Origin of the sequence: Streptomyces orinoci (genome assembly GCF_003121295.1) — a bacterium.
GTDB lineage: Bacteria > Actinomycetota > Actinomycetes > Streptomycetales > Streptomycetaceae > Streptomyces > Streptomyces orinoci.
Window position 1 is genome coordinate 788,173 of record NZ_PHNC01000031.1, and the last position, 56,028, is coordinate 844,200.

Sequence of the window (56,028 nt, forward strand, 5' to 3'; positions counted from 1 at the left end):
GAGCTCGATCGGCACGCCGACCAGCGAGCCGTACTCGGTCCAGGAGCCGTCGTAGTTGCGGACATTGGCCTGGCCCAGCAGCTCATGCAGCACAAACCAGGTGTGCGCGGAGCGCTCGCCGATGCGGCAGTAGGCGATGGTGTCCTTGCCCAGGTCCACGCCCGACTCCTGGTAGAGCGCGCGCAGTTCGTCGTCCGACTTGAAGGTGCCGTCGTCGTTGGCCGCCTTGGACCAGGGGATGTTGCGGGCGGTGGGCACATGCCCCGGCCGCTGGGACTGCTCCTGCGGCAGGTGCGCGGGCGCCAGCAGCTTGCCGCTGAACTCGTCGGGGGAGCGCACATCCACCAGGTTGAGGGTGCCGATGGCGGCCACCACGTCGTCGCGGAAGGCGCGGATGGAGGTGTCCTGCGGCTGCGCGCGGTACTCGGTACGAGGCCGCTGGGGCACCTCGGTGACCAGGTCGCGGGAGTCCAGCTCCCACTTCTTGCGGCCGCCGTCCAGCAGGCGGACATCGCGGTGGCCGTAGAGCTTGAAGTACCAATAGGCGTACGCGGCAAACCAGTTGTTGTTGCCGCCGTACAGCACGACGGTGTCGTCGTTGGCGATGCCCTTGGCGGACAGCAGCTCCTCGAAGCCGGCCTGGTCGATGAAGTCCCGGCGCACCGGGTCCTGAAGGTCGCGCTTCCAGTCGATGCGGACCGCGTTCTTGATGTGGTTCTTGTCGTAGGCCGAGGTGTCCTCATCGACCTCGACAATCACGGTGTGGGGGTCGTCGAGGTGGGCCTGGACCCAGTCGGCGTCCACCAGGACGTCACTGCGGCTCATGCTGTTCTCCTCCGGGGCAGTTGCGGAATGGGCGCCGGGAATGCGAATGCGGTGGAGCGCATGGGGACGGGCGGGCGTTCCCCGCCGGGAAAGGGGTCCCCTGTCAGAAGGGGCGACACAGCATGGCGGCCAGGCGGCACAGGTCTACTGCCCGCCGCTTGGTGAGATCCGCCTGTCGCTTCATGCGACCGATCGTAGGGAGGGGGGTGGAGGGGTGTCACCGTTGTGTCGCATGCTGAGACCAAACCGCCCGCGATGCGGGACGCCCCCCCGTAGGGGCGCGGGGAACTGCGCGAGCAACCACCCACGGCCCGCGGCCGAACGACAGCCCCCACAGCCCACGGCCACACCTCACGTGCGGACCGTCCGTGGCTGGTCGCGCCCGCGCGGCGGAGCCGCACGATGTTGCCGCCCCGCGCCCCCAGGGCGCGCTAGCTACCCGCCAGCCGGACGTCCGTACCACCCAGCGAGATATCCACACCCTTGTCCGTGGCAGTCACCTTCTCCAGCTGAATCCCCCGCGGCAGCCCCGTAATCCGCCGCTCCACATCCAGCTTGCCGCGCAGCACCGGCACCTGGGAGGCGTCCATCCGGATCGCGTTGCCGCCCGCCACCGTCAGCGTGGAGGTGGTGGAAAAGCCCATCACCCCCGCCTTGACCTTGCCATCACCCGCGTAGGAGACGCTGACAGCCGGGCCCAGCGCCCGGCCCAGGTCGTCGTAGTTGAGATGCGCGGTCCCACTGGCCCGCTCGGCCACCGCCGAGGAGAAGCTGCTATTGATCTTGACGCCGTGCAACTGCGCGTCGAAGGAGGAGACCCGGATCGCGTGCCCGTCCCCCGTGTTCGCCGTCACCCCGTCGTCCAGCGAGACATCGACCTCGTCCAGCTTGGAGTCGGCGAGCTGGGTCAGGAAGGGGAAGCCCTTGATCGACACATCCGGCGTGCCGGAGAGGTTCTGGCTGCTGCGTATCTTGTCGGCGGCCTTGTTCTCCGCGAAGTAGACCGCCGCGCGGTCCGCCGCCACAAACAGGCCGCCCAGGACCACGACGACGATCAACAAGGTGCGTATAGCGCGCATCGGATGACGTTCCCCCGGGTGTGGTTGGGCTGCTGCTGCCTTGCCGCGAGCCTAACGCGGTGCCCGTCCGTCCCGGGGGTCAGAGCAGTGTCCGGCCGATCACATAGACGGCCGGTGCGGCCAGTGCCAGCGGCAGTGCGACGCCCGCCGTCATATGGACAAAGCGGGAGGGGTAGTCGTAGCTGGCCACCCGCAGTCCCACCAGGGCGCAGACCCCGGCGGCCAGCCCCAGCAGCGCGGCCGAGGGACCGGTATGGGTCAGCTGACCGCCCATGATCCCGGCGCCCGCCGCCGCGATCAGCGCGATCACCGGGGAGACCAGCGAGGGCAGCGGCACCGCCCGGGCCAGCACGGTGACCGCCACCGCGAGCGCGCCGATCACCACCGCCTTGTGGTCCGCCGCCAGATGACCGGCGGCCAGTACGGTCAGCGCGGCCGATCCGGCGGCGCAGGTCAGCCCGTACAGCCGCTCGTCCGCCGAGGCATGGCTGCGCAGTTGCAGCACTACCACCAGCAGCAGCCAGCACCCGAGGGTGCCGATGAGCACGATCGGCGCCTGTCCGGCCTTGGTGGCCAGCAGGCCGGCGTCGGCGACCAGGCCGCCCAGGAAGGCCAGCGCGATGCCCTGCCGGGCGGGCCACATGCCGTTGAGCCGGAACCAGCCCGCCGCCGTCACCGCCTGCAACAGCACCACCGGCACCGCCAGCGCGGGCCGCGCCAGCGGGGCGGTGAGCGCCAGCAGCCCGGCGAGCACGGCGGTGATCACCGCCGGGCGGAACCCCGGCGGCAGGATCTGCGGCCGGCCCTCGGCCTTCGCCTTCTCCGCCGCGGTCATCGGCCGCTCGGGCGCGGACTCCGCCTCCGGGCGCCCCGTGACCGGCGCGGGCTCCGCCTGGAACGGAGCGGACTCCGGCAAGGGGGCGTGCGCATCCGCCGCGAGCGCGGGCTCATAACCCACCGCCTGTCCGGGCAACTGCACCGGACCTTCCGACCAAGCGCTGCCATAGGAATCGGCCCCGCCATGCGAGCGGGGTACTCCATGAACATCGGAACCGGGCCGCCCCTGGGCGCCGGACGGACCGTAGACGTCATAGTTGGCGGCGCCATGGGAGCCGGATGCCCCGAAGTCACCGGATGCCCCAGAGGCACCGAACCGGCCGTATGAGTCGGCCGCCCCATAGACATCGGATGCGCCGGCCTGGCCATGAAAGCCGGAGGTCGCGGATGCCCCAGCCCCGCCCTGAGTGCCGGACGCCCCAAAGCGAGCCTGTGCGCCGAAGCCATCGGAGGAACCGGATCCGCCGGAGAAGCCGGACCCGCCATAAGCGTCAGCCGAGCCGTACGCGCCCCGGGCGCCGTACGAACCGCCGCCGCCCTGCGAGCCGTACGAGCCCTCGCCGCCCTGCGAGCCGAACGAGCTCCCGGCCCCCTGCGAACCGCTCACGCCGCGCATGTCCTGCGAACCGTACGAGGCCCCGGCGCCTTGCGAGCCACCAGCGCCCTGCGAGCCGTTCACGCCGCGCATGTCCTGCGAACCGTACGGGCTCCATGCGTCCTGCGAGCCGTTGGAGCCCCCCGCGCCGTGCGAGTCGTACGAACCCTCCGCGCCCTGCGAGCCGTTCGAGCCCCGCGCCCCCTGCGAGCCGTAGGAGCTCCCGACGCCCTGCGCACCGAACGAGCCCTCCGCGCCCTGCGAACCGTAGGAGCCCCCCGCACCCTGCGAACCCCCGGCCCCCTCCGGGCCGTACGAAGTGCCCGCGCCCTGCGGACCGTAAGCGTCATCGGGCAGCCCCGCACCGGCCGGCGGCCGGGGGCGCTGCCAGGTGTGGGTGTCCCAGGTGGTGGTCTGCCACGTCTGGGTGGACGGCTCGTCCACGGGCGGATAGCCGTGCAGCTCGCCGGGCGCCGGCCAGGAGGGCTGGGCCGGCCGGCCGGGCTGCCGGTGGCCGTCCTCACCCGGATACGCCCGCGGCTCGCGATCCGGCTCGCGATCCCGCTCCCGCTCGCGATCCCGATCCCGATCCCGATCCCGCGGCGCATAAGGGTCGTACCCGGCGGCCGCATCCGCGTCATAGGGGTCACGCGGCTGGTACGGATTGCCGTAGTGGTCGCTCATGGTGCCGGGATCACCCTCCTGCGAAGGGCGGGAGCACCTCGACCGTGCCGCCCTCGGTCAGCTGGACCGTCGTGTGCTCGCGGGCGCCGACCGGGTCGCCGTCCACGAGGAAGGAACAAAGGGACAGCACCCTGCTGAACTCCGGCCGACGCGCGTGCCGTCGGCGGGCCGCGTCCAGCGCCTGGGCCAAGGTGGCGGCCGCGTACGGCTCTTCGGCCGTGCCGGCGGCGGCCTTGGCCGCGGCCCAGTACCGGATGGTGCCCGCCGGTACCGGCCCTGCCGTGTGTGCGGTCGTCACGGCTGCCCCTTTCACTGAGTGCTGCCTCCATGATGACGGGTGGCGGAGCGCCCCAAACCCCCAGCCGGAAAACCAGACCCCTCTTCGCCCGGTGCTCGCATAGGCTTCTGGTGTGTTGGTACGACTTCTTCGGGCCTATCTGCGGCCCTACACCCGGCCGATCGCGCTGATCGTGCTCCTTCAGCTCGTACAGACCCTCGCCACGCTCTACCTGCCCACCCTCAACGCGGACATCATCGACAAGGGGGTGGTCAAGGGAGACACCGGCTACATCCTGACCACCGGCGGCATCATGCTCGCCGTCACCCTGGCTCAGATCGTGTGCTCCGTGGGCGCCGTCTACTTCGGCGCCCGGACGGCGATGGCGGTCGGGCGTGATCTGCGTGGTGCGGTCTTCGACCGGGTGCAGTCCTTCTCGGCCCGTGAGATGGGTCACTTCGGTGCCCCGTCCCTCATCACCCGGACCACCAATGACGTCCAACAGGTCCAGCTGCTGGCCCTGATGACCTTCACGCTGATGGTCTCGGCGCCGATCATGTGCATCGGCGGTCTGCTGATGGCCCTCAACCAGGATGTTCCGCTGTCCGCCCTGCTGCTGGCCATCGTCCCGGCGCTGGGCATCGTGGTCTCGCTGATCGTCTCGCGGATGCGGCCGGTGTTCCGCGGCGTCCAGGAGCGGATCGACACCGTCAACCGGGTGCTGCGCGAACAGATCACCGGTATCCGGGTGATCCGCGCCTTTGTCCGCGACACCCATGAGCGGGAACGGTTCCAGTCGGCCAACACCGAGCTGATGGATGTCTCGCTGCGGGCCGGCCGGCTGATGTCGCTGATGTTCCCCTCGGTGATGCTGATCGTGAACCTGTCCTCGGTGGCCGTCCTCTACTTCGGCGGACACCGCATCGACAGCGGCCATATGCAGGTCGGCGCGCTGACCGCCTTCCTCAGCTATCTGATGCAGATCCTGATGGCGATCATGATGGCCACCTTTATGTTCATGATGGTGCCGCGTGCCGAGGTCTGCGCCGAGCGCATCCAGGAGGTGCTCACCACCGAATCCAGTGTGGTGCCGCCGCTCGCCCCGGTCACCGAACTGCGCGGACGCGGCCAACTGGAGCTGCGGGGCGTGGAGTTCCGCTACCCCGGTGCCGAGGAGCCGGTGCTCAAGGATGTCTCGCTGCTGGCCCGCCCCGGCGAGATCACCGCCGTGATCGGCTCCACCGGCAGCGGCAAGTCCACCCTGCTGGGCCTGGTGCCCCGCCTGTTCGACGCCACCGCCGGTGAGGTGCTGGTCGATGGCGCGGACGTCCGCGATCTCGACCCGGTGCTGCTCTCCGATGCCGTGGGACTGGTCCCGCAGAAGCCCTATCTCTTCTCCGGCACCGTCGCCTCCAACCTGCGCTACGGCAAACCGGACGCCACCGACGAGGAGTTGTGGCACGCCCTGGAGATCGCCCAGGCCCGGGACTTTGTCGAGGCCATGGAGGACGGTCTCAACTCGCCCATATCCCAGGGCGGTTCCAATGTCTCCGGCGGGCAGCGGCAGCGCCTGGCCATCGCGCGTGCCCTGGTCCGCAAGCCGGAGATCTACCTCTTCGACGACTCCTTCTCCGCGCTGGACTACGCCACCGACGCCCGGCTGCGGGCCGCCCTGGCCCGGGAGACCGAGGACGCCACCGTGCTGATCGTCGCCCAGCGCGTCTCCACCATCCGCGACGCCGACCGGATCGTGGTTCTGGACGAGGGCCGGGTCGTCGGCACCGGCACCCACCACGAGCTGATGGCCTCCAATGAGACCTACCGGGAGATCGTGCTCTCCCAGCTCACCGAGGAGGAAGCAGCGTGAGCAGCGCACCAGCGCGCCGGGGCCCGGCGCCGGCGACGGGCATAGCCCGCCATATGGGCGGCCAGCCCACCGAGAAGTCCATGGACTTCAAGGGCTCCAGCCGCAGGCTGCTGGCCCAGCTCCGCCCGGAGAAGGCCCGGATCCTCACCGCGCTCGGCCTCGGTGTGGGCAGTGTGGCCCTGGCCGTCGCCGGTCCCAAGGTGCTCGGCCAGGCCACCGACCTGATCTTCGCCGGGGTGATCGGCCGGCAGATGCCCGCGGGCGAGACCAAGGCCGAGGCCGTCGCGCAGATGCGGGAGTCCGGCCATGGCAAGGTCGCCGATGTGATCTCGGGCGTGGACTTCACCCCCGGCCATGGCATCGACTTCGGCGCCGTGGGCACGGTGCTGCTCTGGGTCGCCCTGATCTACCTCTGCTCCTCCCTCTTCTCCTTCATCCAGGCCCGGATCGCCACCAACGCCATCCAGCGGGTGGTCTTCCGGCTGCGTCAGCAGGTGGAGGAGAAGCTGGGCCGGCTGCCGCTGAGCTACTTCGACAAGCAGCAGCGCGGCGAGGTGCTCTCCCGGGCCACCAATGACATCGACAACATCGCCCAGACCCTCCAGCAGACGCTGAGCCAGATCGTCACCTCGCTGCTGACCATCGTCGGCGTGCTGGCCGTGATGTTCTGGATCTCCTGGCTGCTGGCCCTGGTGGCGCTGGTGACCGTGCCGGTCTCGGTGGTGGTCGCCACCGCCGTCGGCAAGCGCGCCCAGCCGCAGTTCGTCGCCCAGTGGAAGTCCACCGGCAAACTCAACGCGCATATCGAGGAGATGTACACCGGGCACTCGCTGGTGAAGGTCTTCGGCCGCCAGCGCGAGTCCGCAGAAACCTTCCGCAAGGAGAACGAGGAGCTCTACGCGGCCGGTTTCAAGGCCCAGTTCATCTCCGGGGCGATCCAGCCGGCGATGATGTTCATCGGCAACCTCAACTATGTCCTGGTCGCCGTGGTCGGCGGCCTGCGCGTAGCCAGCGGCTCCCTCTCCATCGGCGATGTCCAGGCGTTCATCCAGTACTCCCGCCAGTTCAGCCAGCCGCTGACCCAGGTGGCCTCGATGGCCAACCTGGTCCAGTCCGGTGTCGCCTCCGCCGAGCGGGTCTTTGAACTCCTCGACGCCGAGGAGCAGTCCCCGGACGCCGCCGACGCCCCGCGCCCCGCGCACGTACACGGTGAGGTCTCCTTCGAAAAGGTCTCCTTCCGCTACGAGCCCGACAAGCCGCTGATCGAGGACCTGTCGCTGTCCGTCCGCCCCGGCCAGACGGTCGCCATCGTCGGCCCGACCGGCGCGGGCAAGACCACCCTGGTCAACCTGCTGATGCGGTTCTACGAGGTGAGCGGCGGCCGGATCACGCTGGACGGGGTGGACATCGCCCGGATGTCCCGCGAGGAACTCCGCTCGCATATCGGCATGGTCCTCCAGGACACCTGGCTGTTCGGCGGCACCATCGCCGAGAACATCGCCTATGGCTCCCAGGACGCCTCCATGGACAAGATCGTGGCGGCGGCCAAGGCGACCCATGTGGACCGTTTTGTACGCACCCTCCCCGACGGCTACGACACCGTGATCGACGAGGAGGGCTCCAATGTCAGCGTCGGCGAGAAGCAGCTGATCACCATCGCCCGGGCCTTCCTCGCCGAGCCGGAGATCCTGGTCCTGGACGAGGCGACGAGTTCCGTTGACACCCGCACCGAGGTCCTGATCCAGCAGGCCATGGCCGAACTCCGCACCGGCCGCACGAGTTTCGTCATCGCGCACCGCCTCTCCACGATCCGCGACGCGGATGTGATCCTGGTGATGGAATCCGGCCGCATCGTGGAACAGGGCAACCACGACTCCCTGTTGGCGGCGGGTGGTGCGTATGCGCGGCTCTACCAGGCGCAGTTCGCAGAGGCGGTGGCGGAGGAGGCGTAGGTCTCTTTCGCGGTGCTGGGTGCGCCGTCTCGGCTTCGCGCCGGGTGGGCCGGGTTGCTTGCCGGTCCGCCCGGCGTTCGCCGTTTGGACGCCGGGGCCGCCGTTCTGCCATTCGTCGGTGTTGCGCGCCAGTGATGCGTTCCGGGGCGGGAAACCTTTGTGAAATCGGCTGGTGGGGCAAAGGTTTTCCACCACGGTTGAACGGTGCACGATTGACCGTGCATCGCCGGGTGCGGTTGCGGCGGTGAGTGGCCCCATGTGCTGGGCTGCGTGTTGTGTGCGGGCTGTGTGCGGCTGGTCGCGCAGTTCCCCGCGCCCCTGAAGGGGCGCACCAGTGGTCGGCCTAGAGCCATCAGGCAGGCCCTAGCGTGCGCTACCTCTCTCTTAAGAGGCGCTCCAACAGACAAACGGTCTCCCTGCCGTTGAGCGATTGGGATCGAAGCATTCCGTGCTTCTGCTCCAGGATGCTGACCTCGGCCGGATCGGTAATGATCTCCCTGGTGCGCTGGGCGCTTACGTACGCGAGGTGCTGGTGTGCGGGAGTCTCCAGCAGCAGGAACGGGCCGCTGAGCCCGGCGTGATTGTCGCAACTCAGCTCAAGGACCTGGATGGAGACTCCGGGGAGATCGGCGCAGTCACGCAGGTGACGGATCTGTTCCCGCATGACTCTGCGCCCTCCCAGAGAGCTCAGCAGAACGGACTCGGCGATGACAAAGCTGGTCGTGGGCGGCTTCTTGCGGTGCAGCAGGGCCTGCCGCTCCATACGGGTGGCGACTCGTCGTTCGATCTCGTCCTCACTGAGCGCCGGGACCGCGGTGCGGAAGACTGCACGAGCGTATGCCTCGGTTTGGAGCAGCCCAGGGACGACTCCCTTTTCATACGAGGACATAACGATCGCCTCGCGCTCGTAAGCGAAGAACTCTTCCGGGGTCGGGGCGAAGTTGGCCCCCCTCGGCAGGTTTTGGAGCACGACCCCCAACACCCCGCCCGTACCCAGCACACGATCGATCCGCTCCGCCATATCCGGCAGCAGAGCGCGTCGCCCCTGCTCGATCGACGCGACCGTCTCCTCGCTGGCGCACAGCTTGTCCGCCAGCGCGCGCTGAGTGAATTTCGCGTTCGTCCGCAGCAGCGCCAGCAGCGCGCCCGCGAGCTGCGCCGAAGACTGCGGCTTCCTGCCGTCCGTCCGTGTCCGCACCGGTGATCAACCCCGCTCGTACCCGAGCCGTACCTTGGGCTTACCCAGCCCGTACGCCCCATCCGTACGGACCCCGCCCCTGGTCCACCGTAGTTGCGCGCTGCGACCCTTGCCGTATGAACGACCCGACGCAACTCCCCCTGTTCGGAAAGCGGTTCGGGCGCCGTAGCTCCAAAGCCGTACCGCTCGCAAGGGAGTTTGCGCACCGTACCCTCGCCGTATGGCAGGTACGCCGCGCCGATGACGTACTCCTCTGCGTCAGCGAGCTGGCCACCAACGCCCTGCGGCACGGCGTCCCGCCAGGACGGGAGTTCCTGCTGCACCTGTGGCTGCTGGAAGACCGCACCCTGCGTGTTGAGGTGCACGACAGCGGCCCCGGCTTTCCGCGGGTGCTTGCCCCGGCCGTTGGCGAGCAGGAGTCCGGGCGCGGCCTGGTGCTGGTGGACGCGCTGGCCGACAAGTGGGGCGTGGGTGAACGCGACCCCGGCAAGGTGGTGTGGTGCGAGTTCGCCGACGCGGTGGCGTGGTGAGCGCGTCAGCTCAATAGGGCTTCCGGCCGCAGAGCGGGCCGTGGGCCGGGCCCGCCCCGGTGGCCCACTCGGCGATGCGGCGCAGCAGCCGCTCGGGGGCGGCGTTCTCCGCGTGGCCGAAGCCGGACTCGATCCAGAGCTCGGAGGAGTCGGGATCAGCGGCGGCCGCGAGGCTGCGCGGGTGGTCCAGGGGGAAGTAGGGGTCCTGGTCGCCGTGGACGATGAGGAGGGGCCGCGGGGCGATCAAGGGCACCGCGTCGATGGGGGGCAGCGGCACCGGGTCCCATTCGCGGGAGTGGACCCGGGTGCGCAGGGCCGCGCGGGCCACCAGGCGGCCCAGGGGCCGGGTCACCGCCCAGTGGACGCGCCGCATGGGGGCCGTACCCCGGTAGAACCAGCGCGCGGGGGCGGAGACCGAGACCACCTTGTCGGCATGGGCGGCGGTGCCGGGGGAGTAGAGGGCGCCATGGCGGAGGGCCACCGAGCCGCCCATGGAGAAGCCGACCGTCACCACCCGGTGATGACCCAGCGCGCGGGCCCATTCCACGGCGGCGGCCAGGTCCAGGACTTCGCGGTCGCCGACCGTGGAGCGTCCGGCCGAGCGGCCGTGCCCCCGGAAGGAGAAGGTGACCACGGGCGCATAGCGGGCGAAGACCGCCGCCGTGCGGCGCAGCGCGGGGCGGTCCAGGGAACCGGTGAAGCCATGGGCGAGCACAATGGCAGGGTGGCGCGATGCGGCGGGACCGGGCTCGTAGGCCGCTTCCAGGCGGACTCCGTCGGCCGTCAAGAGGGCGGTGCGACGACCACCCGAAGTGACCGACGAAACACAAGACCGTGCAAAGTCCCCCGGGCCGGGAAATGTCATGTGGGTTATTCTGCTGGGCAGGAAGGATCCGGGCAGAGTCGCCCCCGGGTCCTTTTGTGCATTCGGACGTGTGGTGGTGGACCGCGCGTACGGGCGCACGCGTGCTTCCGGGCGCGCACCCGAACACTCCCCCAGGCCCCGCCTGGGTGGTACCCCCGTCGCAGGGACCGAGGAGGAACCGACGTCATGGGTGATGGAAGCGCGCACGATCGCGGTGGTGACCGCCGATGAGTTCGCTGTTGCTGCTGACCAATGCTCTCCAGCCGTCCGCGGAGGTGCTGCCCGCGCTGGGACTGCTGCTGCACAGCGTCCGGGTGGCGCCGGCCGAGGGTCCGGCCCTGGTGGATGTGCCCGGGGCCGACGTCATACTGATCGACGGCCGTAGGGATCTGCCCCATGTGCGCAGTCTGTGCCAGCTGCTGAGGTCCACCGGGCCCGGGTGTCCGCTGCTGCTGGTGGTGACGGAGGGCGGGTTGGCCGCGGTCACCGCCGACTGGGGTGTGGACGACGTCCTGCTGGACACCGCCGGCCCGGCCGAGGTGGAGGCCCGGCTGCGGCTGGCGATGGGGCGGCAGCAGATCGCCACCGACGACAGCCCGATGGAGATCCGCACCGGTGATCTGTCGGTGGACGAGGCCACCTACAGCGCCAAGCTCAAAGGGCGGGTGCTGGACCTGACCTTCAAGGAGTTCGAGCTGCTGAAGTATCTGGCGCAGCATCCGGGGCGGGTGTTCACCCGGGCCCAGCTGCTCCAGGAGGTATGGGGCTACGACTACTTCGGCGGTACCCGGACGGTGGACGTCCATGTCCGGCGGCTGCGGGCGAAGCTGGGGCCGGAGCATGAGTCCCTGATCGGGACGGTACGGAACGTCGGTTACCGGTTTGTGCTGCCGGAGAAGCCGGAGAAGTCGGCCGGTGGGGCCGGTGGGGCCGGCGGGGAGCAGAAGCAGCAGCGGCAGGACAAGCCGGGGAAGCCGGGGGAGTCCGGGGAAGCGGATCCGGCCGGGGCCGGCGAACGGCCGGGAGCCAAGGCGTCGCGTCCGGCCAGGCGGTAGGCGCGGCGGTGGGCCGCGGGCGGGACGGACAACGGCGGTGACCGGTGCCGTGACCGATGCCGCGACCGGCGTCGCAACCGGCGTCCTGACCGAAGCCGCAACCACCTCGTGACCGGCGCCGTAACCGATGCCGTTCCGTGAGAAAACGGCCGGTCTGACCGCACGTGGACCCGCGTAGACTGCCCGCCGTGGCCAAGGTGACGCGGGACGATGTGGCGAGGCTGGCGGGGACATCCACCGCGGTGGTCAGCTATGTCATCAACAACGGACCGCGCCCGGTGGCGCCGGCGACGCGGGAGCGGGTGCTCGCCGCGATCAAGGAGCTGGGCTACCGGCCGGACCGGGTGGCCCAGGCCATGGCTTCCCGGCGGACGGACCTGATAGGTCTGATCGTCCCGGACGCCCGGCAGCCGTTCTTCGCGGAGATGGCTCATGCCGTGGAGCAAGCCGCGGCCGAGCGCGGGAAAATGGTGCTGGTCGGCAACTCCGACTACCTCGATGAGCGCGAAGTCCACTATCTGCGGGCCTTCTTGGGCATGCGGGTGTCCGGGCTGATCCTGATCAGCCAGGGGCCCAGTGAGCACGCGGCGCTGGAAATCGACGCCTGGGACGCCCGGGTGGTGCTGATGCACCGGAGGCCCGATGCCATTGACGATGTCGCGGTGGTGACCGATGACATCGGGGGTGCCCAGCTGGCGACCCGGCATCTGCTGGAGCATGGCCACCCCTATGTCGCCTGCCTGGGCGGCACCGAGCGGACGCCGGTCATCGGCGACCCGGTCACCGACCATGTCGAGGGCTGGCGGCGGGCCATGCGGGAGGCGGGCAAGTCGCTGGACGGGCGGCTGTTCGCCGCTCCGTACGACCGGTACGGGGCGTACCGGGTGGCGCTGGACCTGCTGGCCGGGCCGGACCGCCCGCCGGCGCTGATCTGCGCCACCGACGACCAGGCGATCGGCGTGCTGCGGGCCGCCCGCGAGCTGCGTATCGATGTGCCGGGCGAGCTGGCGGTGGCCGGCTTCGACGACGTCAAGGAGGCGGCGCTCACCGATCCGCCGCTGACCACGGTCTCCTCGGACCGCAAGGCGATGGCCCGCTCGGCGGTGGACCTGGTGCTGGACGACGGGCTGCGGTTCACCGGGACGCGGCGCGAGCGGCTGAAGCAGTTCCCCTCCGCCCTGGTGATCCGCCGTTCCTGCGGCTGTGGGAGCCCGTAGGGGGCGCGCCCCGTAAGGGGCGCCCCGCAAGGGGCGCGGGGAACTGCGCGACCAGCCACAGACAGCCCGCACCCGGAACGCAACCCGGAACCCCACCCCCTTCTGCCCAGCTTTTCAGCGCTCGCTCAGACTGTTCTCATGAATGCGGAGGACAGTCTTTGACATGACGGAGAACAGCTACCCCCAGCAGCAGCCGCACCCGTACCCGGCCCCTCCGGAGCACCCTCCGCACCAGCCCGTGACCACCGCCAGTGGTGTCACCGTCTGGTCCGGCGACTCCGGGAGCGGGCACGGTCATGGCGGCGGTGGCCATGCCGGGTTCACCCAGTCGGCCGCCGAGGAGCCCGCCGCGCCGCGTCCGCGCCGCACCGGTGCCCTGGTCGTCGCCTGCGCCCTGGTCGCGGCGCTGGTCGGCGGCGGGTCCGCCGCGCTGGTCGGCGGGCTGGTGCACAAGTCGGACAGCACCAGTGTGTCCACCCCGGTGCAGAACGCCTCCGCCAGGACCACCGGGGTCGCGGCCGTGGCCAAGGCCGTCAGCCCCAGCATTGTGGAGATCAAGGCGGCCACCTCCGGCGGCCAGTCCACCGGCTCCGGGGTCATCGTCACCGGCGCCGGTGAGGTGATCACCAACAACCATGTGATCGCCGGAGCGGACACCGTGCAGGTCACCCTGCATGACGGCACCGTGAAGAACGCCAAGGTGGTCGGCACCGACCCGGACAAGGACCTCGCCCTGATCAAGATCGAGGGAGCGAGCGGTCTCAAGGCGGCCACCTTCGGTGACTCCGGCAAGCTCCAGGTCGGCGACCAGGTGGTGGCCATCGGTTCCCCGGAGGGCCTCACCGGCACCGTCACCAGCGGCATAGTCTCCGCCCTCAACCGCGATGTGACCGTGGCCAAGGAAGACGGCCAGAGCCAGGACGGCCAGGGCCAGGGGCAGGGCCAGGGACGGCAGCGCGGCAGGGGCGGCTTCCCCTGGCCGTTCGAGTTCGGCGGCAACCAGTACAACGGCGACACCGGCTCGTCCAAGACCACCTACAAGGCGATCCAGACCGACGCCTCGCTCAACCCGGGCAACTCCGGTGGCGCGCTGATCAATATGAATGGCGAGATCATCGGGATCAACTCGGCCATGTACGCCCCCACCGGCGCCTCCTCCGACAGCGCGGGCAGCGTGGGGCTGGGCTTCGCCATCCCGGCCAACACCGTCAAGGCCGACCTGGCCAAGCTCCGCGCCGGCGGCAGCGGGCAGTGAGCGGCGGGCCGTCCCCGCGGCTCATGCGAGGCTGGGGACGTCCGCCGTTGCAGACCGACTCGATGAGGTAGACCGATGAGCTCCGCCGACCACGGCGATTCCAGCGCCCGCATCCTGATCGTGGACGACGAGCCCGCCGTCCGCGAGGCGCTGCGGCGCAGCCTCGCCTTCGAGGGCTACGCCACCGTACTGGCCGTGGACGGGCTGGACGCGCTGGAGAAGGCGGCGGCCCACCAGGTGGATCTGATCGTGCTGGATGTGCTGATGCCGCGGATGGACGGGCTGACCGCGGCCCGGCGGCTGCGCTCCTCCGGCGCCACCACGCCCATCCTGATGCTCACCGCCCGCGACACGGTGGGGGACCGGGTCACCGGGCTGGACGCGGGCGCCGACGACTACCTGGTCAAACCCTTTGAACTGGACGAACTGCTGGCCCGTATCCGGGCGTTGCTGCGCCGCAGCTCCTACGCGGTGGCCCCGGCCGCCGAGGAGTCCCAGGTGCTCACCTTCGCCGATCTGCGCATGGACCTCGCCACCCGGGAGGTCACCCGGGGCAGCCGCCGGGTGGAGCTGACCCGTACCGAGTTCACCCTGCTGGAACTGTTCCTGGCCCACCCCCGGCAGGTGCTCACCCGGGAGCAGATCCTCAAGACCGTATGGGGCTTCGAGTTCGAGCCCTCCTCCAACTCCCTTGATGTGTATGTGATGTATCTGCGGCGCAAGACCGAGGCGGGCGGCGAGCCGCGGCTGGTGCACACGGTGCGCGGGGTGGGTTATGTGCTCAGAGCGGACGGCTCATGATCCGCCGGTTCCGTGCCCTGCCGCTGCGCTCCCGGCTGGCGCTGCTGACCGCCTGCGCGGTGGCGGTGGCGGTGGCGGTGGCCGCGGGGGCCTGCTGGCTGGTGACCAAGCAGCAGTTGGAGGACCAGCGGGACTCCACACTCCTCAGCCAGCATGTGGACGACAAGTACGCCAGGACGCTGCTGGATTCCTGCGGCACCGGCGTCCCCGTACAGCTGACCGCTCCCAACTCCTACACCATCCAGCTGATCACGGCCGATGGCGTGGTGTGCACCGCCCCGGGCAAGTCGCCGGTGGATGTGAACGACGACGATCTGGCCGTGGCGCGCGGGGAACTGAAGAGCACCCTGCACAACGCCCGGGCCAAGGACGGCACCGAGATGCGGGTCGTCACCTCGCAGACGCGCGGCATCGCGGCATCCATCGCACAGCCGGTCAGCGGCGTGGAGAAGCCCCTGAAGGCCCTGGCCCTGGTGCTGGTGCTCACCGCCGGGGTGGGGGTGCTGGGCGCGGCGGCGGCCGGGCTCTGGGTGGCCCGCGCCGCACTGCGGCCGGTGGACCGGCTGACCGGCGCGGTGGAGCACATCGCCCGCACCGAGGATCTGGCGGTGCGCATCCCGGTGGAGGGCGAGGACGAAATCGCCCGGCTGTCGGCCTCGTTCAACGCCATGACGGCGGCGCTGGCCTCCTCCCGGGACCGCCAGCAGCAGCTGATTGCCGACGCCGGGCATGAGCTGCGCACCCCGCTGACCTCGCTGCGCACCAATATCGACCTGCTGGCGCGCAGCGAGGAGACCGGCCGGGCCATTCCGCCGGAGGACCGGCGGGAGCTGCTGGCCAGCGTCAAGGCGCAGATGGCCGAACTGGCCGGGCTGATCGGCGACTTGCAGGAGCTGTCCCGCCCGGACTCCGCCCCGGGCAGCGGCCCGGTGCAGGTGATCGGCCTGCATGAGACCGCCGAACGCGCCCTGGCGCGGGCCCGGTTGCGGGCCACCGGCCGCACCATCACCGCCGACCTGGACAAGTGGTATGTACGGGCGGAACCGGCGGCCCTGGAGCGGGCGCTGGTCAATCTGCTGGACAACGCGGTGAAGTTCTCCCCGCCGGGCGGGGAGGTGGAGGTACGGCTGGCCGGTGGCGAGCTGACCGTGCGCGACCATGGTCCGGGCATCCCGGACGATGAACTGCCCCATGTCTTCGACCGGTTCTGGCGCTCGCCCTCCGCGCGCAGCCTGCCCGGCAGCGGGCTGGGCTTGTCCATCGTGGCCCGTACCGTGCACCGGGCGGGCGGCGAGGTCACGCTGCGTCCGGCGGAGGGCGGCGGCACGGTGGCCTCGGTACGGCTGCCGGGCGCGGCGGTGGAACCGCCGCCACTGTGAGATCCGTGTGAGGGAGATGCGTGTAAGGGCATCCCGGTAAGGGACATATCCGGGTCGGGAGCACTGTCCTCCGCCCCACCCAACGGCATAGCGTGAAGGCATCCAATCCGGGAAGGTCCGTATCGGCCTCAACTCAGGGAGTGTGCCGCATGATTGTCGTCACCGGAGCCACCGGGCACATCGGCCGTCCACTGGTCGGACAGCTGCTCGCGGAGGGTGCCGAGGTACGGGCGCTCACCCGCGATCCACGGCGCGCGCAGCTGCCGGCGGGGGCCGAGGTGGTGGAGGCACAGCCGGGATCGGCGGAGCGGCTGGCCGAACTCTGCCGGGGCGCCCGGGTGTTGTATCTCAACCTCGCCGCCACCCAGGGGGCGTCCATCGCAGCGCTGGCCGCCGCGGCGGTGGAGGCCGGGGTGCGGCGGATCGTGCTCAACTCCTCCATCTCCGTGGAGCACGCCGAGACGGCCGGCATGATCGCCCGGATCCATCAGGAGGCGGAGCAGGCGGTAAGGGATTCGGGCGCTGAGTGGTGCTTTATCCGTGGCGGTATGTATGCCACCAACGCCCTGGCCTGGGCCCCGGAGATCCGGGCCACCGGGATGGTGCGCGGCGCCTACCCGGACGCGGTGGCCGCACCGGTGCACGAGGCGGACCTGGCGGCGGTGACCGCCCGCGCCCTGCTCGACGAAAAGGGCGAACACTCGGGCAAGGCCTATGCGGTGACCGGTCCGGCCAATCTGACCATGGCCCAGCAGGTGGCCGGGATAGCCCGCGCCATCGGCCGCCCCGAGGTGCACTTCCAGCAGGTCCCGGAGCGGGAGGCGGTGGCCGCCCTGACCGCCCAGGGGCTCCCCGAGCAGGTGGCCCAGACCCTGGTCGCCTTCGCCGCCCAGTCGGTCGGCACGAACCCGGCCCTCGGCGACGACATAGAACCCATCACCGGCCACCCAGCCCGGACCTTCGCCCAATGGGCAAACGACCACGCCGAAGCTTTCCGCTAAGGGCACCCCACCAGGGGGCGCCCGCCAGGGGCGCGGGGAACTGCGCGATCAACCCCCCACGGCCCGCAGCATCCCCACCCACCCCTGGTGGCTCGGCCTCCGTCCTGGGGGCCGGCAATCAGGGGCGCGGGGAACTGCGCGCCCAGCCACTCACGGCCCGCAGCATTCCCACCCACCCCTGGTGGCTCGGCCTCCGCTCCGGGGCCGACCGCCTCAGGGGCGCGGGGAACTGCGCGACCAACCACCAACAGCCCGCAGCATTCGCACCCCGCCCCCCCAAACCGCAAGGAGCCCCGGCCGACGGGCGGCAGGGGCTCCAGGCAAGGCAGGGCGAGGCCAAGGCCAGCCCAGCAAGGGCTACTTGATGACCGTGATCCGGTCACCCTTCGGCGGCGCCATCGGATGCGCCTTAGAAGAATGCGCCCCCAGGAAAGCCACAAACGCATCCAGGTCGGAAGGACCATTCAACTTGTGCTGCGCACTCTTGAACGTGGCGAACCCATCCCCGCCACCCATCAGAAACTCATTGGCCGCAACCCGGTACGTCTTCTTCGGGTCGATCGGGACACCGTCGAGCTTGACCGAGGAGGCGACAACCCGGTCCGCACCCTTCTTCGTCAGGTCCAGGGTGTACGTAAATCCCTTGCTCACCTGAAGAATCTTGGGCTCCGGGCCATTCACCGGGCCACTCACCTGCTCACGCAGGATGGACAGCAACTGCGCCCCCGTAAGGTCGGCGCTCTGCATCATGTTGTTGAACGGCTGGACCGTGTACGCCTTGCCAAAGGTCACCACACCGTCGCCCTCCTTCCCCGCCGCCTTGTAGGCGAGGTCGGAGCGGATGCCACCCTCGTTCATCAGGGCGATCTGGGCGCCACCCTTGTCCTTGGGGGCCAGCCCCTCCAGCTGGGCGTCGGCGATCACATCGCCGAGCGGCTCTTCCTCCGTGTCCGCGCCCCGGCCGTTGATATCGGCGGAGATATAGCCCACCGGACGGTCGATCTTGGAGCCGGCCAGCTTCTTCCAGTGACCGATCAGCTTGGTCATGTCCGGAGCCTTGGGCACATCGCGGCGCACCACATGGTTGACCGCGTGCGGCGCCTTGGTGGCGGTGCGCACAATGCGACCGGTGTGACGGTCGTAGGTGAGCGTGGTCTCGGTGTAGAGGCGCCCGAAGGAGGCGGCCGAGGAGACCGTGCGCGGGTGGCCCGCCGGGTCCGGGATGGTGCAGGCGTACGCCTGGTGCGTGTGGCCGGTCAGCAGAGCGTCCACCGCGGGCGTGACGTGCTTGGCGATATTGACAATCGGGCCGGAGAGGCCGCTGCCCGGGCCCGAGGCATCGCAGTTGTAGTTGTACGCGTTGGAGGCCGGCATCCCGCCCTCGTGGATCAGGGCGACGATCGACTTGACGCCCTTGCGGTTGAGCTCCTTGGCGTACTTATTGATGGTCTGGACCTCGTCACCGAACTTCAGGCCCTTGACGCCCTCGGCGGTGACCACGTCCGGGGTGCCCTTGAGGGTCACCCCGATAAAGCCGATCTTGACGCCCTTGTGCTGCCAGATCATGTACGGCTTGAGGATCGGCTTGCCGGTCTTGGCGTCGGTGACATTGGCGGCGAGATACGGGAAGTTCGCGCCGGTGAACTTCTTGCCCTTCTCCGCGCAGCCGTCCTTGGGGTGGCAGCCGCCGCGCTGCTTGCGCAGCAGTTCGGCGCGGCCCTTGTCGAACTCGTGGTTGCCGACCGAGGTGACGTCCAGCTTCAGCTTGTTGAGCGCCTCGATGGTCGGCTCGTCATGGAAGAGGGCGGAGGTCAGCGGGGAGGCGCCCACCATGTCACCGGCGGCCGCGGTGATCGAGTAGGGGTGGCCCTTACGGGCCTGGCGCAGGGCGGTGGCCAGGTACTCCATGCCGCCCGCCGGTATGGACTTCTTGGAGCCGTCCGGCTCGGCCTCGGTCACGGTACCCGAGGAGCCCTGCGGCGGCTCAAGGTTGCCGTGCAGGTCATTGAAGGAGAGCAACTGCACATCGACCGTGCGGCCATGGGCCTGGCGGGCGTCGGAGGCCGAGGCGATGGGCGCGGTGCCGGCCAGCGCCCCTGCGGTGGCGGCGAGTACGGCCGCACCTGCGGTGATGCGTCTGGCGAGGCGGCGCTCACGGGGAGGCGTCGCGGACATGAAGGTCCCCCTGCTAGGAGATCAAGGTGTTCGGGTCGGGCGCAGCTTACGTTCAACGCGCGTAGCCCGGCAGGAGGGTTGAGGTAACGGAAGGGTGACGGGTGGGGGCGGGCGGCGCCCGGGGCCCTGCGGAGGCCGGGCCGCCAAGCCGTAGGCTCGCCCCATGAGCGAGGTGCTGAATGATGTGAGCGGTCAGCGGCGGATCGAGGTGCTGGACGAGCTGTCACCGGACCAGGTGGAGCGGGTGCTGGAGCTGTTGCGGGAGGCGGCGGCCGAGGACGGCCAGCCGGCCGTCTCCGAGCAGGGCCGGCTGCAACTGCGCGGGCGCCGGGAGGGGGTGCGTCATGTGCTGGTGCATGACGCGGCCGGGGTGTTCGTCGGCTATGGACAGCTGGAGGACAGCGATCCGGTGGAGGCCCCGGCAGCGGAGCTGGTGGTGCGCCCCGCCTACCGGGGGGTGGGGCATGGACGGGCCCTGGGCAACGCCCTGTTGAAGCAGTCGGGCAAGCGGCTGCGGGTGTGGGCGCACGGCGGCCATCCGGCGGCCCGGCACCTGGCCCAGGTGCTGGGGATGACGCTCTTCCGTGAACTGCGGCAGATGCGGCGCCCGCTGGGCGATCTGGGGCTGGCGGAGCCGGTCTATCCGCCGGGGGTGACGGTGCGTACCTTCCGTCCCGGCGAGGACGACGCGGACTGGCTGGCCGCCAACGCGGCGGCCTTTGCGCACCATCCCGAGCAGGGTTCGCTCACCCAGCGCGACCTGGACGACCGCAAGGCGGAGAGCTGGTTCGACCCGGAGGGCTTCTTCCTGGCCGAGCGGGGGGGCCGGATCATCGGCTTCCACTGGACCAAGGTGCACCAGGAGGAGGGCGGCCTGGGCGAGGTCTATGTGGTGGGCGTACGGCCCGAGGCGCAGGGCGGCGGCCTGGGCAAGGCGCTGACCGCCACCGGGCTGCGTCATCTGGCGGAAAAGGGGCTGCCCACCGCGATGCTCTATGTGGACGCCGACAACAAGGCGGCGGTGCGGGTGTACGAGGGGATGGGGTTCCTGGTGCACGAGGTGGATCTGATGTACCGCACCGAGAGCTGAGCGGCTTCCCCGGTTTGACAGCACACCAGCACTGCCCGCACGCTTTCACTAGTCAAGTAGTGGAAGGGGCGGTGCGTGGTCGAGTTCCGTATCGACCGGCGCAGCGGGGTCGCCACGTACCTGCAGATCGTGCAGCAGGTCAAGCAGGCCCTGCGGCTCGGTCTGCTCGCGCCCGGGGACAAGCTGCCGACGGCCAAGGAGGTCGTCGCCGCCACGGCCATCAACCCCAATACCGTGCTCAAGGCCTACCGCGAGCTGGACCGCGAGGGTCTGGTGGAGGCCCGTCCGGGCCTGGGCACCTTTGTCCGGCGCTCGCTGGCCCGGCCCGGAGCCGGTGCCGACTCGCCACTGCGCGCCGAGCTCGCCGGGTGGCTGGCACGGGCCCGCGCGGCGGGCCTGGACCGCGAGGATGTGGCGGCGCTGGTGGCCTCGGTCCTGGAGGAGGGCTTCGGCGGGGCGGGTGAGCGGGGATGACCGAACTGACCTTTCTGCCCGGCCGGACCGCCCTGGAGGCGGTCGGCCTGGGGGTGCGCTACCGCCGCCGCTGGGCATTGCGCGACTGCTCGTTCCGGGTGCCGGCGGGGCGGGTGTGCGCCCTGGTCGGCCCCAATGGGGCCGGAAAGTCCACCCTGTTGTCGGTGGCCGCCGGGCTGCGCCGGGCGGACGCGGGCGCGCTGAGCGTCTTCGACGGACTGCCGGCGGACCCGGACAACCGCCCGAGGGTGGCCTATCTGGCCCAGGACAAGCCGCTGTACCCGCAGTTCACGGTGGCCGACACACTGCGCATGGGGCGGGAACTCAACCCGGGGCACTGGGACCAGGCCCGCGCCGAGCGGCTGATCCGCCAGGGAAACCTTTCCCTTCACGCCCGGGTGGGCTCGCTCTCCGGCGGCCAGCGCACCCGGGTCGCCCTCGCCCTGGCCTTCGGCAAACGCCCCGAACTACTGCTGCTGGACGAGCCGATGGGCGATCTCGATCCGCTGGTGCGCCATGAGATGACCGCCGCCCTGATGACCGAGGCGGCCGAGAACGCCACCACCATTGTGCTGGCCTCCCATGTGCTGGCCGAGCTGGAGGGCGTCTGCGACTATCTGCTGCTGCTCTCCGGCGGCCGGGTGCGGCTGGCGGGCGAGGTGGAGGATTTGCTGGCCACCCACTCGCTGGTCGTCGGACGGCATGAAGAGGCCGGTGAGCCAAGGGAGTTCCGGGATCACACGGTGGTCGAGTGCCGGGTCACCGGACGGCAGCTCACGGCCCTGGTCCGTACCGAAGAGGGGCCGCTCGCCGGACGGTGGGAGACCTCGGAACCGTCTCTGGAGGATCTGTTGCTGGCCTATCTGCGCTCTCCTCAGGCGCCCTCGCTGCTGACCCCCAGCGCGGAGCCGCGGCTGGGGCTGCGGAGGGCGGTATGAGCGCCGTCGCGGCAACTCCCGCCGCAGAGCGCGGTGGTGGGCCCCGGGGGCTGGCCTGGCTGGTGCTGCGCCGGCACCGGGGTGTGGTGCTGATCGCCTCGGCGGTGCTGGTGGTGGCCGTGGTGCAACTGGTCTTCCTGCGGCTGGCGATGAGCAGTGCGATCGATGGTCTGCAACTGCGTCAGGCCTGTGGCCCCAAGGGGCTGGACTGTGTGCAGACCTGGTCCGGGGCGGACCGTTTTATCGCCGGATACGGTGATGTGCTGCACTACAACGGGCTGTTGGTGGAGCTCCTCCCGGTGCTGATCGCCGCGTTCACGGCCGGGCCGCTGATCGCCGGGGAGCTGGAGAGCGGAACGTACAAGCTGGTCTGGACGCAGTCGGTGACCCCGCTGCGCTGGGTGGCGGCCAAGCTGGCACTGCCGCTGACGGCCTCGCTGGCCGGGGCCGCTCTGCTGGCGGTGGTCTATACCTGGACCTGGTCGGTGGTGCCGTCCGCGCTGCTGCCCGGCCGGCGGTGGTACGAGTCCTTCGACATGATCGGCGTGGTGCCGGTGGCCGGCGCGGTGCTGGGCACGGGGGTGGGGGCGCTGGCCGGGGTGCTGGTGCGGCGTACGGTGCCTGCCATGGCCGTGGCACTGGCCGGGTATCTGGCGGTGCGCGGGGTGGTTGCCCAGGTCCGTCCGTATCTGATCGGGCCCAGCACGGCGACTTCCGCTGAGATGCCCGGCCTGACCGGGGACGACAGCTGGCGCTTCGAGCGCGGGATGCTGGCGGACGGGGCGCGGATCGTGGAGCCGGACTGTGGGGTCGGGGTGAGCCCTGGGAAGTGCCTGGCCCAGCACCATGCGGACCGTTGGTATCTGGATTACCATCCGGCCTCGCATCTGTGGCCGCTGCAGTGGATGGAAGCCGGGGTACTGGGTGTGGTGGGGGTGCTGATGGGGTGGGCGGCGCTGCGGGTGGTACGGCGCGTGCGGGGGTGAGGGTGCGCCTGCGGGGCGCGTGGTTGCCGGGTGCGCACGCCTGGCGGTGAGGCGGCCTGCCGGGTGCGGGTCGTTTGTGGCTGGTCGCGCAGTTCCCCGCGCCCCTGGCGGGGCGTACCCGGCGGGGAATGTCGTCGGGGGGTGGGCGGCGGGATTCCCACACGCCATGTGGGCGTTACCCGTGATTCAACCGCGATTGCCAGTCTTGCCGAATGCAGCCGCTTGCCCCCCATCCCCGAGAACGCAGGCTACGCGCCGCCCCCGAGCCGCCCTCGGGCGAGCCCGGTACGGGCCGGGAGCGGCACCATGAGGGTATGAACCACAACACCAGCGCCCAGGATCATGATCATCCGCACGGCGACCGGTACGGGCGCGGGCGGCCCGCCGTGGGGTTCATGGACACCCGCCGGTCGCAGCTGGCCTGCTCCCCGGTCGTCCCCGAGCTGGAGCCCGACCTGGACGTGGACCTGGACGCCTACGCCAGCCCGGGCGCCCCGGCAAACCCCGGGGACGGTCAGGAGATCGACTTCGCGGACGGCTACGCCCAGCCCGGCCAGGACCCGGACCCGGCCACCGAGCCGCTGCCCGAGGGCCGCTTCCTGGACCGGGAGCGCAGCTGGCTGGCCTTCAATGAGCGGGTGCTGGAGCTTGCCGAGGACCCGGCCACCCCGCTGCTGGAGCGGGCCAACTTCCTGGCGATCTTCGCCGGGAACCTCGATGAGTTCTTTATGGTCCGGGTGGCCGGCCTCAAGCGGCGGATCGCCACCGGAGTGGCCACCCGCTCCGCCTCCGGGCTGCAGCCGCGCGAGGTGCTGGAGTCCATCTGGACCCGCTCCCGCGAACTGATGGCCCGTCACGCCGCCTGCTATCAGCAGGATGTCGCGCCCGAACTGGCCGAGCGGGGCATCCACTTGATCCGCTGGCAGGAGCTGACCGAGAAGGAACAGGGCCGCCTGTTCACCCTCTTCCGGCAGCAGATCTTCCCCGTCCTCACCCCGCTGGCGGTGGACCCCGCGCACCCCTTCCCGTATATCTCCGGCCTCTCCCTCAACCTGGCCGTGGTGGTGCGCAACCCGGTCAGCGGCCATGAGCATTTCGCCCGGGTGAAGGTGCCGCCGCTGCTCTCCCGCTTCCTGGAGGTCTCCCCGCAGCGCTATGTCCCGCTGGAGGACGTGATCGCCGCGCATCTGGAGGAGCTGTTCCCCGGCATGGAGGTGCTCGCCCACCATATGTTCCGGGTCACCCGCAACGAGGACCTGGAGGTGGAGGAGGACGACGCGGAGAACCTGCTCCAGGCGCTGGAGAAGGAGCTGATGCGGCGGCGCTTCGGACCGCCGGTGCGGCTGGAGGTCGAGGAGAGCATCGACCCCTATGTACTCGATCTGCTGGTGAGGGAGTTGAAGATCTCCGACGCGGAGGTCTATCCGCTGCCCGGCCCGCTGGACCTCACCGGCCTCTTCGGCATCGCCGCGCTGGACCGGCCGGAGCTGAAGTACCCCAAGTTCGTGGCCGGCACCCACCGCGACCTGGCCGAGGTGGAGTCCGCCTCGGCGCCCGACATCTTCGCCGCGCTGCGCGAACGGGATGTGCTGCTGCACCACCCGTACGACTCCTTCTCCACCTCGGTGCAGTCCTTCCTGGAACAGGCCGCCGCCGACCCCGATGTACTGGCCATCAAGCAGACCCTCTACCGCACCTCCGGCGAGGACTCGCCGATCGTGGACGCGCTGATAGACGCCGCCGAGTCCGGCAAGCAGGTGCTGGTCCTGGTGGAGATCAAGGCCCGGTTCGACGAACAGGCCAACATCAAGTGGGCCCGCAAGCTGGAGGAGGCCGGCTGCCATGTGGTCTACGGCCTGGTGGGGCTGAAGACGCACTGCAAGCTGTCGCTGGTGGTGCGCCAGGAGGGCGAGGTGCTGCGCCGCTACTCCCATGTGGGCACCGGCAACTACCACCCCAAGACGGCCCGGCTGTACGAGGACCTGGGCCTGCTCACCGCCGACCCGCAGGTGGGCGCCGACCTCTCCGACCTGTTCAACCGGCTGTCCGGCTATTCGCGCCGGGAGACCTACCGGCGGCTGCTGGTGGCGCCCCGCTCGCTGCGCGACGGACTGATCTCCCGGATCGGCCGGGAGGTGGCCAACCACCGCGAGGGACGGCCCGCCTCCATCCGTATCAAGGTCAACTCCATGGTGGACGAGAGCGTGATCGACGCCCTCTACCGGGCCTCCATGGCCGGGGTGCCGGTGGACATCTGGGTACGCGGCATCTGCGCCCTGCGGCCCGGAGTGGCCGGGCTCTCGGAGAACATCCGGGTACGCAGTGTGCTGGGCAGATTCCTGGAGCACTCCCGGGTGTTCGCCTTCGCCAACGGCGGCGAGCCCGAAGTGTGGCTGGGCAGCGCCGACATGATGCACCGCAACCTGGACCGGCGCATCGAGACGCTGGTCAAGGTCACCGATCCCACGCACCGCGCCTCGCTCAACCGGCTGCTGGAGCTGGGGATGTCCGACCGTACGGCCTCCTGGCACCTCGGCCCGGACGGCGAGTGGACCCGGCAGGCGGCCGACGCCGACGGACAACCGCTGAGGAATGTGCAGGAGATGCTCATCGATGCGCGGAGGCGCCGGCGTGGCCCAGCAATCCCATGACCCCACGGGCACGGTGACCGGAACCGTGGACACCGCCCCCGCCGCCCCCGCCGGCGAGAGCGCCGGTGAGGTGCTGGCGCGCTATCTGCACACCCAGGCCACCGAGTTCCTGCGCGGACTGCGGCTGCACGCCGACAGCGGCAATGACGCCGAGGACGCGGCGGAGGCCGCCCGGCTGCTGCGCGGTGCCATCCGGCGGATCTCCGGCGCGCTACAGGTCTGCCGACAGCTCATCGAGGAGGGCTGGGCCGAGGAGTTCGGGCTGGAACTGGCCTGGCTGGCCGAGACGGTGGGACGCGAGTACGCCTGCGCCGCCCGGCTGGCCCGGCTGCGCGGGGCGCTGCACCGGCTCTCCGGGCCCTCCGGCGAGGGCGGGCACAACGGCCTCACGATGGGCGCGGCGCGCGCCGGGGCGCTGCTGGAACGGCAGTTGACGCTGGCGCGCACCCGCGCGCACTCGGCGGCCTTGCAGGCGCTGGGGTCCGCCCGCTTCCACGCGGTGGCGGACGCGGTGGCGGTGCTCTCCACACAGCCGCCGCTGGACCCCTCCGCCCACCGGCTGCGGGCGAGCGAGGTGCTGCCCGCGCTGGCCGAGCAGGCGCACCGGCGGCTGGCCGAGGCGGTGGCGGCCCTGCCGTTGTCCGTGGCCCAACTCCCGTACAACGCCGAGGCGTTGACCCATGGCCTGGCGGCGACCACGGCCGCCGACGCACCGCCCGCCGAGGCGCGGCAGGACGCACCCTGGCACCAGGTGCGGCAGCTGGTGCGGCTGCGCCGCTATGCCCAGGAGATGCTGGACGAGCAGTGCCGCACCGAGGCCGAACCGGCGCTGTCCGTACGGCTGTTGACCGCCGGGCAGGCCCTGGACCGGCACCGGGACGCCTCCGCCGCCGCGGCCGCGGCCGCCGCGGCGGCCCGTACCCCGCGCATCGCCCCGGCCACGGCCTACGCCCTGGGGGTGCTGCACGCGGATCAGCGGCATGAGGTGGAGGCGGCCCGGTTCGCCTTCGGCCGCGCCTGGCAGCGGCTGGCGGGTACGCCATGATCCTGGCCGCCGGGTGTGTGCTGTGGCGGCGCACCACGGACGGGCTCCGCATCGCCCTGGTGCACCGCCCCAAATGGGATGACTGGTCCCACCCCAAGGGCAAGCTCAAGCGCGGCGAGTCCGCGGCGGCCTGCGCGGTGCGGGAGGTACGGGAGGAGACGGGCATGGAGTGCGTCCTGGGGGCCGCGCTGCCGACCTTGCGCTATGAGGTGGGCGGGCGGCTCAAGGAGGTGCGGTACTGGTCCGCCGAGGCGGTGGGCGGCACCTTCGTCCCCACCCGCGAGGTGGACCAGCTCGCCTGGCTGCCCCCGGCCCAGGCCCGCCACCGCCTGACCCATCCCCATGACCGCCCCTTGGTGGACGCCCTCCTGGCAGTCGCCGGCTGGTAGGCCCCGTCAGGGGCGCCCTCCAGGGGCGCGGGGAACTGCGCGAGCAGCCACCCACGGCCCGCGGCCGAACGGCAACGGCCGCGGGCAGACGCCCCACAACCGGGCGGAACCGTGCGAGCCGTCAATTAGGAGCCGCACCCGGAAATCAACGCCGAGGCGCCAGCGCCTCCCACCGCACCGTGACCTCCCCCTGCCGCCACCGGCGCACATCGTCCGCCAGCGGCCAGTCCGCGCCCAGCGCGGAGACGGTCCGTATCCAGCGCTGCCGCGCCCCCAGCGAGGCGTACGGCGCCGCCGCCGCCCAGGAGCGGTCGAAGTCGCGCAGAAACGCGTACACCGCCTCACCCGGCACATTGCGGTGGATCAACGCCTTGGGCAGCCGCTCCGCCAGATCGGACGGCATCCCGAACCCGCCCAGCCGCGCCGCGAAGGTGACCGTACGCGGCCCGCGCGGCCCCAGCGCCACCCAGACATGCCGGCGCCCTATCTCGTCGCAGGTGCCCTCGACCAGCAGCCCGCCCGGCGCCAGCCGCCCGCACAGCCGCTCCCAGACCGCGGCCACCTGGTCCTCGTCGTACTGGCGCAGCACATTGGCCGCCCGTATCAGCAGTGGCCGCCGCCCCGCAGCCAGCGGCACCTCGAAGCCGCCGTGCGCGAAGGTCAGCCCGTCCCGTTCGTAGGGCCGCGCCGCCGCCACCCGGGCCGGGTCTATCTCCACCCCGACCACCGATGCCTCGGGCCGCACCCGCCGCAGCCGTCCCAGCAGTTCCACCGCGGTCCAGGGGGCGGCGCCATAGCCCAGGTCCACCGCCACCGGGTCGGCGGACCGGCGCAGCGCGCCCTGGTGGGCGTCGGCTATCCAGCGGTCCATCCGGCGCAGCCGGTTGGGATTGGTGGTGCCGCGCGTCGCCGAGCCGATCGGTCGGTGGGTGGGGGGCACGGGCGTACGAGCGGGCATGCTGGAGAGGGTACGGCCTGCCGCGTCCCTCACCGGTGCCTTGTCACTCTCGGTAACGCATCACTCTTCGGTAACGCAGGAAATGGGAGTGGGCCTCCGCTGTGTTGCAGCGTTGTGAAGCAGGTCTACGCCCAGGCCAGGCGGACGGAGAGGACTCGAACGGTGAGCCAGTACGCGACCAGGCTCCGCGCCCGCACCACAGGCCCCTTCGCCACAGCACAGCTCCTGCGCCGCGCGACGTCCCGCAAGCCGCGCCGGATCGCCATGCTGAGCGTGCACACCTCGCCGCTGCACCAGCCCGGCACGGGCGATGCCGGCGGTATGAACGTCTATATCGTCGAGCTGGCCAGACGGCTGGCCGCCCTGGGCATCGAGGTGGAGATCTTCACCCGGGCCACCACCGGCGCCCTGCCGCCCAGCGTGGAGCTGGCCCCCGGGGTGCTGGTCCGGCATATCGACGCCGGTCCCTATGAGGGCCTGGCCAAGGAGGAGCTGCCGGCCCAGCTGTGTGCCTTCACCCATGGGGTGATGCAGGCGTGGGCCCGTCACCGGCCCGGCCACTACGACCTGGTGCACTCGCACTACTGGCTCTCCGGCCATGTGGGCTGGCTGGCCGCGGAGCGCTGGGGGGTGCCGCTGGTGCACGCCATGCACACCATGGCCAAGGTCAAGAACGCGGCGCTGGCAGCGGGCGACCGTCCCGAGCCGGCCGCCCGGGTGATCGGCGAGACCCAGATTGTGCTGGCCGCGGACCGGCTGATCGCCAACACCGAGGGCGAGGCCCGGGAACTGGTGCACCACTATGACGCGGACCCCGGCAAGGTCGCCGTGGTGCACCCCGGCGTCAACCTGGACCGGTTCCGGCCCGCCGACGGGCGGCGGGCCGCCCGGGAGCGGCTGGGCCTGCCGCAGGACGCGCTGGTGCCGCTGTTCGCCGGGCGGATCCAGCCGCTGAAGGCCCCCGATGTGCTGCTGCGCGCGGTGGCCGTACTGCTGGAGCGGCAGCCCGCGCTCCGCTCGCGGATCGTGGTGCCGGTGGTGGGCGGGCCCAGCGGCAGCGGGCTGGCCAAGCCGGAGGAGATGCAGAAGCTGGCCGCCCGGCTGGGGATCGCCGATGTGGTCCGGTTCCGTCCGCCCATGGACCAGGAGCAGCTGGCGGACTGGTACCGGGCGGCCTCGGTGCTGGTGATGCCCTCCTACAGCGAGTCCTTCGGGCTGGTGGCGGCGGAGGCCCAGGCCAGCGGCACCCCGGTGCTGGCGGCGGCGGTCGGCGGGCTGCCGGTGGCGGTGCGGGACGGGGTGAGCGGCTTCCTGATCGACGGGCACCGGCCGGCCGACTACGCCACGGTGCTGGCCCGGTTTGCCGAGGAGCCGGCGCTGGCCGAGACGATGGGGGCGGCGGCGGCCGAGCATGCCCGTTCCTTCGGCTGGGAGTCCTCGGCCGCGGCCACCGCCGAGGTGTACACCGCGGCGATCGCCGCCCGCCGGCTTCGCCTACGCTCGGGGCATGTCTGACGCCAAGGACGCCAAGACCGTCATCGAGCAAACGCTGCGTGAGGCCGCGCTGGAGTGGGAGAGCCCGGCCGACGGCTCCTATGTGGTGAAGCTGCCCGGTACCCACAAGCTGTCCACCACCGTGTCGCTGATCGTCGGGCGGCACTCGCTGTCCGTCAACGCCTTTGTGGTGCGGCGCCCGGACGAGAACCATGAGGCGGTGCACCGCTGGCTGCTGGAGCGCAACACCCGGCTGTACGGGGTGGCGTACGCGGTGGACCGGCTCGGCGACATCTATCTGGCGGGGCGGCTGCCGCTGGCGGCGGTGACGCCCGAGGAGGTGGACCGGCTGCTGGGGGTGGTGCTGGAGAACGCCGACGGGGCCTTCAACACCCTGCTGGAGATGGGCTTCGCCACCGCCATCCGCAAGGAGTACGCCTGGCGGACGGCGCGCGGCGAGTCCACCCGCAACCTGGCGGCCTTCGAGCGGCTGACCCGGGACGAGGGCTGAGGACCCGTCAGGCCGCCATCTGGGGTTCGGATTTGGTCCCGGACGCGGGGCTTCCGGCGGTGGTGACGGCGGGCACCGGCGGCAGGCCGCGCATCAGCAGCCGGTAGCCGGCCGCGGCCACGGTGCCCAGTACCGCGCACCCCGCCCACAGGGTGTCGGGCCCGAAGCGGTCGATCACGGTGCCGGCGGCCAGCGGTGAGATCAGGGTGGCCAGGGTCCAGGAGAGCGAGAACACCCCCTGGTAGCGGCCGCGTCCATGTGTGGGCGAGAGCCGGGCCACCAGCCCCATCTGGGTGGGGGAGTTGATGATCTCGCCCAGCGTCCAGACGCAGACGGTCAGCGCATAGGCGGGGAGCGAACCGGCCAGGGCGGTGAGCCCGAAGCCGTATCCGGCGAGCAACGCCGAGACCACCAGCAGCCGTTGGGGGTCGCGGTGCTCGATCAGCCGGGTCACCGGGATCTGGACGGCCACGATCAGAAAGCCGTTGACCGCCGCGACAGTGCCGTAGTCGCTGCTGGAATAGCCCTGGAGCCCCATGGTCACCGGCAGGGCGACATTGGCCTGGGTGAGGATCAGGGCGATCAGGAAGGCCAGTGCGGTCACACCCATAAAGCGGCGGTCGCGCAGTACGGTGCCCAGGCTCACCCGGGGCTCGTCGGCCCCGTCCCCGGCGGGGCGCTCCGGCCGGGACTCGCGGATCTTGAAGAAGCAGAGGGCGGCACAGGCCAGCACCATGGTGGACTCGCCGAGGAAGCCGGCCCGGTAGCTGTACTCGGCGACAAAGCCGGCCGCGGTGGCGGCCAGGGCGAATCCCAGGTTGAGCGCCCAGTAGTTGAGTGCGAAGGCCCGGATGCGGTCCTTCGGGGGCACGATGTCCGCCATGATCGCCTGCACCGCGGGGCGTCCCGCGTTGCCGGTCAGGCCCACCAGGAAGCCGGTGGCCGCGATGGCCGCCGGGTGGTGGACAAAGCCCAGGACGGCCACCGAGGCGGCGAAGGACAGCTGGGCCGTCAGCAGGGTGGGCCGCCGGCCCAGCCGGTCGGTGAGCACCCCGCCCACGATGGACGCCACCACGCCGCCCAGCCCCTGCAGGGCGGCGACCAGTCCGGCGTAGGAGGCCGAGAAGCCGCGCTCATGGGTCAGATAGAGCGCCAGGAACACCGAGACAAATGAGCCCAGCCGGTTGACCAGCGTGGACGTCCATAGCCACCAGAACTCCCGGGGGAGCCCCGCCACGCTCTCCCTCGCCGCCCGCCCGACACGCGCTATCACCGATGCCCCCCGCTGTAAGTGGTGTATCCGTGATGCGTACCTTACGGAAGCTGGCGTGTGCACGCCATTGAATTGACGATTCCGGTCAATCGGCCGGGCACGGCACCACCCGCGCGGTCGTTTAGGCTCAAAGGCATGGCCGACGCACCGTACAAGCTGATCCTCCTCCGCCACGGCGAGAGCGAGTGGAACGCCAAGAACCTGTTCACCGGCTGGGTGGACGTCAACCTCAACGAGAAGGGCGAGAAGGAGGCCGTCCGCGGCGGAGAGCTGCTCAAGGACGCCGGCCTGCTCCCCGACGTGGTCCACACCTCCCTCCAGAAGCGCGCCATCCGCACCGCGCAGCTGGCCCTGGAGGCCGCCGACCGCCACTGGATCCCGGTCCACCGCACCTGGCGGCTCAACGAGCGCCACTACGGTGCGCTGCAGGGCAAGGACAAGGCCCAGACCCTGGCCGAGTTCGGCGAGGAGCAGTTCATGCTCTGGCGCCGCTCCTATGACACCCCGCCGCCGGCCCTCGCCGACGACAGCGAGTTCTCGCAGGCCAATGACCCGCGCTACGCCACCGTCCCGCCGGAGCTGCGCCCGCGCACCGAGTGCCTCAAGGACGTCGTGGTCCGCATGCTGCCGTACTGGTACGACGGCATCGTCCCGGACCTGCTGACCGGCCGCACCGTCCTGGTCGCCGCCCACGGCAACTCGCTGCGCGCCCTGGTAAAGCACCTGGACCAGATCTCCGACGCGGACATCGCGGGCCTGAACATCCCCACCGGCATCCCGCTCTACTACGAGCTGGACGCCGACTTCCGCCCGGTCGTCCCGGGCGGCCGCTACCTGGACCCGGAGGCCGCCAAGGCGGCGATCGAGGCCGTGAAGAACCAGGGCAAGAAGAAGTAAGCGGTTTGCATCAAACCCCCTGCCCGCGGGATTCCCGCCGGGAGGGGGCTTGTTGCTGCTCGGGGCGTGCTGCTCGGCGGCCGTCTCCTACCGCTTGGCGTAGTCGCCGTAGCCTTGCCAGTCCACGATGACGCAGGGCTCGTCGCCGAGGACCCAGGCGTCATGGCCGGGCGGGCAGATCATGAGGTCTCCCGGACCGTACTCGGCCTCCTCGCCGTCATCCATGACGACCTTCATGCGGCCGGAGACGAAGTAGGCGACGTGCGCGGCCTGGCAGCTGTCGGTCCCGGCGATGGGCTTGACATGGCTGGACCACCGCCAGCCCGGCTCGAAGGTGCCACGGCCCACCGGGCCGGATGGGGAGTCGATGAGCTGGAGCCTGCCTTTTGCTTCTTCGAAGGGACGCGTTTCATCGGGGCTGTCGAAGCTCGCGCGGATGAGACCGGACATGGATGCCTCCAGGTGTTCGGAGGGCTGGGCACTCTTCTGCTCCACCGCCCACCGTAGCTCGGAAGGCCGGGCCCGACGCCGAAGGAAAAGGCCCCCTGCCGGTGGTTCCGGCAGGGGGCCTTTTTGTGAGAGACGTGAGTGATGAGATGCGCTGTGTTCAGCCGCGGGCGTTCAGCCGCAGCCGCCGCCGCACTGGCAGGGGCCGCCGCTCTGGCAGCCGCAACTGCAACCGGGTCCGCACTGACAGCCGCTCATTCGGTACCTCCTCGACAGGTGGTCCTTCTCTGCACAGTCAAAAGGCACCGCGGGTCGAGCGTCAATGCCTCGTGCATACATATGTACGGGGGCGCGGAGGGCGCACGGGAGCATTCGACGGTGTTATGGCGCCTCGTTGGCGCTGGGCTGCTGGAGGTCGTCCGCGTGCTCTCCGGTCACCAGGTAGACCACCCGCTTGGCCACCGAGACCGCGTGGTCGGCGAAGCGCTCGTAGTAGCGGCCCAGCAGGGTGACATCCACCGCCGTCTCGATGCCGTGCTGCCAGCGGTCGTCCATCAGGTGCTGGAAGAGGGTGCGGTGCAGCAGGTCCATGGCGTCGTCGTCCTGCTCCAGCTGGAGCGCCAGGTCCACATCCTTGGTGATCAGGACCTCGCCGGCCTTGGCCATCAGCCGCTGGGCGAGCTGGCCCATCTCCAGCACCGTGGAGTGCAGATCGCGCGGCACCGCGCGCTCCGGGAAGCGCAGCCGGGCCAGCTTGGCCACATGCTGGGCCAGATCGCCGGAGCGCTCCAGGTCGGCGCTCATCCGCAGGGAGGTCACCACGATGCGCAGATCGGTGGCGACCGGCTGCTGCCGGGCCAGCAGGGCGATGGCCCGGGCCTCCAGGTCGTGCTGGAGGTCGTCCACCCGGGCATCGGCGGCGATCACCGACTCCGCCAGCTTCAGGTCCGCGTCGAGGATCGCCGTGGTGGCGCGCCCGATCGCGGAGCCGACCAGCCGCGCCATCTCGACCAGGCCGTCGCCGATCGAATCCAGTTCCTCGTGGTACGCGTCCCGCATTGCCCTACCTTCTCCCGCACTCCCGCACTCGTGCTTGACACCAGCTGTGGCCGGGAGAGTGCTCGGGGCCCGTCCACGGTTCCACGGTCCGGCTCCAACGCGACGGGTACCGGCATCCGGAGTGAACCGGCACCGACGTCAAGGTGAACTCTCGGCAACGGGTGTTCGAGAGGCCACCCATTTGGCTGTGGAGGTGTCCTTGCCCCCGCATAACCTGGATCCCATGAACGTGAATGCGGCGGTCGCCGCGGCGGCGGCTCTCGCCGGGGTCTGCACCGGTGTGATCGCCATGCTGGCGTTCCGCTGGAGCGAGCGGGACCAGGCACGTCCCACCCGCAGCTCCCTGCACACCGACGCGGTGCTGCCCCCCGGTGTGGACACCGTGCTCTCCGTGCTGCGTTCCTCCGCCGTGGTCCTGGACGAGGCGGACACCGTGGTCAAGGCCAGCTCGGCCGCATACGCCCTGGGGCTGGTGCGCGGCGGCAAGCTGGCCGTGGAGCCGATGCTCCAGATGGCCCGCGACACCCGCCGGGACGGCGAGATACGCCAGGTCGAGCTGGACCTGCCCCGGCGCGGCACCGGCCGGGGCGACGCGCTGGCGGTCTCCGCCCGGGTCGCCCCGCTGGGCTCGCGCCTGGTCCTGCTGCTGGTGGAGGACCTCACCGAGGCCCGCCGTATCGAGGCCGTCCGCCGGGACTTCGTCGCCAATGTCAGCCATGAGCTCAAGACCCCGGTCGGCGCCCTGTCCCTGCTCTCCGAGGCGGTGATGGACGCCGCCGACGACCCCGAGGCGGTCAACCGTTTCGCCGGCCGGATGCAGATCGAGGCCACCCGGCTCACCAATCTGGTCCAGGAGCTGATCGACCTCTCCCGGGTGCAGAACGACGACCCGCTGGAGGACGCCGAACCGGTCCGGGTGGACGAGCTGGTCGCCGAGGCCGTGGACCGCTGCCGCCACCAGGCCGGCACCAAGCAGATCACCATGGCCTCCGGAGGCGCCGCCGGGCTGACGGTCTGGGGCAACCGCAGCCAGCTGGCCGCCGCCCTGGGCAACCTGGTGGAGAACGCCGTCAACTACAGTCCCGCCCGTACCCGGGTGGGCATAGCCGCCCGCCGGGTGGCCGCCCCCGGCGGCGATCTGATCGAGATCGCCGTCACCGACCAGGGCATCGGCATCTCGGAGAAGGACCGGGAGCGGATCTTCGAACGGTTCTACCGGGTCGATCCGGCCCGCTCCCGGGCCACCGGAGGCACCGGCCTGGGCCTGTCCATCGTCAAACACGTGGTGGCCTCGCACGGCGGCGAGGTCACCGTCTGGAGCGCCGAAGGCCAGGGCTCCACCTTCACCCTGCGGCTCCCCGAAGCGGGCGCCGGCCGGGACCGCCGCCGCGACGGCGACCGCTTGGCCGTCGGGGAAACCCTGTGATCCGCCCGATCCGCCGCAGAACCCAGTGACCCCCCACGTACCACCAGACCCGACCGGAGGTCATCCCGTGACCCGAGTGCTCGTCGTAGAGGACGAGGAATCCTTCAGCGACGCGTTGTCCTACATGCTCCGCAAGGAGGGCTTCGAGGTCGCCATCGCGACCACCGGCCCCGAGGGCCTGGACGAGTTCGAGCGCAACGGCGCCGACCTGGTACTGCTCGACCTGATGCTGCCGGGACTGCCGGGCACCGAGGTCTGCCGCCAGCTGCGCGTCCGCTCCAATGTGCCCGTCATCATGGTCACCGCCAAGGACAGCGAGATCGACAAGGTGGTCGGCCTGGAGATAGGAGCCGACGACTACGTCACCAAGCCCTTCTCCTCCCGCGAACTGGTCGCCCGCATCCGCGCCGTGCTGCGCCGCCGGGGCGAGCCCGAGGAGGTCACCCCGGCCGCGCTGGAGGCCGGCCCGGTCCGGATGGATGTGGACCGCCATGTGGTCACCGTGGCCGGCGGCAAGATCGACCTGCCGCTCAAGGAGTTCGACCTGCTGGAGATGCTGCTGCGCAACGCGGGCCGGGTGCTCACCCGGATGCAGCTGATCGACCGCGTCTGGGGCGCCGACTACGTCGGTGACACCAAGACGCTGGACGTCCATGTCAAGCGGCTGCGCGCCAAGATCGAGCCGGACCCGGGCGCGCCGCGCTACCTGGTCACCGTGCGCGGCCTCGGCTACAAGTTCGAGCCCTGAGCCGCGGCGGCCGGAAGAACGGGCGAGGGCCCGGAAGCGATCCGCTTCCGGGCCCTCGGCCTTGTGCTCAGTGCGCGGCCTGCGCCGACTCCGTCGGAGCCGGGCTGTTCTTGCCCTGGGCGGCGCCGGAGGGCTTGGCCGGGGCCGAGCCGCCGGGCTTGGCCGAGGGGGAGGCCGGCTTGCCGGACGGGGTGGCGGCGGGAGCGGAGGCCGGGGCGGAGGGCGCCCCGGCGGGGCCCCACTCCTTGAAGTAGCTCTTGGCCGGGTAGACGAAAGCGCTGATGCGCACATCGCCGGTGTTCTGGAAGGAGAAGCTCAGCTGCGCCTGCTGCCCGTCCTTGAGCCCCCCACGGTCCGACAGCACCGCGGAGGCGTTGCCCTTGCCGCCCAGCAGCACCGAGCCATGCGCCGGAACCACGACCGGACCGGAACCCTTGGCGGGGCTGAGCTTGACCGCGGTGCCCTGGCCGACCACCGTGACCGCCTTCAGCTGCTGGTCCGAGCTGCCGCTGTTGAACACCTGGCCGGTGATCACGGCCGGGCCGGCGGCCATGTCCGGCTGGGTGACCACGGTCATGTTCTGCAGCTTGATGTCGCCGACCGAGGTGGCGGCGTTGTCCGGCTTGACCTGGAGGGTCTGCGCCGAGTTCCCCGCCCCGCAGGCGGAGAGCGTGGCGATCGAGAGCACGAGGGCGGTGGCGGCGAGAGCGCCGCGTCGAAGGCTGCTGCTCACGGCGGCGGCATCTCCTTGGACGAAGTCGAAGTAAGGGGTGTGTCAGCGCGCTTAGGTTACCGAGCCGTCGAAGGGCCGCCGCACCCGACCCGCCCCTGAACCGATCACCCGCCCTCCGCCGTCCGTACGGCCGGAATTCATCGCTCACACCGGCCGCCGTCGAGAAGAAGACCGGGAAGCGGGCGGCGGACATGCGAACAGCGCACGGGCGGATTTCCGGAACGGGAAAGTGAAGGGCCGCCGGAACGATTCTTGGAATTGATCAGCCGTCCCTTGATCAATTCTGTAATCCATCCCGAGAACGCCCCGGCGACTCGAACGGAGTACCGGAAGTGCCCCGACCGGACCCCGGCAAAACGGGACGTTCCCTCGCCCCCCGGCCCGCTCCGATGCGTGTAACGTGCCCGTTTCGCCCGGCCCGGACAACCGCTCCGACCTGCGAATACCCGCTTCCGGAAGCCTGCCGCAGCACGGGACGGCCGCTGTTGTCAAGCCCCGAGATATGCCCTGACCTGCGGAAACGCCATTCAGAACGGGCACTTCCCGTGTTAGACTGGATAGCCACGGAAGGGGTACCTGTCACATGACGTTCAAGGTTGGCGACACCGTGGTCTATCCCCATCACGGGGCCGCGCTGATCGAGGCCATCGAAACTCGCCAGATCAAAGGCGTGGACAAGACCTACTTGGTGCTGAAGGTCGCCCAGGGTGACCTGACGGTTCGGGTGCCGGCGGACAATGCGGAGTTCGTCGGCGTTCGCGATGTGGTCGGCCAGGACGGGCTCGACCGGGTCTTCGAAGTGCTCCGCGCGCCCTACGCGGAAGAGCCGACGAACTGGTCCCGTCGCTACAAGGCAAACCTCGAGAAGCTCGCGTCCGGTGACGTGATCAAGGTCGCCGAGGTCGTGCGTGACCTCTGGCGCCGCGAGCGCGAGCGCGGTCTCTCCGCGGGCGAGAAGCGCATGCTCGCCAAGGCGCGCCAGATCCTGGTGAGCGAGCTGGCGCTCGCCGAGAACACCAACGAAGACAAGGCCGAGGCCCTGCTCGACGAGGTCCTCGCGTCCTGACGCACCGGTGCCGGACGGCCTGACGTCTGGACACTCGACGTAGAAGTGCCGCGGTGCCCGCGCAATGACCGAAAAGTCATTGGACGGGCGCTGCGGCATCTCTGCTCAACAAGCGGTATTCCGGGCCGGGCAGCGGGACCAGTCGTCACGGAAGGGGCTGGTCCGAGGAACGCCCGGCACTTTGAGGCAATACCCAACCCGGCCGAGGAAGCAAACCTGAACGCCATCGCCATGTCTGATCGAGTCGAGACTTCCCCCGCCCGTACCGCGGCGGTCATCCCGGCGGCCGGCCGCGGGGTCCGGCTGGGCCCGGGCACTCCCAAGGCACTGCGCGCCCTGAGCGGCACCCCCATGCTGGTGCACGCGGTACGCGCCATGGCGGCCTCCCGCGCCGTCTCGCTGGTGGTGGTGGTCGCCCCACCGGACGGCACCGCGGAGGTGCGCAGCCTGCTGGACGAGTTCCCCCCGGCCGGGGACCGCACCGAGGTGCTGGTGGTCCCCGGCGGTGAGACCCGGCAGCAGTCGGTGCGGCTGGGCCTGAAGGCCGTGCCCGACGACTACGGCACTGTGCTGGTGCACGACGCCGCCCGGCCGCTGGTGCCGGTGGACACCGTGGACGCGGTGGTGGCCGCGGTCCGTGAGGGCGCGCCCGCGGTGGTGCCCGCGCTGCCGCTGGCCGACACCGTCAAGCAGGTGCAGCCGGCGGACGGCCCGGAGCCGGTGGTGGGCACCCCGGACCGGGCGGTGCTGCGCGCCGTGCAGACCCCGCAGGGCTTTGACCGCCACACCCTGCTCCAGGCGCATGAGCGCTATGCCCACACCGCCCTGGAGGGCGAGGGCGCCACCGACTGCGCCGGGCTGGTGGAGCGGATGGGCGTCCCGGTGGTGGTGGTGCGCGGCCATGAGGAGGCGTTCAAGGTGACCCGGCCGCTGGACCTGGTGCTGGCCGAGGCCGTGCTCGCCCGCCGGAGGGCCAACGATGGCTTCTGAGACCTCGCCGCCCGCCCTGCCGCCCGTACTGCCCCTGGTCGGCATCGGTACCGATGTGCACGCCTTCGAGGAGGGCCGTGAGCTGTGGTGCGCGGGCCTGCGCTGGCCGGACGCCGGTGACGGTCTGGCCGGGCACTCCGACGGCGATGTGGCCGCGCACGCCGCCTGTGACGCGCTGTTCTCCGCCGCCGGCCTGGGCGATCTGGGCGCCCACTTCGGCACCGACCGCCCCGAGTGGTCCGGTGCCTCCGGGGTGACCCTGCTGGCCGAGGCGGCCCGGATCGTAAGGGCGGCCGGGTTCGGCATCGGCAATGTGGCGATCCAGGTGATCGGTGTACGCCCCAAGATCGGCAAGCGGCGCGCGGAGGCGCAGCGGGCGCTGTCCGAGGCGGTGGGCGCCCCCGTGTCCGTCTCCGGCACCACCACCGACGGCCTGGGCCTGACCGGCCGGGCGGAGGGGCTGGCGGCGGTGGCCACCGCCCTGGTCTACCGCGACGGCGCCACCGGCTGATCCTCTGCGGTCACCGTCCCGTGGCATACGGTGACCGTGAACCGACGTGTCGTCAGGCGCGCGGGCGCGCCGGCGCTCAAGGAAGGATCCGGATGGTGTCTGCCGAGCTCTCGGAAGATCTGAAGAAGTTCCTCGACGACAACCCCGTCTTCGCCGTGGTGGCCACGGTCCAGCCGGACGGCAGCCCCCAGCTGTCGGTGGTGTGGATCAAGCGGGACGGCGACGACCTGCTGATCTCCACCACCGTGGGGCGGCGCAAGGAGCGGAACCTGCGCCGGGACCCGCGGGTGACGGTCCTGATCAACCCGCATAACGCGCCCTACACCTATGCCGAGATCCGCGGCACGGCCACCCTCACTACGGAGGGTGGCCAGCAGCTGATCAACGAGCTGTCGCGGAAGTACACCGGCAAGGACTACGCCGACTTCAACCCGGCGGCCCAGGACGACGCCGAGCGGGTGGTGGTGCGCATCACCCCGCGGAAGGTCGTCGGCTCGCTCTGACGGGCCGCCCGGCGCCGCCGGACGCCGTCAGACGCCCTCCGGCTTGCCGACGGCGATCCGTTCGGCCTCCTCCTGGACGGCCCGTTCGGCTTCCGCCTGCTCATACGGTCCCGTCTGGCGGTAGTGCCGGGGCTCCTGCAGAACGGCCGTCAGCCCGTTCTGCGGGACGGCCCGGCCGGCCGGCGGGGCGGAGTGGCGCCGCATCTCCTCGATGCCGCGCAGCACTGCCCGGCGCAGCCGCTTGGACAGCGGCCGTTCGATGCAGCGGTGGACCAGCCAGGCGGCCCCCAGCATCACCGCGATCAGCCCGGTCACCAGGGCCGGGGCGGGCACCCGGTCGCGCAGCCAGTAGATCACCGTCATCCCGATGTACTGGTGGATCAGATACAGCGGGTAGGTGAGCGCTCCGGCGGTGGCCAGCCGGCGCCACTGGAGCCGGTCGAACCAGCCCAGCGCGATCATCGCCATCACCGCATAGGCCAGCGCCAGGATCAGTACGGCCGGCCAGACCGGGACCGAGCTGTTGGTGTTGTCCGAGACGCGCTTGGGCATGTGGTGCAGGGACAGCAGGAACGAGGACCCGGCGATGCCCCACAGCAGGGCCGTGGGCTTGAAGCGGTGCATCAGATAGAAGGCGATGCCCGCGATGAAGTGCGGCGCGAACAGCGGCATCGTCCACATGTCGAGCAGCTTGTCGTCGGTCACCTGCGCGGTGAGTGCGGCCACCGTCCACAGCCCGCAGAACATCACACACTTGCGGTAGGTGACGCCGGTGGCGACCACCAGGGCGAACAGCACATAGAACTTCAGCTCGATAAAGAGCGTCCAGTAGACGCCGTCCACATCCCAGACGCCCGCCCCCTGCTGGAGCATGGTCAGGTTGGTGAAGACGGCGTCCCAGCTCTTGAGGCTGCGTACCTGGGGCCAGAGCGAGATCACCGTGGCGGTCAGCAGTACGCCGAACCAGTAGGCCGGGTAGATCCGGGAGACCCGGGAGGCGATGAAGTCACCCAGGGTGCGGCCCCAGGTGCTCATACAGATGACAAAGCCGCTGATCAGGAAGAAGACCTCGACGCCCAGCCAGCCGTAGCGGCTGACCACGGTCAGATGCGGGAAGACCTCGGTGGGCGGGCGGCCCCAGCCGCCGTGCAGGTCGGTGTAGTGGTAGACGACCACCATCAGGGCGGCCAGCAGGCGCAGTCCGTCTAGTACATAGAGCCTGGGTGCGGAATGCGGGACGGCTACCGGGCCGCCATCGGGTCGGCCTCGGTTGGCGAAGCGCATGTCGTCCACTCCCATGGATTAGTCGGATCTTCGTATGCGGCGGGCGTGCGCGCAGGAATGTTGACACAGGTCGAACCCGTGTCGCCGTGACAGCGGTCTCCTGTCCTCATGTTTCTGTGCGGTCTCCCCTGGATGGTGGTATTCATCTGCGCCCTGTGTGACCGTTCGGTGGCGAGTGGTTGAAGGGTTCGGATGTGCTTGCCCTACCCGGAACGGATGGCCGTCACTGCTTTCCGCATGGAGTCACCGACCCGGCGGGCCAGCGGGCGTTCCACCCACCGGTGCACCAACCAGGCGGCCATCAGCATCCCCGCGACCAGCGCGGGCAACAGCACATAGCGCGGGAGACGCCCGTCGCCGTGCTTGATGATCACCCAGCCGATGCGCTCATGGAGCAGGTAGAGCGGATAGGTCAGCGCTCCGGCTGTGGACAGCCAACGCCACTCGAGCCGCTGTGTCCAGCCGAGGGCCACCGCCGCCAGGGCGAGGAAGAACAGCGTCAGCAGCAAGGCGGCCGGCCAATGCGGAACCTTGTGCCCCATATATCCCTCGGCGCGGCCCTGTGCGGCCAGCAGATCATGCTGAGTGATCAGGAAACATCCGCCGATGATCAGCCAGAGCGCTTGGTTCGGGCCGAACCGGTACATCAGGCAGAAGGAAATTCCCGCGATGAAATACCAGCAGTCCCCGGGCATCAGTACCGTGCTCAGCGGCTCGGCCCCGGTGGCCCTGGCGACGAGCGCGGCAAAGGCCCAGACCAGGCAGAAGCCCACCGCCCGCCGGTAGCTCAGGCCCCGCCAGACGACCAGGGCGAACAGCAGGTAGAACCGCATTTCCACCCAGAGTGTCCAGTAGACCCCGTCCACCGGTTCCACCCCCAGGGGTTCCTGGAGCATCGTCAGGTTGACGGCGGCATCCCGCAGCCCCGGCCGGGGGTTGACCTGTGGCCAGCGCCACAGCACCACGGTCACCGCCAGCACCGCGAACCAGTACGCCGGATAGAGCCGGGTGATCCGGGAGACCGCGAACTCCGCCAGTCCGCGCCGCCAGCCGCTCAGACAGATGACAAAGCCGCTGATCAGGAAGAACAGCTGGACTCCCAGCCAGCCGTAGGAGGCCGGCAGATGGCCGCGGGGGAAAAGGGTGTGCGGGGAACGGGGCCAGGCGCCGCTGCCGAAGGCCAGGTAGTGGTACGCCACCACCATCAGCGCCGCACCCAGCCGCAGCCCGTCCAGCGCGCCCAGCCGGTGCCGGGCCCGCTCACCCCCGGCCCGGCATGGGGGCAGGACCGGCCGGCCGGGATGCTCCTGCTGTACCGGCAGAGTGGAGTGCACCAGCCCTCCTGGGGATCGGGCCGCGAGGCGTGCCGGGGAAGCTATCACGCGAATTTGTACTTTTGCCGCAAAAGCGTAAATAGCCGACAAAGCGCAGCAGTTTGGAGCAGTGGCCGGATCGCGGCCCGGCTGCGGGCCCTGGGCACTGCCATGGGGCCACTACCCTGGTTCCGTGACTATTCGCCTGTACGACACCAGCGCCCGGCAGATCCGTGACTTCACCCCGATCACACGGGGCTGTGTCTCGATCTACCTGTGTGGCGCCACCGTGCAGGCCGCACCGCACATCGGGCACATCCGGTCAGGACTGAACTTCGACATCCTGCGTCGCTGGTTCGTCTACCGCGGCTATGACGTGACCCTGGTGCGCAATGTCACCGACATCGACGACAAGATCATCAAGAAGGCGGCCGAGCAGGGACGTCCCTGGTGGGCCATCGCCTATGACAATGAGGTCGCCTTCAACGAGGGCTATGACGCCCTGGGCTGCCTGCGCCCCACCGTGGAGCCGCGGGCGACCGGTCATATCCCCGAGATGATCGAGATGATGCGCGGGCTGATCGAGCGCGGCCATGCCTATGCCGTGAACGGCAATGTCTATTTCGACGTCCGCTCCTTCCCGCGCTATCTGGAGCTCTCCAACCAGGAACTGGAGAACCTCCTCCAGCCCTCCGCCGAGGACGAGACCGGCAAGCGCGACCCCCGCGACTTCGCCATGTGGAAGGCGGCCAAGCCCGGCGAGCCCAGCTGGGAGACGCCCTGGGGCCGCGGCCGCCCCGGCTGGCACCTGGAGTGCTCGGCCATGGCCCACAAGTACCTGGGCACCGCCTTCGACATCCACGGCGGCGGCCTGGACCTGATCTTCCCGCACCATGAGAACGAGATCGCCCAGGCCAAGGGCTTCGGCGACGACTTCGCCCGCTACTGGCTGCACAACGCCTGGGTCACCATGAGCGGCGAGAAGATGTCCAAGTCGCTGGGCAACTCGGTGCTGGTCTCGGAGATGACCAAGCACTGGCGGCCCATTGTGCTGCGCTACTACCTCGGCACCCCGCACTACCGCTCGATGATCGAGTACAGCGAGGAGGCGCTGCGCGAGGCCGAGTCCGCCTTCGCCCGGATCGAGGGCTTTATCCAGCGCGTGGTGGAGAAGGCCGGCCCGGTGGAGCCCGCCGCCGAGGTGCCGCCCGCCTTCGCCGAGGCGATGGACGACGACCTGGGCGTCCCCCAGGCGCTGGCGGTGGTGCACACCACCGTCCGGCAGGGCAATGCCGCGCTCTCCGCCGACGACAAGGAGGGCGCCGTCGCCCGCCTCGCCGAGGTCCGCGCCATGCTCGGAGTGCTGGGCCTGGACCCGCTGGACGAGCGGTGGGCCGGCGGCGCCGAGCGCGGCCAGGACCTGCATGGAGTGATCGACTCCCTGGTCCGCCTGGTCCTCGACCAGCGCCAGGCGGCCCGTACCCGCAAGGACTACGCCACCGCCGACGCCATCCGCGACCAGCTCCAGCAGTCCGGGCTGGTCGTCGAGGACACCCCCTCCGGGCCGCGCTGGTCGCTCGCCTGAGCGACACTTTTAGCAGGCACGCCTTTGTGTCTGTACCAGCACGTCCGTACCAAGCACGTCAAACGCAGTAGCAGGAAACAGGTGACCCATGGCCGGCAACAGCCAGCGCAGGAACCGCCGTACGTCCAACAAGAAGGGCGCGACGGTCGGCAGCGGCGGCCAGCGACGCCGGGGCCTGGAGGGAAAGGGCCCGACCCCGCCCGCGCATATGCGCAAGGGCCACAAGAAGAACCGGCTCGCCAACGCCCAGGCCAAGCAGTCGGCCCGCCGCCCGGCCCCGCGCCGCGGCGGCCCCAAGGGTGCCAATGAGCTGGTCGTGGGCCGTAACTCGGTGGTCGAGGCGCTGCGCGAGGGCGTACCCGCCAACACCCTCTACGTCCAGCAGTTCCTGGACAACGACGAGCGGGTGCGCGAGGCGCTCCAGCTCGCCGCCGAGCGCGGCCTCAATCTGATGGAGGCTCCCCGCCCGGAGCTGGACCGGATGACCAACGGCCTGCACCACCAGGGCCTGGTGCTGTCCGTCCCGCCGTATGACTACGCCCACCCCGAGGACCTCACCGCCGCCGCCTTCGACGACGGCGAGGACCCGCTGATCGTCGCCCTGGACGGCATCACCGACCCGCGCAACCTCGGTGCCGTGGTCCGCTCCGTCTCCGCCTTCGGCGGGCACGGCGTGGTGGTGCCCGAGCGGCGTGCCGCCGGGATGACCGCCAGCGCCTGGAAGACCTCGGCCGGCACCGCCGCCCGTACGCCGGTGGCCCGCGCCACCAATATGACCCGGACCCTGGAGGCGTACCAGAAGCAGGGCCTGATGGTGGTCGGCCTGGCCGCCGACGGTGATATGGAGCTGCACGAGCTGGACGCCCTGGAGGGTCCGGTGGTCATCGTGGTCGGCAGCGAGGGCAAGGGCCTGTCCCGGCTGGTCGGCGAGACCTGTGACTTCCGGGTGCGGATCCCGATGCCGGGCGGCGCCGAGTCGCTCAACGCGGGTGTCGCCGCGGGTGTGGTGCTCTACGAGGCGGCGCGCCGCCGCGCCTGATCGCCCTGGTTGAGGTGCGGCCGCGGAAGATCATCTTCCGTGGCCGCACCGCCAGTTGGGGACCTTGACGGGTCTCGGACACCTTGGCCCGGTCAAGGCAGTGTCCTTATCTCCGGTCACTCGGTTAGATGAGTGTGGACACCAGAACACCCCGCACACCCACGGGGGGAAGCTCTTCCGGGTACGACGACCAGCCCGCGCTGAGTACGGTGAAGGTTCCCTCCGACCCCGCGCAGGTCTCCGGAAATCACCTGAGCTTCCGTGTACAGCTCGCGCGCCCCCCGCGAGCCGCCCGGCGGATCGCCGTAGCCGCCGACACGGCGCAGCTGCCCACGGTCCCGGGCGCGGCCAGGCGCCGCCCCGTGGTGTGGAGCGGGCGGACCGAGCCCGGCGACGCGGCGCCCACCCAACTCCTGGACGCCGTGCGGGAGTCCGGCGTCACCACGGCCACCAGAGCCGTCGGCGGAGACGTCGGCGCCACCCAGGTGCTGCCCCGGGTCGGGGTGGGCGCTCCGCCCATGATCGGCCAGCGTGGCCCGATCGGCCCCGAGGACAGCACCCAACTGCTGTCCACCGTACGTCCGTCCATGGCGGACGATGGCGAACCTCCGTACGAGCATGGTGAGTTCGACGAGGAGTTCGACGCCCCGCGTGGCGGCCGCCAGGGCAACGACCCGGTCAAGCACGCCTATTACCCCGGGCGCCGGATGAACCTGGGCGTGGTGCTGCTTCCGCTGCGGGTCTTCCTCGGCCTGATCTCCATCTGCGCCGGCATGGGCAAGCTCTGCGACCCGGTCTACTTCGACGGCGGCAAGCGCGGCTCCATGGTCACCTGGCTGACCGCGCTGCACCCCTGGAGCGCGGCCGCCCCGCTGCGGGCCTTCGCGCTGAGCCACCCGGTGGGCTCCGGGCTCACCGTGGCCTTCCTCCAGATCGTCGTCGGCGTCCTGACCATCTTCGGCCTCTGGCAGCGGCTGGCCGCCGGCATCGGGATGCTGCTCTCGGCGGCCCTGCTGGTGACCGTCACCTGGCGGACCGTTCCGGTCTACGCCGCGCCGGACATCATCTACCTGGCCGCCTGGAGCCCGCTGGTGATCGCCGGGGCGCCGTTCTACTCGGTGGACGGCCGGCTGGCGGGCGAGGCCTGGCGGCGGCTGGGCCCGCGCGCCGGGCTGTGGGAGCTGCGGCGGCGGGTGCTGCGCCGGGGCACGGTGATGGCCACCGTGCTGATCGGGGCCTCGCTGATCACCGGTTCGGTGCTGGGCGGTGCCGTACGGTCCTCGCAGAACGCGCCCGTGCCCGGGCCGGCCGCGCCGCCGGCCAACAGTCTGCCGGGCTCCCCGCTGCCGATGCGGCCCAGCACCACCCCGCGCGGCTCGCACGGCCCGTCCTCCGGCGCCACGCCCAAGCCGGGCGCCGGCGGCCACCGGACGGCGGCGCCCACCCCCTCCGCCACCGCGCCCCGCGGCACCGCCAAGTCCCCGGCGGGTTCCACCGCGGCCACCGGCGGGCGTCCGGGCAGCAGCTCGCCGCACTCCGCGCCGCAGACCCCGCACCACCAGCCCGCGGCCCCGGCGGCCCCGCACCACAACTCCTCCGGCGGCTCGGCAGCCTCCGGTGGCACGGGCGGCGGCTCCTCCGGCGGCACGGGCGGTGGCTCGGACTCCGCCGGTTCGGGCGGCGGCGCGCTGGGCGGTCTCCTCGGCTGACCACCCGCCGGCCCACCAGGTCCGCCACGGCGGCCCCGCATCCGCTCAGGCGGGTGCGGGGCCGCTGTGCTGCGGTCGGGCGTGTGCCACCGTGTTGCTGCCGGGGCGGGTGCGGGCCGCCGTGTCGCGGTCGAGCGGGTGCTGGCCATTGTGCTGCTGCCGGGTCAGGTACGGGCCGGCGTGCTGCTGCTGGGCCGGGTGCGGGCCACCGTGCTGCTGTTGGACGACTTTCGGACCGCCGTGTTGCTGTCGGCCGGGTACGGGCCACCGTGCCGCCGCCGGGTGGTCAGGAGGTCGGTGCTGCCACCGCCGGGCGCTCCAAGGAGCCACCGTGCCACGGTCGAGCGCTCAGGGGCTGGCGCGCCACGGTCGAGCGCTCAAGGGGCTGGCGCGCTGCGGTCGGGCCGGTAAGGCCGCCGTGCTGCCGTCAGGCGGGGTACGGACCGCCTAGCTGCCACCGGGCCGCGTACGGGCCACCGCACTGCAGCCGGACCGGCACGGGCCACCGTGCCACCGGCCAGGCGGTCAAGGGCCGCCGTGCCGCCGACCGGGCGGCAAAGGGCCGCCCTGCCCCCCGTTCAGCCCGTCAGCTCTCGGGCCGCCTCGGTCAGGTCCTTGGCGGTGTCGATTGCCCGCCAGTACGCGCCGTGTGGCAGTGGGAAGCCGGCCAGGCGGCGTTCGCGGGCCAGTCGGGGGAAGGTGGTGCGCTCGTGGTCCCCGCGGTCGGGGAGCAGCGCGGCGAAGCCGGGGGAGAAGACATAGACGCCCGCGTTGATCAGGTACGGGGACGGCGGGGCCTCGATGAAGTCCAGTACATGGCCGAATTCGTCGGTCTCCACCGCGCCCCAGGGGATGCGGGGCCGGGCCAGCGCCAGGGTCGCGGTGGCGTCCCGTTCCTGGTGGAAGGCGGCCATCTCGCGCAGGGAGAAGCGGGTCCAGATATCGCCGTTGGTGGCGTACCAGGGCTGGTCGGGGTGGGGCAGCCGGGCCGCGGCGTGCTTCAGGCCGCCGCCGCGGCCCAGGGGTTCGGTCTCCACCACGGTGGTCACCCGCAGCGGCAGTTCGGCCGACACGAGCCAGGACTGGAGGACTTCGGCCAGATGGCCGCAGGAGACCACGGCGTCGGTGACGCCCTCGGCGGCCAGCCAGGCCAGCTGGTGGCCGATGATCGGCATTCCGGTGCCGGGGATCTCCACCATCGGCTTGGGCCGGTCGTCGGTGTACGGGCGAAGCCGTGACCCTTGGCCGCCGGCCAGGATCACGGCTTGCGTGGGACTGCTGCTGTGGTGGGTGCCGGTCATGCCCGGCACCCTATGCCGTGCCGCGGACCACGATGCGGCAGGCCCTTGGCGGTGCGGTCAGTGGCTCTCGGCGACGCCGGCGGCGAAGGAGGTGTCACAGACCGGGCGCGAGTAGGACTGGGCCTTGCGGGCCGAGTGATACTTGGCGACCGCCGCCCGCCCGAGGTCGCGGGCGATGTCCATGCAGTAACGCGCCAGCGAGGGGCGGCCGTTGGTGGCCTCCTGGAGATGGGTGAGGGCGACGCCCGGGTTCTTCTCCTGAAGCTCCGTCAGTAGCCGGTCACGCAGCACCTCGTGCGGTGCCCGGCCGGCCCTGGCCGTGGAAGCGTTGTCGGAGGAGGCGGTGAGCACCTGGGACTCGGCGGTCGGCGCCGCCCAGGGCACGCGGGTGACCGCGAGCGTCCCGGAGAGGACGAGAACGACGGGAAGGACGAGAGCGAGGGTTCTGCCGATGCGGCGGGCGGCCTGATTCATGCCGCAGATGGTAGCGACGGGTAATGGGTAAGCGACATTTAGTCACCCGGTTGAGCGATGTGGCGGCCGGTTTCCTTTCGCCGGGTTGACGTATGGAACCGGCCGCCGCTCGGTCGGTCGGCTCGCTCAGTCGCTCAGTCGCTCAGTCGCTCGCCCGAGGAGGTGGAGAAGACATGCAGCTCGCCCGGCCGGGGCACCACATTGAGCACGGCGCCCTTCTCCGGCACCTCGCGGCCGCCGACCCGGACCACCAAGTCCTTGCGCTCGCCGTCGAGTTCGGCGGTGCCGTAGACATAGCCGTCCGCGCCCAGCTCCTCCACCACGTTCACGGTGACCGCCAGGCCCGCCGACGCGTCCTTGGCCAGCGGGTCGCCGGCCGGCCGCACCAGGTCGAAGTGCTCGGGGCGCACGCCCACGGTGACGGTGCGGTCGCCCCGGTCGGCCGCGGCGGTCAGCGCCTCCCGGGAGACCGGCACTACGCTGTTGCCGAACTTCACCCCGCCGTCGGTGATCGGCACCTCCACCAGGTTCATGGCGGGCGAGCCGATGAACCCGGCGACAAAGAGGTTGGCCGGACGGTCGTACATATTGCGCGGTGAGTCGATCTGCTGGAGCAGGCCGTCCTTGAGCACCGCCACCCGGTCGCCCATGGTCATGGCCTCGACCTGGTCATGGGTGACATAGACGGTGGTGATGCCCAGCCGCCGCTGGAGCCCGGCGATCTGGGTGCGGGTCTGCACCCGGAGCTTGGCGTCCAGGTTGGACAGCGGCTCGTCCATCAGGAACACCTGGGGCTCGCGGACGATGGCCCGGCCCATGGCCACCCGCTGCCGCTGGCCGCCGGAGAGCGCCTTGGGCTTGCGGTCCAGGTACTCGGTGAGGTCCAGGATCCGGGCCGCGTCCTCGACCTTCTGCCGGATCTCCGCCTTGGGCACCTTGGCGATCTTCAGGGCGAAGCCCATGTTCTCCGCGACCGTCATATGCGGGTAGAGGGCGTAGTTCTGGAACACCATGGCGATGTCCCGGTCCTTGGGCGGCAGATGCGTCACATCGCGGTCGCCGATGCGGATGGAGCCGCCGTTGACGTCCTCCAGCCCCGCCAGCATCCGCAGCGAGGTGGACTTCCCGCAGCCGGAGGGGCCGACCAGGACGAGGAACTCACCGTCCTCGATGCGGATGTCCAGCTGATCGACGGCGGGCTTGTCGGCGCCCGGATAGATCCGGGTCGCCTTGTCATAAGTGACCGTGGCCATGGTGTCGGGTCCCTTCACCGGCAGGAACGTGCCGGACGATCCGAGTAGAGGGAGTGGTCCAGTCCAATTCGGACCGGGTTGCCGGTGACGGTACCGGGGCACGAGCCGCTTGTCAGCAGGGTGCGGGTCACGGAAATCACGGTGGGACCGGGCGGGAAAAATCTGTGCTGGGCGGAACCGGAAGTCTGGGTAGACTGCTGGCCGTGCCGTCTTAGCTCAGCTGGTAGAGCAGCTGTCTTGTAAACAGCAGGTCATCGGTTCGAGTCCGATAGGCGGCTCTGTCGAAGCCCGGGTCAGTTACACGCTGACCTGGGCTTTCTTCGTGATCGGCGTCGGCTGGGCCGGGACCGGCCCAAAGCGTTGGCCAGCGGGTGCGCCCGGGGTGAGCCCCCCGGTACCGCGTACCCCTTCACGACGGGCCCGGGGGACGAGCCGCGCGGCTGCTTCTGCGGCGTCCTTGGCCACTTGGGGCAGGACGCTGGTGTACGTGTCCGAGGTGATCGTGATCGAGGAGTGCCCGAGCATCTCCTGGACCACCTTCATCTCGGTGCCTGCGGCGAGAGCGATCGTGGCCGCGCCGTGGCGCAGGTCGTGCAGCCGGATCGGTGGCAGGCCGGACATCGCGACCAGCTTCTCAAAGCGGGCCGTGACGGCATCGGGGCGGAGCCACTCGCCGTTCTCCCGCGTGAAAATGCGGCCGGTGTTCACCCATGCCTCACCCCACTCGAGGCGCTCCCGGTTCTGCCGTTTGCGGTGCGCCTTGAGCACCCTCACCGTGTCCTCGTCGAGCGCGACCGTGCGCGCCCCGCTGTCGGTCTTGGGTGTGTCCTCGTAGACCTCCCGTCCCCTCTGCACGAGCTGCTTGGAGACCGCCAGCACGGCCTGATCGAGATCGGTGTCATCCCACCCCTGCCCACATGCCTCACCGCGCCGCAGGCCCCGGAAGGCGATCAGGTGCCAGAGGGCGTACAGCCGGTCCTCGGCGACGAAGTCGAGGAACTGGCCGGTCTGCTCCGGGGTCCACACCATGACCGGGGAAGGCTTCTCGCCGGTCCGGCGCCACTGCTCGATACGCTCGGCCGTCCACACCAACGCCTTCGGCCGCTTGCCCGGGTCGAGCTTGACGCTGGCGGCCGGATTGAAGGTGATCAGCTGCTGGGCGATCGCGTCGTTGAGTGCCGCCCGCAGCGTGGCGCGGGTCCGCTGCCGTGTGGCCGCCCCGGCCGGGCGCCGGAACGGCGGCATCTGCGCCAACGTCTCCTTGAGGGCCTTCCGCCGGGCCCGGTTATCGCGCCCCTTCCACGGGGTGCCGGCCAACGCTTCAACGACCGCGCGCCGTTGTGTGTTGTTCTCCTCGATCTCCATGTTCCGCTCGACGATGGCGTTGAACATGGCCACGAGGTGATCGACGCGAAGCCGGTTGAGCGGCACATGGCCGATGTGCGGCTTCAGGTGCAACCTGATGTCGTTCTCGTTGCAGGCGATGGCGGTCGGTCGGCCGTGCTTGTTGGCCAGCCAACTGTCCAGCCACTCCCCGACGGTGAGCTTGCTGATGAGTGATTGCCCGGCGTAGAGCTTGCGCTTCGTCTCTTCGTAGTCGGGGATCGGCGCCTTGCTGGCCGACACCGACTCGAGCAGGTCACCGATCCGGGTCCGGTCCTCGGCGTCGTCCTTGCCCGGGATGCCGAGCAGCGCGCGGACCTTGTCGAGGTCGGCCTGTGCCGTGGCCATGGAGTCGTAGCCGCTGCGCCGGAAGGTGCGGCGGGTGTCGTCCGCGCGGGGCGGCAACTCCTGCCGGATGTTCCACAGTCCATGGCGCTTGTTGGTGAGCTTCGGGCAGGACTGCCCGTACTGCTTGCCGGTCTCCGGGTTGCGGCAGGCGCAGCGCCGGAATGTTGATCCTTTCACTCACGCTCCTTCAAGAGGTTTGGTTCTTCTTGCACCCGGTTTCGAGTGCATCAATCCGCCCTCGCAACAACCGCACCTCTGTCTGGAGATCGCGGTCGATGAAGCAGCCACGGGCTTCGAGGAGTTGGGCTACCTTTTGCGCTAGCTGTTCGGCCATGTGCGAGGCATCCGCCTTGGCTGATAGACCCGTTGTGAGCTGCTGCGAGGGCTTCACTGCGCCAGCGTCGACCAGTGGCTCCGGAGCTGTGTCTCTCAGCTCCGACAGCGGCCATGTCCGGCGGGGGAGTCCATGGCTTCCGTCCCAATCCCATTTGGCGGGAAAGAAGTCGAGAGATGCATGGGCCGAGACGATTTCCTGTGCGCGGTCGGTGAAGTCGGCTGGTCCGTCTACACCGAGGATGCACTTCAGGTATTCGATGACCGGAAAGTCGGTGGCCATTCCGGAACCTTCGCCCTCGGCCGTTGAGATGGCCACGATGTCCGCGTCACTGGGCGGCATAAGGAAATAGGAGAAGGGGACATCGAAGATCCGGCAGAACGCCGCGATCTCATCTGCGTCGAACTTCCTGGGGCGTCCGCCCTGCCACGCCCGCTCGGCCGCGCTGACGCTGGCGTTGGACCAGACGCGTCCGGTGTACCGCCCGAGCAACTCGCCGAGTTGCTGCTGCGTCCAGCCGCGGGCGCGGCGTGCGCGAAGCAGGTTGTACGAGACGAGCTGGTTGGGACTCATCACCTCCGCCGATGACTCGGAAGGGTCTTGGTACAGCGGGTTGTTGGCCATGTGGTCACCGTAGACCAGCAGTCAACGAGATGTGAAGCCATGTTCAGAGTTGGTTGACTGTCGGTCAGGCGGCGACCTATCTTCGATCAATGCAGACAATGTCAACCGCAAGGTTGAATGTCCCGCCGCTGCGCGCCGTCCGCGTAGCCCGGGGGATGACCCTGCGGACCGTTGCTCAGCGCTCCGGGATCGACCCGGGGCACTTGTCCAAGGTCGAGCGTGGCGAAAAACAGCTCTCCGTCGAGTCCCTGCACCGGGTCGCAGTGGTCCTGGAGTTGAACGAGCTGGCCACTCTGCTCGAGCCGTACATTGCTGAACGGAGATCGGCATGAGCGCTCCGTCTCAGGCGCTTACAGCCGCCGAGGTTCTCGCTCTCCCCGCCGTCGTCGACGTCTGGCCGACCGTCGGCCGCATCTATGGCATCGGCCGCACGGCCACGTACGAACTGGCCCGTGCCGACGCGCTCCCGGTGCCGGTGATCCGGATCGGACGCAAGTGCCGCGCCCGTCGCTCCGACCTTCTCAAGTCCCTTGGCATTGAGGACAGCACCGGGGTAGCCGCCCCGGCGCTGCCTACCGAGAACGCTCCTCATCACACCAGTTCCCACTAGCGAGAGCGGCGCTGGAGTAGAGGCTCCGGCGCCGCCCGGAAAGCAGACGTCCTCATGCCCAGCATGGCACAGGCACCAACTCCGCCACAGAGCGCCCAGAACCGTCGCCCTGCACTTGTTCTGCCGCTCGTTCCGGAGGCCGCACGGTGACGCGGGCCGTCGACCGGCCCCCTTCGATCGAGGTCAAGCCGATCCCCGAGACGGACCCGTCCGCCGGCATCACGGCCGGTGACGTCACGGCCTTGTGGGCCGAGCAGCAGTTCACCGCCCTCGAGGTCACCGACCCGCCGGAGTACGGCAGTCCGGCCTGGATACGTCTTCGCGCCGAGGACCCGCGCCGTGCCGCCGCCATCATCGAGGCCGCCGAACATTGGCGGCGCCACGTCCAGCGTGAACACTGGCTCGACAAGCTGCTGACGGACGACCCCGAGCGCTGGTTCCACGTCGTGACCCAGGATGCCGACGGCTACGCCCGCACCATCGCAGCCTCTCTCGCCCGTCGCCCGACGAACGAGGAGCTAGCCGGGCGCCGTCAGCCCGTGCCCGTTCGTGAAGTCCGAGCAACGCCCGGCTGGCCGCCGATCGCAATCCCTGGCCGTCCCGGCTGGTGGTGGCACTGCATCGACGGCCGCCAGGTGGACCTTCCGCACAACCGCGTCAGCGGTCAGGAGCGAACATCTTGACCACACACCACGCAGCGCTTGACCCGGCGGTGCGGATGCTCACGGCCTCGAATCCGCTGTCAGAAGTGTCAGAAGTGTCAGAACCGGTCCGCGCGACCGGAACACGGCTGGGTGCTGGCCCTGACGGTTCGGCCTCGCTTTCGCCGGACGCCGCTCAGGTGTCAGAAGACGCCGAAGCCCGTGACCAGCGGAAACCCGCTTGCTCTGACAGCTCTGACGGTTCTGACACTGATCTAGGCGAGGACACCGAGGAAACCCTGCTCGCTGGCCTTCGAGACGGCGTATGGCTGGACGCACAGCAGTTCCCGCCGCTCCGGTACGCCGTCGAAGGACTTCTCCCTGAAGGCTTCTCCCTGTTGATCGGCCCGCCGAAGGCAGGAAAGAGCTGGCTTGTGCTCGACATCCTGCTGGCCGTCGCCGCCGGCGGCTACGCCGCGGGCAAGGTCGCCACTGGTGAGAAGCGGCGCGTCCTCTACCTGGCCCTGGAGGACGGCGACAGGCGCATGCAGGATCGCTGTCGGACCATTCTCGCGGGCGCGCCGATCCCCGAGCGGTTCCACTACATCACCGAGGTCCGGCCCGACATGGTGTTGATGACGATCGCGGCGTTCTTGCACAGGTACCCGGACACGGCGTTGGTCGTCATCGACACGCTCGGCAAGGTCATGCCGCCCGCGGCAATGGGCGAGTCGGCATATCAGCGTGACTACCGCGTGGCAGGCACGCTCAAGAGGCTCGCGGACAGCCGTCCCGGCATGGCGATCACGGCGCTGCACCACGATCGCAAAGCCAGCTCGGAGGACTTCGTCGACTCCGTGTCTGGCACCCATGGTCTTGCCGGGGCGGCGGACACGGTCGTCGTCCTGGTGCGCAAGCGGCAGGCGCAGGATGCCGTTCTCAAGGTCACCGGACGCGACGTACCCGAGGCCGAGTACGCCATGAGGATGGCGGATGGTGTGTGGGTCTTGGACGGCGCAGACCTGGGGGAGGCCGCGGCTCGTGTCCAGCAGCGCGCCGAGGCAGACGAGTTGGGTGAGAAGTCCGTGAGCATCCTGGAGTTCGTCCGCCGACACCCGGAGGGGGCGAGGGCGAAGGCGGTGGCCGAACAGTTCGGCGACGACGCTCACCAGTACCTCAAGCGACTGCTGGACTCTGGACGGTTGAGCAAGCCCGTCCGGGGCGTGTACGTGGCCCCTGACCGTCACCACGAGGAACTGACGGATGTGGGACCGGGCCAGAGGGCCCTGTGCGCCGTCTGCGGAGAGTCCATGACCGTCTACGAGCCCAACCAGACGACGCACCCCGGGTGCAGCACGTAAGCGTCACCCATCGAAGGAGCCGGGGGCGGAGCCACCCTTCGAACGCCGAGAGAGGCGCCAAGCCGTCTGGCAGGCCCGGTAGGACCGCATTCGCGGGACAGCCGCACAGCGCGGGTACGGCTCCTCGTGGCAGCGCATCACTGCCCCCATCCTGGCCGAGCAGCCTCGCCGTCCTGTGCCGCAGCTGCACCTGCCGCAAGCACAACCGTCAGTTATGACCCCCCGCGCCGGAAGATCAAGAAGGCTGCGACCGTGTGCCACCTGCCTTGAAGGAATGAGGACTGGACCAGCGACCAGCCCGCCGCCTCGACGGCCTCGATCTGCTCAGCCATCCCGGACAGCGATCCGCTCCAACCATCCTTCGGGCCACCCTCGTAGACGCGGCATACGAATACCTGCCGACCCTCAGCCATGGCGCGAGTCGCTTGATCCGCGATGGACCTGACCCGAGTGCCCCTCCTGAAGCCCACCCCGACACTTCCCTTCCGCATCCAAGACGGCAAGGCCGTCACGGTAGTGGCTGCTTCGACGAGCCGCTGTACAAAGGCCCCCGAGTCGCCCAGACGGGTCTGCTGGGGGCACGCCGCCCTTGCCTGCCCAGGATCCTGGGGTGGGGGTGGGTGATTCTTCTACGAAAAATCATTCTCGGACCCGGCCCCCCATCCCCCGCACGACGCTGCGAAATTGGGACCGTTTTTGATCAACGGCTTTCTTGGGGGGAGCGGCGACTGCCCGTATCGGAGCCGGAGGTGAACCGCGGCCTCGAACGTGCCGCCCATAGACGCGCCGTCGGGAACAGGCGGCAGGCCCCGATCCGCACCGTGGGGCAGAGCGGATCAGGGCCTGATCGAAGGTGGTGCCTGCCCCGGCCGTCGACCGTCCGCACCTGTCAGGGACAGCCGGGGCGGGCGTTGAGGGGGCGCGATCAGTCCAGGAGCGTGGCGCGCCAGAACCGGGTGATGTTCTCGCGGTAGCCGGTGTGGGAGGG

The 56,028-nt window shown here is 70.4% G+C and carries 53 protein-coding genes and 1 tRNA gene (2 of these 54 cut by a window edge); 33 read left to right on the forward strand and 21 right to left on the reverse strand.

The annotated features are described in order from the left end of the window. From CV755_RS25935 to CV755_RS25950, 5 genes are all read right to left on the reverse strand, one after another. Nucleotides 1-825, reverse strand: the 5' portion of a protein-coding gene (locus tag CV755_RS25935; protein ID WP_109282679.1) for a sulfurtransferase. 12 nt of this gene lie to the left of the window's left edge; the window shows 825 of its 837 coding nt (coding positions 1-825); the start codon lies at nucleotides 823-825; its stop codon lies beyond the left edge, outside the window. Nucleotides 826-928: 103 nt separating this feature from the next. Next, nucleotides 929-1,009, reverse strand: coding sequence for a putative leader peptide (locus CV755_RS37245; RefSeq protein ID WP_364852877.1), 81 nt, complete (start codon nucleotides 1,007-1,009; stop codon nucleotides 929-931). Between the two features lie 247 nt (nucleotides 1,010-1,256). Further along, on the reverse strand, nucleotides 1,257-1,904 hold the full coding sequence (locus CV755_RS25940; protein ID WP_109282680.1) for an LmeA family phospholipid-binding protein: 648 nt from the start codon (nucleotides 1,902-1,904) through the stop codon (nucleotides 1,257-1,259). 79 nt (nucleotides 1,905-1,983) lie between these two features. Beyond that, a complete protein-coding gene (locus CV755_RS36360; protein WP_422070591.1) occupies nucleotides 1,984-4,020 on the reverse strand; it encodes a hypothetical protein in 2,037 nt (678 codons plus the stop codon). Between the two features lie 10 nt (nucleotides 4,021-4,030). Beyond that, nucleotides 4,031-4,318, reverse strand: coding sequence for a MoaD/ThiS family protein (locus CV755_RS25950; RefSeq protein WP_109282681.1), 288 nt, complete (start codon nucleotides 4,316-4,318; stop codon nucleotides 4,031-4,033). Between the two features lie 112 nt (nucleotides 4,319-4,430). Here CV755_RS25950 and CV755_RS25955 point away from each other — a divergent pair, with 112 nt between their 5' ends. Beyond that, on the forward strand, nucleotides 4,431-6,164 hold the full coding sequence (locus tag CV755_RS25955; RefSeq protein WP_109282682.1) for an ABC transporter ATP-binding protein: 1,734 nt from the start codon (nucleotides 4,431-4,433) through the stop codon (nucleotides 6,162-6,164). A gap of 53 nt (nucleotides 6,165-6,217) precedes the next feature. Further along, entirely contained in the window at nucleotides 6,218-8,116 is a 1,899-nt protein-coding gene (locus tag CV755_RS25960) for an ABC transporter ATP-binding protein (protein ID WP_193553507.1), read from the forward strand. Nucleotides 8,117-8,489: 373 nt separating this feature from the next. Here CV755_RS25960 and CV755_RS25965 read toward each other — a convergent pair whose 3' ends face one another. Beyond that, nucleotides 8,490-9,314, reverse strand: coding sequence for a helix-turn-helix domain-containing protein (locus CV755_RS25965; RefSeq protein WP_109282684.1), 825 nt, complete (start codon nucleotides 9,312-9,314; stop codon nucleotides 8,490-8,492). A gap of 116 nt (nucleotides 9,315-9,430) precedes the next feature. On the opposite strand from CV755_RS25965, the gene CV755_RS25970 reads away from it, so the two are divergent. Then, nucleotides 9,431-9,844, forward strand: a complete 414-nt coding sequence (locus CV755_RS25970; protein ID WP_109282685.1) for an ATP-binding protein — start codon at nucleotides 9,431-9,433, stop codon at nucleotides 9,842-9,844. A gap of 10 nt (nucleotides 9,845-9,854) precedes the next feature. Here the strand turns inward: CV755_RS25970 and CV755_RS25975 are convergent, their stop codons facing one another. Further along, nucleotides 9,855-10,709 (reverse strand): alpha/beta hydrolase, encoded by an 855-nt coding sequence (locus CV755_RS25975; protein ID WP_109282686.1) that lies wholly within the window; start codon nucleotides 10,707-10,709, stop codon nucleotides 9,855-9,857. Nucleotides 10,710-10,936: 227 nt separating this feature from the next. Between CV755_RS25975 and CV755_RS25980 the strand changes: the two genes are divergently transcribed. The 6 genes from CV755_RS25980 to CV755_RS26005 all read left to right on the forward strand — a co-directional run bounded on the left by CV755_RS25980 (nucleotide 10,937) and on the right by CV755_RS26005 (nucleotide 17,417). Further along, nucleotides 10,937-11,764, forward strand: coding sequence for a response regulator transcription factor (locus CV755_RS25980; protein WP_109282687.1), 828 nt, complete (start codon nucleotides 10,937-10,939; stop codon nucleotides 11,762-11,764). A 188-nt stretch (nucleotides 11,765-11,952) separates the two neighbouring features. Further along, nucleotides 11,953-12,981, forward strand: coding sequence for a LacI family DNA-binding transcriptional regulator (locus CV755_RS25985; RefSeq protein WP_109282688.1), 1,029 nt, complete (start codon nucleotides 11,953-11,955; stop codon nucleotides 12,979-12,981). A 163-nt stretch (nucleotides 12,982-13,144) separates the two neighbouring features. Continuing rightward, entirely contained in the window at nucleotides 13,145-14,236 is a 1,092-nt protein-coding gene (locus tag CV755_RS25990; protein WP_109282689.1) for a S1C family serine protease, read from the forward strand. 75 nt (nucleotides 14,237-14,311) lie between these two features. Beyond that, nucleotides 14,312-15,037, forward strand: a complete 726-nt coding sequence (locus CV755_RS25995; protein ID WP_109282690.1) for a response regulator transcription factor — start codon at nucleotides 14,312-14,314, stop codon at nucleotides 15,035-15,037. Further along, on the forward strand, nucleotides 15,034-16,416 hold the full coding sequence (locus CV755_RS26000; RefSeq protein WP_109282691.1) for a sensor histidine kinase: 1,383 nt from the start codon (nucleotides 15,034-15,036) through the stop codon (nucleotides 16,414-16,416). Before CV755_RS25995 ends, CV755_RS26000 begins: the two co-directional genes overlap by 4 nt. Before the next feature lie 149 nt (nucleotides 16,417-16,565). Beyond that, the gene (locus CV755_RS26005; RefSeq protein WP_109282692.1) at nucleotides 16,566-17,417 is read left to right on the forward strand and encodes an NmrA family NAD(P)-binding protein; all 852 of its coding nucleotides are present in this window, start codon (nucleotides 16,566-16,568) and stop codon (nucleotides 17,415-17,417) included. A 357-nt stretch (nucleotides 17,418-17,774) separates the two neighbouring features. Here the strand turns inward: CV755_RS26005 and CV755_RS26010 are convergent, their stop codons facing one another. Further along, nucleotides 17,775-19,592 carry a bifunctional metallophosphatase/5'-nucleotidase gene (locus CV755_RS26010; protein WP_109282693.1) on the reverse strand — a complete coding sequence of 606 codons (1,818 nt, stop codon included), beginning with the start codon at nucleotides 19,590-19,592 and terminating at the stop codon, nucleotides 17,775-17,777. 163 nt (nucleotides 19,593-19,755) lie between these two features. Between CV755_RS26010 and mshD the strand changes: the two genes are divergently transcribed. From mshD to CV755_RS26045, 7 genes are all read left to right on the forward strand, one after another. After that, nucleotides 19,756-20,682: a mycothiol synthase gene (gene mshD / locus CV755_RS26015; RefSeq protein WP_109282694.1), complete on the forward strand. Its 927-nt coding sequence runs from the start codon at nucleotides 19,756-19,758 to the stop codon at nucleotides 20,680-20,682. A gap of 75 nt (nucleotides 20,683-20,757) precedes the next feature. Beyond that, nucleotides 20,758-21,156 carry a GntR family transcriptional regulator gene (locus tag CV755_RS26020; RefSeq protein ID WP_109282695.1) on the forward strand — a complete coding sequence of 133 codons (399 nt, stop codon included), beginning with the start codon at nucleotides 20,758-20,760 and terminating at the stop codon, nucleotides 21,154-21,156. Next, a complete protein-coding gene (locus tag CV755_RS26025) occupies nucleotides 21,153-22,094 on the forward strand; it encodes an ABC transporter ATP-binding protein (protein WP_109282696.1) in 942 nt (313 codons plus the stop codon). The genes CV755_RS26020 and CV755_RS26025 overlap by 4 nt, the downstream gene beginning before the upstream one ends. Then, complete coding sequence (locus tag CV755_RS34355; protein ID WP_153068753.1) at nucleotides 22,091-23,080, forward strand: ABC-2 transporter permease; 990 nt, start codon at nucleotides 22,091-22,093, stop codon at nucleotides 23,078-23,080. Before CV755_RS26025 ends, CV755_RS34355 begins: the two co-directional genes overlap by 4 nt. A 395-nt stretch (nucleotides 23,081-23,475) precedes the next feature. Further along, the gene (locus CV755_RS26035; protein WP_241561475.1) at nucleotides 23,476-25,731 is read left to right on the forward strand and encodes an RNA degradosome polyphosphate kinase; all 2,256 of its coding nucleotides are present in this window, start codon (nucleotides 23,476-23,478) and stop codon (nucleotides 25,729-25,731) included. Beyond that, nucleotides 25,712-26,776 carry a CHAD domain-containing protein gene (locus CV755_RS26040; RefSeq protein ID WP_241561394.1) on the forward strand — a complete coding sequence of 355 codons (1,065 nt, stop codon included), beginning with the start codon at nucleotides 25,712-25,714 and terminating at the stop codon, nucleotides 26,774-26,776. Before CV755_RS26035 ends, CV755_RS26040 begins: the two co-directional genes overlap by 20 nt. Then, nucleotides 26,773-27,165, forward strand: coding sequence for an NUDIX hydrolase (locus CV755_RS26045; RefSeq protein WP_109282699.1), 393 nt, complete (start codon nucleotides 26,773-26,775; stop codon nucleotides 27,163-27,165). The genes CV755_RS26040 and CV755_RS26045 overlap by 4 nt, the downstream gene beginning before the upstream one ends. A 145-nt stretch (nucleotides 27,166-27,310) precedes the next feature. Here CV755_RS26045 and CV755_RS26050 read toward each other — a convergent pair whose 3' ends face one another. After that, nucleotides 27,311-28,123 carry a class I SAM-dependent methyltransferase gene (locus CV755_RS26050; RefSeq protein ID WP_109282700.1) on the reverse strand — a complete coding sequence of 271 codons (813 nt, stop codon included), beginning with the start codon at nucleotides 28,121-28,123 and terminating at the stop codon, nucleotides 27,311-27,313. A gap of 162 nt (nucleotides 28,124-28,285) precedes the next feature. Here CV755_RS26050 and mshA point away from each other — a divergent pair, with 162 nt between their 5' ends. Further along, nucleotides 28,286-29,638: a D-inositol-3-phosphate glycosyltransferase gene (mshA, locus tag CV755_RS26055; RefSeq protein WP_193553479.1), complete on the forward strand. Its 1,353-nt coding sequence runs from the start codon at nucleotides 28,286-28,288 to the stop codon at nucleotides 29,636-29,638. Next, a complete protein-coding gene (locus CV755_RS26060) occupies nucleotides 29,631-30,128 on the forward strand; it encodes a type III secretion system chaperone family protein (RefSeq protein WP_109282702.1) in 498 nt (165 codons plus the stop codon). Before mshA ends, CV755_RS26060 begins: the two co-directional genes overlap by 8 nt. A gap of 7 nt (nucleotides 30,129-30,135) precedes the next feature. On the opposite strand, the gene CV755_RS26065 is transcribed toward CV755_RS26060, so the two are convergent. Further along, nucleotides 30,136-31,365, reverse strand: coding sequence for an MDR family MFS transporter (locus CV755_RS26065; RefSeq protein ID WP_241561395.1), 1,230 nt, complete (start codon nucleotides 31,363-31,365; stop codon nucleotides 30,136-30,138). Between the two features lie 171 nt (nucleotides 31,366-31,536). Between CV755_RS26065 and CV755_RS26070 the strand changes: the two genes are divergently transcribed. Further along, on the forward strand, nucleotides 31,537-32,298 hold the full coding sequence (locus CV755_RS26070; RefSeq protein WP_109282704.1) for a phosphoglyceromutase: 762 nt from the start codon (nucleotides 31,537-31,539) through the stop codon (nucleotides 32,296-32,298). Nucleotides 32,299-32,385: 87 nt separating this feature from the next. Here the strand turns inward: CV755_RS26070 and CV755_RS26075 are convergent, their stop codons facing one another. Together CV755_RS26075 and phoU are read right to left on the reverse strand one after the other, a co-directional pair. Next, complete coding sequence (locus tag CV755_RS26075) at nucleotides 32,386-32,748, reverse strand: cupin domain-containing protein (RefSeq protein WP_109282705.1); 363 nt, start codon at nucleotides 32,746-32,748, stop codon at nucleotides 32,386-32,388. 378 nt (nucleotides 32,749-33,126) lie between these two features. Next, nucleotides 33,127-33,804, reverse strand: a complete 678-nt coding sequence (phoU, locus tag CV755_RS26080) for a phosphate signaling complex protein PhoU (RefSeq protein ID WP_109282706.1) — start codon at nucleotides 33,802-33,804, stop codon at nucleotides 33,127-33,129. A 223-nt stretch (nucleotides 33,805-34,027) separates the two neighbouring features. On the opposite strand from phoU, the gene phoR reads away from it, so the two are divergent. Together phoR and phoP are read left to right on the forward strand one after the other, a co-directional pair. Then, the gene (phoR, locus tag CV755_RS26085) at nucleotides 34,028-35,230 is read left to right on the forward strand and encodes a two-component system sensor histidine kinase PhoR (protein WP_109282707.1); all 1,203 of its coding nucleotides are present in this window, start codon (nucleotides 34,028-34,030) and stop codon (nucleotides 35,228-35,230) included. A gap of 76 nt (nucleotides 35,231-35,306) precedes the next feature. Beyond that, nucleotides 35,307-35,978: a two-component system response regulator PhoP gene (gene phoP / locus CV755_RS26090; RefSeq protein ID WP_479681643.1), complete on the forward strand. Its 672-nt coding sequence runs from the start codon at nucleotides 35,307-35,309 to the stop codon at nucleotides 35,976-35,978. Nucleotides 35,979-36,045: 67 nt separating this feature from the next. Here the strand turns inward: phoP and CV755_RS26095 are convergent, their stop codons facing one another. Further along, nucleotides 36,046-36,711: a DUF461 domain-containing protein gene (locus tag CV755_RS26095; RefSeq protein WP_109282709.1), complete on the reverse strand. Its 666-nt coding sequence runs from the start codon at nucleotides 36,709-36,711 to the stop codon at nucleotides 36,046-36,048. A 583-nt stretch (nucleotides 36,712-37,294) separates the two neighbouring features. Here CV755_RS26095 and CV755_RS26105 point away from each other — a divergent pair. From CV755_RS26105 to CV755_RS26120, 4 genes are all read left to right on the forward strand, one after another. Further along, nucleotides 37,295-37,777: a CarD family transcriptional regulator gene (locus CV755_RS26105; protein ID WP_003953493.1), complete on the forward strand. Its 483-nt coding sequence runs from the start codon at nucleotides 37,295-37,297 to the stop codon at nucleotides 37,775-37,777. 231 nt (nucleotides 37,778-38,008) lie between these two features. Beyond that, entirely contained in the window at nucleotides 38,009-38,767 is a 759-nt protein-coding gene (gene ispD / locus CV755_RS26110) for a 2-C-methyl-D-erythritol 4-phosphate cytidylyltransferase (protein ID WP_109282710.1), read from the forward strand. Further along, on the forward strand, nucleotides 38,757-39,278 hold the full coding sequence (ispF, locus tag CV755_RS26115) for a 2-C-methyl-D-erythritol 2,4-cyclodiphosphate synthase (RefSeq protein ID WP_109282711.1): 522 nt from the start codon (nucleotides 38,757-38,759) through the stop codon (nucleotides 39,276-39,278). Before ispD ends, ispF begins: the two co-directional genes overlap by 11 nt. A gap of 95 nt (nucleotides 39,279-39,373) precedes the next feature. Beyond that, complete coding sequence (locus tag CV755_RS26120; protein ID WP_109283523.1) at nucleotides 39,374-39,781, forward strand: PPOX class F420-dependent oxidoreductase; 408 nt, start codon at nucleotides 39,374-39,376, stop codon at nucleotides 39,779-39,781. Nucleotides 39,782-39,808: 27 nt separating this feature from the next. On the opposite strand, the gene CV755_RS26125 is transcribed toward CV755_RS26120, so the two are convergent. Together CV755_RS26125 and CV755_RS26130 are read right to left on the reverse strand one after the other, a co-directional pair. Next, complete coding sequence (locus CV755_RS26125; RefSeq protein WP_241561396.1) at nucleotides 39,809-41,080, reverse strand: acyltransferase family protein; 1,272 nt, start codon at nucleotides 41,078-41,080, stop codon at nucleotides 39,809-39,811. Nucleotides 41,081-41,268: 188 nt separating this feature from the next. Next, on the reverse strand, nucleotides 41,269-42,399 hold the full coding sequence (locus CV755_RS26130) for an acyltransferase family protein (protein ID WP_109282713.1): 1,131 nt from the start codon (nucleotides 42,397-42,399) through the stop codon (nucleotides 41,269-41,271). Between the two features lie 172 nt (nucleotides 42,400-42,571). On the opposite strand from CV755_RS26130, the gene cysS reads away from it, so the two are divergent. The 3 genes from cysS to CV755_RS26145 all read left to right on the forward strand — a co-directional run bounded on the left by cysS (nucleotide 42,572) and on the right by CV755_RS26145 (nucleotide 46,711). Further along, nucleotides 42,572-43,963, forward strand: a complete 1,392-nt coding sequence (cysS, locus tag CV755_RS26135; RefSeq protein WP_109282714.1) for a cysteine--tRNA ligase — start codon at nucleotides 42,572-42,574, stop codon at nucleotides 43,961-43,963. Nucleotides 43,964-44,051: 88 nt separating this feature from the next. Further along, nucleotides 44,052-45,002, forward strand: coding sequence for a 23S rRNA (guanosine(2251)-2'-O)-methyltransferase RlmB (gene rlmB / locus CV755_RS26140; protein WP_109282715.1), 951 nt, complete (start codon nucleotides 44,052-44,054; stop codon nucleotides 45,000-45,002). A gap of 128 nt (nucleotides 45,003-45,130) precedes the next feature. Next, the gene (locus CV755_RS26145; RefSeq protein ID WP_161968749.1) at nucleotides 45,131-46,711 is read left to right on the forward strand and encodes a DoxX family protein; all 1,581 of its coding nucleotides are present in this window, start codon (nucleotides 45,131-45,133) and stop codon (nucleotides 46,709-46,711) included. Between the two features lie 578 nt (nucleotides 46,712-47,289). On the opposite strand, the gene CV755_RS26150 is transcribed toward CV755_RS26145, so the two are convergent. From CV755_RS26150 to CV755_RS26160, 3 genes are all read right to left on the reverse strand, one after another. After that, the gene (locus CV755_RS26150) at nucleotides 47,290-48,012 is read right to left on the reverse strand and encodes a nucleotidyltransferase family protein (protein ID WP_109282716.1); all 723 of its coding nucleotides are present in this window, start codon (nucleotides 48,010-48,012) and stop codon (nucleotides 47,290-47,292) included. Nucleotides 48,013-48,069: 57 nt separating this feature from the next. Further along, nucleotides 48,070-48,486, reverse strand: a complete 417-nt coding sequence (locus CV755_RS26155) for a hypothetical protein (protein ID WP_109282717.1) — start codon at nucleotides 48,484-48,486, stop codon at nucleotides 48,070-48,072. Between the two features lie 134 nt (nucleotides 48,487-48,620). Next, nucleotides 48,621-49,739, reverse strand: coding sequence for an ABC transporter ATP-binding protein (locus tag CV755_RS26160; RefSeq protein ID WP_109282718.1), 1,119 nt, complete (start codon nucleotides 49,737-49,739; stop codon nucleotides 48,621-48,623). A gap of 205 nt (nucleotides 49,740-49,944) precedes the next feature. On the opposite strand from CV755_RS26160, the gene CV755_RS26165 reads away from it, so the two are divergent. Next, nucleotides 49,945-50,017 (forward strand) — tRNA-Thr (locus CV755_RS26165). Between the two features lie 19 nt (nucleotides 50,018-50,036). Here CV755_RS26165 and CV755_RS26170 read toward each other — a convergent pair. Beyond that, the gene (locus CV755_RS26170; protein WP_422070592.1) at nucleotides 50,037-51,527 is read right to left on the reverse strand and encodes a tyrosine-type recombinase/integrase; all 1,491 of its coding nucleotides are present in this window, start codon (nucleotides 51,525-51,527) and stop codon (nucleotides 50,037-50,039) included. A 130-nt stretch (nucleotides 51,528-51,657) separates the two neighbouring features. Next, nucleotides 51,658-52,428, reverse strand: coding sequence for a helix-turn-helix domain-containing protein (locus CV755_RS26175; protein ID WP_109282720.1), 771 nt, complete (start codon nucleotides 52,426-52,428; stop codon nucleotides 51,658-51,660). 98 nt (nucleotides 52,429-52,526) lie between these two features. On the opposite strand from CV755_RS26175, the gene CV755_RS37250 reads away from it, so the two are divergent. The 4 genes from CV755_RS37250 (at nucleotide 52,527) to CV755_RS26195 (ending at nucleotide 55,040) form a co-directional block, all read left to right on the forward strand. Beyond that, entirely contained in the window at nucleotides 52,527-52,760 is a 234-nt protein-coding gene (locus CV755_RS37250; RefSeq protein ID WP_364852884.1) for a helix-turn-helix domain-containing protein, read from the forward strand. Further along, the gene (locus CV755_RS26185) at nucleotides 52,757-53,038 is read left to right on the forward strand and encodes a DNA-binding protein (protein ID WP_193553480.1); all 282 of its coding nucleotides are present in this window, start codon (nucleotides 52,757-52,759) and stop codon (nucleotides 53,036-53,038) included. The genes CV755_RS37250 and CV755_RS26185 overlap by 4 nt, the downstream gene beginning before the upstream one ends. 146 nt (nucleotides 53,039-53,184) lie before the next feature. Then, on the forward strand, nucleotides 53,185-53,721 hold the full coding sequence (locus CV755_RS26190; RefSeq protein ID WP_109282722.1) for a DUF2742 domain-containing protein: 537 nt from the start codon (nucleotides 53,185-53,187) through the stop codon (nucleotides 53,719-53,721). A 158-nt stretch (nucleotides 53,722-53,879) separates the two neighbouring features. Then, nucleotides 53,880-55,040: an AAA family ATPase gene (locus CV755_RS26195; protein ID WP_161968750.1), complete on the forward strand. Its 1,161-nt coding sequence runs from the start codon at nucleotides 53,880-53,882 to the stop codon at nucleotides 55,038-55,040. 925 nt (nucleotides 55,041-55,965) lie between these two features. On the opposite strand, the gene CV755_RS26205 is transcribed toward CV755_RS26195, so the two are convergent. Beyond that, nucleotides 55,966-56,028, reverse strand: the end of a protein-coding gene (locus tag CV755_RS26205) for a DUF7848 domain-containing protein (RefSeq protein ID WP_109282725.1). 174 nt of this gene lie beyond the right edge of the window; 63 of the gene's 237 nt are visible here — the last part of the coding sequence; its start codon lies off the right edge, out of view; the stop codon is at nucleotides 55,966-55,968.

Coding starts and splice junctions, on each gene's coding strand:
- CV755_RS37245 (WP_364852877.1), bottom strand. CDS start 1,009: ATGAAGCGACAGGCGGATCTCACCAAGCGGCGGGCAGTAGACCTGTGC.
- CV755_RS26045 (WP_109282699.1), top strand. CDS start 26,773: ATGATCCTGGCCGCCGGGTGTGTGCTGTGGCGGCGCACCACGGACGGG.
- mshD (WP_109282694.1), top strand. CDS start 19,756: ATGAGCGAGGTGCTGAATGATGTGAGCGGTCAGCGGCGGATCGAGGTG.
- CV755_RS26000 (WP_109282691.1), top strand. CDS start 15,034: ATGATCCGCCGGTTCCGTGCCCTGCCGCTGCGCTCCCGGCTGGCGCTG.
- ispD (WP_109282710.1), top strand. CDS start 38,009: ATGTCTGATCGAGTCGAGACTTCCCCCGCCCGTACCGCGGCGGTCATC.
- phoU (WP_109282706.1), bottom strand. CDS start 33,804: ATGCGGGACGCGTACCACGAGGAACTGGATTCGATCGGCGACGGCCTG.
- CV755_RS25980 (WP_109282687.1), top strand. CDS start 10,937: ATGAGTTCGCTGTTGCTGCTGACCAATGCTCTCCAGCCGTCCGCGGAG.
- CV755_RS26125 (WP_241561396.1), bottom strand. CDS start 41,080: ATGGGAGTGGACGACATGCGCTTCGCCAACCGAGGCCGACCCGATGGC.
- CV755_RS26150 (WP_109282716.1), bottom strand. CDS start 48,012: ATGACCGGCACCCACCACAGCAGCAGTCCCACGCAAGCCGTGATCCTG.
- CV755_RS26060 (WP_109282702.1), top strand. CDS start 29,631: ATGTCTGACGCCAAGGACGCCAAGACCGTCATCGAGCAAACGCTGCGT.
- CV755_RS37250 (WP_364852884.1), top strand. CDS start 52,527: ATGTCAACCGCAAGGTTGAATGTCCCGCCGCTGCGCGCCGTCCGCGTA.
- CV755_RS25940 (WP_109282680.1), bottom strand. CDS start 1,904: ATGCGCGCTATACGCACCTTGTTGATCGTCGTCGTGGTCCTGGGCGGC.
- CV755_RS34355 (WP_153068753.1), top strand. CDS start 22,091: ATGAGCGCCGTCGCGGCAACTCCCGCCGCAGAGCGCGGTGGTGGGCCC.
- CV755_RS25960 (WP_193553507.1), top strand. CDS start 6,218: ATGGGCGGCCAGCCCACCGAGAAGTCCATGGACTTCAAGGGCTCCAGC.
- CV755_RS26050 (WP_109282700.1), bottom strand. CDS start 28,123: ATGCCCGCTCGTACGCCCGTGCCCCCCACCCACCGACCGATCGGCTCG.
- ispF (WP_109282711.1), top strand. CDS start 38,757: ATGGCTTCTGAGACCTCGCCGCCCGCCCTGCCGCCCGTACTGCCCCTG.
- CV755_RS26035 (WP_241561475.1), top strand. CDS start 23,476: ATGGACACCCGCCGGTCGCAGCTGGCCTGCTCCCCGGTCGTCCCCGAG.
- CV755_RS26160 (WP_109282718.1), bottom strand. CDS start 49,739: ATGGCCACGGTCACTTATGACAAGGCGACCCGGATCTATCCGGGCGCC.
- CV755_RS25970 (WP_109282685.1), top strand. CDS start 9,431: ATGAACGACCCGACGCAACTCCCCCTGTTCGGAAAGCGGTTCGGGCGC.
- CV755_RS25990 (WP_109282689.1), top strand. CDS start 13,145: ATGACGGAGAACAGCTACCCCCAGCAGCAGCCGCACCCGTACCCGGCC.
- CV755_RS26005 (WP_109282692.1), top strand. CDS start 16,566: ATGATTGTCGTCACCGGAGCCACCGGGCACATCGGCCGTCCACTGGTC.
- CV755_RS36360 (WP_422070591.1), bottom strand. CDS start 4,020: ATGAGCGACCACTACGGCAATCCGTACCAGCCGCGTGACCCCTATGAC.
- CV755_RS26155 (WP_109282717.1), bottom strand. CDS start 48,486: ATGAATCAGGCCGCCCGCCGCATCGGCAGAACCCTCGCTCTCGTCCTT.
- CV755_RS26175 (WP_109282720.1), bottom strand. CDS start 52,428: ATGGCCAACAACCCGCTGTACCAAGACCCTTCCGAGTCATCGGCGGAG.
- CV755_RS25975 (WP_109282686.1), bottom strand. CDS start 10,709: ATGACATTTCCCGGCCCGGGGGACTTTGCACGGTCTTGTGTTTCGTCG.
- CV755_RS26185 (WP_193553480.1), top strand. CDS start 52,757: ATGAGCGCTCCGTCTCAGGCGCTTACAGCCGCCGAGGTTCTCGCTCTC.
- CV755_RS26145 (WP_161968749.1), top strand. CDS start 45,131: ATGAGTGTGGACACCAGAACACCCCGCACACCCACGGGGGGAAGCTCT.
- CV755_RS26010 (WP_109282693.1), bottom strand. CDS start 19,592: ATGTCCGCGACGCCTCCCCGTGAGCGCCGCCTCGCCAGACGCATCACC.
- phoR (WP_109282707.1), top strand. CDS start 34,028: ATGAACGTGAATGCGGCGGTCGCCGCGGCGGCGGCTCTCGCCGGGGTC.
- rlmB (WP_109282715.1), top strand. CDS start 44,052: ATGGCCGGCAACAGCCAGCGCAGGAACCGCCGTACGTCCAACAAGAAG.
- CV755_RS26025 (WP_109282696.1), top strand. CDS start 21,153: ATGACCGAACTGACCTTTCTGCCCGGCCGGACCGCCCTGGAGGCGGTC.
- CV755_RS25995 (WP_109282690.1), top strand. CDS start 14,312: ATGAGCTCCGCCGACCACGGCGATTCCAGCGCCCGCATCCTGATCGTG.
- CV755_RS26105 (WP_003953493.1), top strand. CDS start 37,295: ATGACGTTCAAGGTTGGCGACACCGTGGTCTATCCCCATCACGGGGCC.
- CV755_RS26070 (WP_109282704.1), top strand. CDS start 31,537: ATGGCCGACGCACCGTACAAGCTGATCCTCCTCCGCCACGGCGAGAGC.
- CV755_RS26075 (WP_109282705.1), bottom strand. CDS start 32,748: ATGTCCGGTCTCATCCGCGCGAGCTTCGACAGCCCCGATGAAACGCGT.